At 43.1% G+C, this 57,671-nt stretch carries 49 protein-coding genes, 7 tRNA genes, 1 pseudogene and 1 riboswitch (1 of these 58 running past the window's edge); of the genes and pseudogenes, 16 read left to right on the top strand and 41 right to left on the bottom strand.

What is annotated here, in order from left to right; genetic code table 11:
- The 9 genes from EYW48_RS15100 to EYW48_RS15060 form a co-directional block, all read right to left on the bottom strand.
- Nucleotides 1-294: the 5' portion of an ABC transporter permease gene (locus EYW48_RS15100; protein ID WP_053309745.1), read on the bottom strand. The gene continues 645 nt to the left of window position 1, outside the view; only the first 294 of its 939 coding nucleotides appear in the window; it begins with the start codon at nt 292-294; its stop codon lies beyond the left edge, outside the window.
- A gap of 2 nt (nt 295-296) precedes the next feature.
- Entirely contained in the window at nt 297-1,274 is a 978-nt protein-coding gene (locus EYW48_RS15095) for an ABC transporter permease (RefSeq protein ID WP_053309746.1), read from the bottom strand.
- A 197-nt stretch (nt 1,275-1,471) separates the two neighbouring features.
- Nucleotides 1,472-3,028 (bottom strand): ABC transporter substrate-binding protein, encoded by a 1,557-nt coding sequence (locus EYW48_RS15090; RefSeq protein WP_277432625.1) that lies wholly within the window; start codon nt 3,026-3,028, stop codon nt 1,472-1,474.
- Between the two features lie 108 nt (nt 3,029-3,136).
- Nucleotides 3,137-4,852 carry an ABC transporter ATP-binding protein gene (locus tag EYW48_RS15085; protein WP_053309748.1) on the bottom strand — a complete coding sequence of 572 codons (1,716 nt, stop codon included), beginning with the start codon at nt 4,850-4,852 and terminating at the stop codon, nt 3,137-3,139.
- Between the two features lie 626 nt (nt 4,853-5,478).
- A tRNA-Pro gene (locus tag EYW48_RS15080) sits at nt 5,479-5,555 on the bottom strand.
- 8 nt (nt 5,556-5,563) lie between these two features.
- A tRNA-His gene (locus EYW48_RS15075) sits at nt 5,564-5,639 on the bottom strand.
- A 42-nt stretch (nt 5,640-5,681) separates the two neighbouring features.
- A tRNA-Pro gene (locus tag EYW48_RS15070) sits at nt 5,682-5,758 on the bottom strand.
- 85 nt (nt 5,759-5,843) lie between these two features.
- Nucleotides 5,844-5,919 (bottom strand) — tRNA-His (locus EYW48_RS15065).
- Nucleotides 5,920-5,962: 43 nt separating this feature from the next.
- A tRNA-Arg gene (locus tag EYW48_RS15060) sits at nt 5,963-6,039 on the bottom strand.
- Between the two features lie 294 nt (nt 6,040-6,333).
- On the opposite strand from EYW48_RS15060, the gene EYW48_RS15055 reads away from it, so the two are divergent.
- A complete protein-coding gene (locus EYW48_RS15055) occupies nt 6,334-6,741 on the top strand; it encodes a cytochrome c5 family protein (RefSeq protein WP_171375440.1) in 408 nt (135 codons plus the stop codon).
- A gap of 75 nt (nt 6,742-6,816) precedes the next feature.
- Here EYW48_RS15055 and rep read toward each other — a convergent pair whose 3' ends face one another.
- Complete coding sequence (gene rep, locus EYW48_RS15050) at nt 6,817-8,832, bottom strand: DNA helicase Rep (protein WP_053309750.1); 2,016 nt, start codon at nt 8,830-8,832, stop codon at nt 6,817-6,819.
- A gap of 169 nt (nt 8,833-9,001) precedes the next feature.
- Between rep and EYW48_RS15045 the strand changes: the two genes are divergently transcribed.
- The 4 genes from EYW48_RS15045 (at nt 9,002) to EYW48_RS15030 (ending at nt 14,215) form a co-directional block, all read left to right on the top strand.
- Entirely contained in the window at nt 9,002-9,583 is a 582-nt protein-coding gene (locus EYW48_RS15045; RefSeq protein WP_053309751.1) for a TetR/AcrR family transcriptional regulator, read from the top strand.
- An 18-nt stretch (nt 9,584-9,601) separates the two neighbouring features.
- Complete coding sequence (locus EYW48_RS15040) at nt 9,602-10,708, top strand: efflux RND transporter periplasmic adaptor subunit (RefSeq protein WP_277432624.1); 1,107 nt, start codon at nt 9,602-9,604, stop codon at nt 10,706-10,708.
- 11 nt (nt 10,709-10,719) lie between these two features.
- Complete coding sequence (locus tag EYW48_RS15035) at nt 10,720-13,842, top strand: multidrug efflux RND transporter permease subunit (protein WP_277432623.1); 3,123 nt, start codon at nt 10,720-10,722, stop codon at nt 13,840-13,842.
- Between the two features lie 121 nt (nt 13,843-13,963).
- The gene (locus EYW48_RS15030; RefSeq protein ID WP_168524770.1) at nt 13,964-14,215 is read left to right on the top strand and encodes an accessory factor UbiK family protein; all 252 of its coding nucleotides are present in this window, start codon (nt 13,964-13,966) and stop codon (nt 14,213-14,215) included.
- 170 nt (nt 14,216-14,385) lie between these two features.
- On the opposite strand, the gene ilvC is transcribed toward EYW48_RS15030, so the two are convergent.
- Nucleotides 14,386-15,870: a ketol-acid reductoisomerase gene (gene ilvC, locus EYW48_RS15025; RefSeq protein WP_053309755.1), complete on the bottom strand. Its 1,485-nt coding sequence runs from the start codon at nt 15,868-15,870 to the stop codon at nt 14,386-14,388.
- A gap of 144 nt (nt 15,871-16,014) precedes the next feature.
- On the opposite strand from ilvC, the gene ilvY reads away from it, so the two are divergent.
- A complete protein-coding gene (ilvY, locus tag EYW48_RS15020) occupies nt 16,015-16,905 on the top strand; it encodes an HTH-type transcriptional activator IlvY (protein ID WP_172532792.1) in 891 nt (296 codons plus the stop codon).
- A gap of 49 nt (nt 16,906-16,954) precedes the next feature.
- On the opposite strand, the gene hemN is transcribed toward ilvY, so the two are convergent.
- From hemN to EYW48_RS14995, 5 genes are all read right to left on the bottom strand, one after another.
- Nucleotides 16,955-18,343 carry an oxygen-independent coproporphyrinogen III oxidase gene (hemN, locus tag EYW48_RS15015; protein WP_261916392.1) on the bottom strand — a complete coding sequence of 463 codons (1,389 nt, stop codon included), beginning with the start codon at nt 18,341-18,343 and terminating at the stop codon, nt 16,955-16,957.
- 139 nt (nt 18,344-18,482) lie between these two features.
- Nucleotides 18,483-18,971 carry a DUF2489 domain-containing protein gene (locus EYW48_RS15010; RefSeq protein WP_053309757.1) on the bottom strand — a complete coding sequence of 163 codons (489 nt, stop codon included), beginning with the start codon at nt 18,969-18,971 and terminating at the stop codon, nt 18,483-18,485.
- Between the two features lie 8 nt (nt 18,972-18,979).
- Nucleotides 18,980-19,531: a Der GTPase-activating protein YihI gene (gene yihI, locus EYW48_RS15005; protein WP_053309758.1), complete on the bottom strand. Its 552-nt coding sequence runs from the start codon at nt 19,529-19,531 to the stop codon at nt 18,980-18,982.
- On the bottom strand, nt 19,531-20,169 hold the full coding sequence (locus tag EYW48_RS15000) for a class I SAM-dependent methyltransferase (RefSeq protein ID WP_053309759.1): 639 nt from the start codon (nt 20,167-20,169) through the stop codon (nt 19,531-19,533). Before EYW48_RS15000 ends, yihI begins: the two co-directional genes overlap by 1 nt.
- A 714-nt stretch (nt 20,170-20,883) precedes the next feature.
- A complete protein-coding gene (locus tag EYW48_RS14995; protein WP_053309760.1) occupies nt 20,884-21,501 on the bottom strand; it encodes a c-type cytochrome in 618 nt (205 codons plus the stop codon).
- A 167-nt stretch (nt 21,502-21,668) separates the two neighbouring features.
- Here EYW48_RS14995 and yihA point away from each other — a divergent pair, with 167 nt between their 5' ends.
- On the top strand, nt 21,669-22,349 hold the full coding sequence (gene yihA, locus EYW48_RS14990) for a ribosome biogenesis GTP-binding protein YihA/YsxC (RefSeq protein WP_053309761.1): 681 nt from the start codon (nt 21,669-21,671) through the stop codon (nt 22,347-22,349).
- A 746-nt stretch (nt 22,350-23,095) separates the two neighbouring features.
- On the opposite strand, the gene polA is transcribed toward yihA, so the two are convergent.
- Together polA and hemB are read right to left on the bottom strand one after the other, a co-directional pair.
- Complete coding sequence (gene polA / locus EYW48_RS14985; protein WP_176313083.1) at nt 23,096-25,888, bottom strand: DNA polymerase I; 2,793 nt, start codon at nt 25,886-25,888, stop codon at nt 23,096-23,098.
- Nucleotides 25,889-26,696: 808 nt separating this feature from the next.
- Nucleotides 26,697-27,746 carry a porphobilinogen synthase gene (hemB, locus tag EYW48_RS14980; protein WP_053309763.1) on the bottom strand — a complete coding sequence of 350 codons (1,050 nt, stop codon included), beginning with the start codon at nt 27,744-27,746 and terminating at the stop codon, nt 26,697-26,699.
- A gap of 188 nt (nt 27,747-27,934) precedes the next feature.
- Between hemB and EYW48_RS14975 the strand changes: the two genes are divergently transcribed.
- Nucleotides 27,935-28,696 carry a TatD family hydrolase gene (locus EYW48_RS14975; protein ID WP_171980590.1) on the top strand — a complete coding sequence of 254 codons (762 nt, stop codon included), beginning with the start codon at nt 27,935-27,937 and terminating at the stop codon, nt 28,694-28,696.
- Between the two features lie 66 nt (nt 28,697-28,762).
- Here the strand turns inward: EYW48_RS14975 and tatC are convergent, their stop codons facing one another.
- The 7 genes from tatC to rmuC form a co-directional block, all read right to left on the bottom strand.
- The gene (gene tatC, locus EYW48_RS14970; RefSeq protein ID WP_053309765.1) at nt 28,763-29,506 is read right to left on the bottom strand and encodes a twin-arginine translocase subunit TatC; all 744 of its coding nucleotides are present in this window, start codon (nt 29,504-29,506) and stop codon (nt 28,763-28,765) included.
- A 66-nt stretch (nt 29,507-29,572) separates the two neighbouring features.
- Entirely contained in the window at nt 29,573-29,971 is a 399-nt protein-coding gene (gene tatB, locus EYW48_RS14965; protein ID WP_168524777.1) for a Sec-independent protein translocase protein TatB, read from the bottom strand.
- 3 nt (nt 29,972-29,974) lie between these two features.
- On the bottom strand, nt 29,975-30,211 hold the full coding sequence (gene tatA, locus EYW48_RS14960) for a Sec-independent protein translocase subunit TatA (protein ID WP_053309767.1): 237 nt from the start codon (nt 30,209-30,211) through the stop codon (nt 29,975-29,977).
- Between the two features lie 57 nt (nt 30,212-30,268).
- Nucleotides 30,269-31,900, bottom strand: coding sequence for a ubiquinone biosynthesis regulatory protein kinase UbiB (gene ubiB, locus EYW48_RS14955; protein WP_277432622.1), 1,632 nt, complete (start codon nt 31,898-31,900; stop codon nt 30,269-30,271).
- A complete protein-coding gene (locus EYW48_RS14950; RefSeq protein ID WP_171981419.1) occupies nt 31,897-32,502 on the bottom strand; it encodes an SCP2 domain-containing protein in 606 nt (201 codons plus the stop codon). Before EYW48_RS14950 ends, ubiB begins: the two co-directional genes overlap by 4 nt.
- 9 nt (nt 32,503-32,511) lie before the next feature.
- Nucleotides 32,512-33,294, bottom strand: a complete 783-nt coding sequence (ubiE, locus tag EYW48_RS14945; protein WP_168524781.1) for a bifunctional demethylmenaquinone methyltransferase/2-methoxy-6-polyprenyl-1,4-benzoquinol methylase UbiE — start codon at nt 33,292-33,294, stop codon at nt 32,512-32,514.
- A 48-nt stretch (nt 33,295-33,342) separates the two neighbouring features.
- A complete protein-coding gene (gene rmuC, locus EYW48_RS14940; RefSeq protein ID WP_277432621.1) occupies nt 33,343-34,887 on the bottom strand; it encodes a DNA recombination protein RmuC in 1,545 nt (514 codons plus the stop codon).
- Nucleotides 34,888-35,028: 141 nt separating this feature from the next.
- Here rmuC and EYW48_RS14935 point away from each other — a divergent pair, with 141 nt between their 5' ends.
- A complete protein-coding gene (locus EYW48_RS14935) occupies nt 35,029-35,913 on the top strand; it encodes a DMT family transporter (RefSeq protein WP_176246284.1) in 885 nt (294 codons plus the stop codon).
- Nucleotides 35,914-36,017: 104 nt separating this feature from the next.
- On the top strand, nt 36,018-38,072 hold the full coding sequence (locus tag EYW48_RS14930; protein ID WP_277432620.1) for a GGDEF and EAL domain-containing protein: 2,055 nt from the start codon (nt 36,018-36,020) through the stop codon (nt 38,070-38,072).
- A gap of 70 nt (nt 38,073-38,142) precedes the next feature.
- Here the strand turns inward: EYW48_RS14930 and EYW48_RS14925 are convergent, their stop codons facing one another.
- The 4 genes from EYW48_RS14925 to ftnA form a co-directional block, all read right to left on the bottom strand.
- Nucleotides 38,143-39,330 carry an NAD(P)/FAD-dependent oxidoreductase gene (locus tag EYW48_RS14925; RefSeq protein WP_053309774.1) on the bottom strand — a complete coding sequence of 396 codons (1,188 nt, stop codon included), beginning with the start codon at nt 39,328-39,330 and terminating at the stop codon, nt 38,143-38,145.
- A gap of 141 nt (nt 39,331-39,471) precedes the next feature.
- Nucleotides 39,472-40,299 (bottom strand): HDOD domain-containing protein, encoded by an 828-nt coding sequence (locus EYW48_RS14920; protein ID WP_171980710.1) that lies wholly within the window; start codon nt 40,297-40,299, stop codon nt 39,472-39,474.
- 141 nt (nt 40,300-40,440) lie between these two features.
- Entirely contained in the window at nt 40,441-40,764 is a 324-nt protein-coding gene (uspB, locus tag EYW48_RS14915) for a universal stress protein UspB (RefSeq protein WP_053309776.1), read from the bottom strand.
- 72 nt (nt 40,765-40,836) lie between these two features.
- Nucleotides 40,837-41,364, bottom strand: a complete 528-nt coding sequence (gene ftnA / locus EYW48_RS14910; RefSeq protein WP_053309777.1) for a non-heme ferritin — start codon at nt 41,362-41,364, stop codon at nt 40,837-40,839.
- Between the two features lie 154 nt (nt 41,365-41,518).
- On the opposite strand from ftnA, the gene EYW48_RS14905 reads away from it, so the two are divergent.
- Both EYW48_RS14905 and EYW48_RS14900 read left to right on the top strand, forming a co-directional pair.
- Nucleotides 41,519-41,944: a universal stress protein gene (locus EYW48_RS14905; protein ID WP_053309778.1), complete on the top strand. Its 426-nt coding sequence runs from the start codon at nt 41,519-41,521 to the stop codon at nt 41,942-41,944.
- A 56-nt stretch (nt 41,945-42,000) separates the two neighbouring features.
- Nucleotides 42,001-42,882 (top strand): carboxylate/amino acid/amine transporter, encoded by an 882-nt coding sequence (locus tag EYW48_RS14900; RefSeq protein ID WP_277432619.1) that lies wholly within the window; start codon nt 42,001-42,003, stop codon nt 42,880-42,882.
- Between the two features lie 72 nt (nt 42,883-42,954).
- Here EYW48_RS14900 and EYW48_RS14895 read toward each other — a convergent pair whose 3' ends face one another.
- Nucleotides 42,955-43,734 carry a class I SAM-dependent methyltransferase gene (locus tag EYW48_RS14895; RefSeq protein WP_168523899.1) on the bottom strand — a complete coding sequence of 260 codons (780 nt, stop codon included), beginning with the start codon at nt 43,732-43,734 and terminating at the stop codon, nt 42,955-42,957.
- Between the two features lie 155 nt (nt 43,735-43,889).
- On the opposite strand from EYW48_RS14895, the gene asnC reads away from it, so the two are divergent.
- Complete coding sequence (gene asnC, locus EYW48_RS14890) at nt 43,890-44,354, top strand: transcriptional regulator AsnC (RefSeq protein WP_053309781.1); 465 nt, start codon at nt 43,890-43,892, stop codon at nt 44,352-44,354.
- A gap of 58 nt (nt 44,355-44,412) precedes the next feature.
- Here the strand turns inward: asnC and EYW48_RS14885 are convergent, their stop codons facing one another.
- Both EYW48_RS14885 and EYW48_RS14880 read right to left on the bottom strand, forming a co-directional pair.
- Nucleotides 44,413-44,694 (bottom strand): hypothetical protein, encoded by a 282-nt coding sequence (locus tag EYW48_RS14885; protein WP_053309782.1) that lies wholly within the window; start codon nt 44,692-44,694, stop codon nt 44,413-44,415.
- Nucleotides 44,695-44,782: 88 nt separating this feature from the next.
- Complete coding sequence (locus tag EYW48_RS14880; RefSeq protein ID WP_274676028.1) at nt 44,783-45,985, bottom strand: multidrug effflux MFS transporter; 1,203 nt, start codon at nt 45,983-45,985, stop codon at nt 44,783-44,785.
- Between the two features lie 115 nt (nt 45,986-46,100).
- On the opposite strand from EYW48_RS14880, the gene EYW48_RS14875 reads away from it, so the two are divergent.
- Both EYW48_RS14875 and EYW48_RS14870 read left to right on the top strand, forming a co-directional pair.
- The gene (locus EYW48_RS14875; RefSeq protein WP_053309784.1) at nt 46,101-47,042 is read left to right on the top strand and encodes a LysR family transcriptional regulator; all 942 of its coding nucleotides are present in this window, start codon (nt 46,101-46,103) and stop codon (nt 47,040-47,042) included.
- A gap of 118 nt (nt 47,043-47,160) precedes the next feature.
- Nucleotides 47,161-48,951: an aminopeptidase P family protein gene (locus EYW48_RS14870; protein ID WP_172532777.1), complete on the top strand. Its 1,791-nt coding sequence runs from the start codon at nt 47,161-47,163 to the stop codon at nt 48,949-48,951.
- A 138-nt stretch (nt 48,952-49,089) separates the two neighbouring features.
- On the opposite strand, the gene thiH is transcribed toward EYW48_RS14870, so the two are convergent.
- The 7 genes from thiH to crcB all read right to left on the bottom strand — a co-directional run bounded on the left by thiH (nt 49,090) and on the right by crcB (nt 55,778).
- Nucleotides 49,090-50,202 carry a 2-iminoacetate synthase ThiH gene (gene thiH / locus EYW48_RS14865; RefSeq protein ID WP_176313091.1) on the bottom strand — a complete coding sequence of 371 codons (1,113 nt, stop codon included), beginning with the start codon at nt 50,200-50,202 and terminating at the stop codon, nt 49,090-49,092.
- A 2-nt stretch (nt 50,203-50,204) separates the two neighbouring features.
- Nucleotides 50,205-50,969, bottom strand: a complete 765-nt coding sequence (locus tag EYW48_RS14860; RefSeq protein WP_274695793.1) for a thiazole synthase — start codon at nt 50,967-50,969, stop codon at nt 50,205-50,207.
- Nucleotides 50,970-51,179, bottom strand: coding sequence for a sulfur carrier protein ThiS (gene thiS / locus EYW48_RS14855; protein ID WP_261918282.1), 210 nt, complete (start codon nt 51,177-51,179; stop codon nt 50,970-50,972).
- The gene (locus tag EYW48_RS14850) at nt 51,167-51,955 is read right to left on the bottom strand and encodes a HesA/MoeB/ThiF family protein (protein ID WP_277432618.1); all 789 of its coding nucleotides are present in this window, start codon (nt 51,953-51,955) and stop codon (nt 51,167-51,169) included. The genes thiS and EYW48_RS14850 overlap by 13 nt, the downstream gene beginning before the upstream one ends.
- On the bottom strand, nt 51,945-53,183 hold the full coding sequence (gene thiE, locus EYW48_RS14845; RefSeq protein WP_277432617.1) for a thiamine phosphate synthase: 1,239 nt from the start codon (nt 53,181-53,183) through the stop codon (nt 51,945-51,947). Before thiE ends, EYW48_RS14850 begins: the two co-directional genes overlap by 11 nt.
- A 2-nt stretch (nt 53,184-53,185) precedes the next feature.
- Nucleotides 53,186-55,135: a phosphomethylpyrimidine synthase ThiC gene (gene thiC / locus EYW48_RS14840; RefSeq protein WP_277432616.1), complete on the bottom strand. Its 1,950-nt coding sequence runs from the start codon at nt 55,133-55,135 to the stop codon at nt 53,186-53,188.
- 111 nt (nt 55,136-55,246) lie between these two features.
- Nucleotides 55,247-55,345, bottom strand: a riboswitch (TPP riboswitch).
- A gap of 49 nt (nt 55,346-55,394) precedes the next feature.
- Nucleotides 55,395-55,778, bottom strand: coding sequence for a fluoride efflux transporter CrcB (gene crcB / locus EYW48_RS14835; RefSeq protein WP_053309792.1), 384 nt, complete (start codon nt 55,776-55,778; stop codon nt 55,395-55,397).
- Nucleotides 55,779-56,224: 446 nt separating this feature from the next.
- On the opposite strand from crcB, the pseudogene EYW48_RS14830 reads away from it, so the two are divergent.
- A pseudogene (locus EYW48_RS14830) lies at nt 56,225-56,458 on the top strand (ATP-binding protein); the annotation flags it as partial.
- Between the two features lie 977 nt (nt 56,459-57,435).
- On the opposite strand, the gene EYW48_RS14825 reads toward EYW48_RS14830, so the two are convergent.
- Both EYW48_RS14825 and EYW48_RS14820 read right to left on the bottom strand, forming a co-directional pair.
- Nucleotides 57,436-57,512: transfer RNA gene (locus EYW48_RS14825), tRNA-Trp, on the bottom strand.
- A 39-nt stretch (nt 57,513-57,551) separates the two neighbouring features.
- A tRNA-Asp gene (locus EYW48_RS14820) sits at nt 57,552-57,628 on the bottom strand.
- Between the last annotated feature and the right edge of the window lie 43 nt (nt 57,629-57,671).

Below are 57,671 nucleotides of genomic sequence, written 5' to 3'. Positions count from 1 at the left end.
AGAGCCATAAAGCATGGTTGAGAATATGTCGCGACCTTGCTCATCAGTACCCAAAATAAAGCGTTCTTCTCCACCATCCATCCATGATGGTGGTAATTCAGCATCCATAATATCAATCGATGACAGATCGTACGGGTTGCTTGGCGCAATTAATGGTGCCGCGATAGACAGAGTTAAGAACATCAGGAAGATGGCAAAACTGGTCATCGCAACTTTATCGCGCAAGAAATGATAAAGAAAATCAGACTGTTTGAAACGCTCCCAACGAGATGGAGCAGCAGCAAATTGGCTCATGGTTAAGCTCCTTTTCCAGTTAGGTTAACGGTTGGGTTAATAAGCCCATATAACAGGTCAACAATGGTATTGGTCACCACGAAAATCAAACCCACAAAAATAACGTAGGCGGTGATCAACGGAGTATCGACACGGTTGATGGCTTCAAGGAAAAGAAAGCCTGTACCCGGCCACTGGAAAACAGTTTCGGTTAAAATGGTGTACGCCACCATAGTACCGATTTGGACACCACCTACTGTTAATACTGGTAGCATGGTGTTCTTCAACGCATGTTGATAATAAATTTTGTTCAATGCCAAGCCTTTTGCTTTGGCAAATTTAATGTATTCAGAACTCAATACCTCTAGCATTTCAGAACGCACCAAACGGATAAACAGCGGTAGCATGATCGATGCCAGTGATACACACGGCAAAACAAGGTGCGCTAACCCATCAAGAGTGAAAAAGCCTGACTCCCAACCTAACCAGTTAGCGGTTTCGCCACGCCCGTAAGAAGGCAGCCAGCCCAAGGCGATAGAAAATACATACATCAACATAATCGCGGTCAAAAACACGGGGATGGAAATACCGATACTACTGCCGGCCATCACGACCTTAGTAAAGAAGCTCTTAGGATGAATGGCGGTATACACACCCAAAGGAATCGAGCAAACAATGATGATGATGGTTGCACCTAGCACGAGCTCTAGCGTGGCAACTAACTTGTCTAAAATCACGTCAACGGCTGGACGTTTGAAAAAATAAGATGTGCCTAAGTCACCTTGAACGGCAGCGGTAATAAAACGAGTGTATTTGGTAACGAAAGGATCATTGAGGCCCAGTTCGTCACGCAGTGCTTGACGCTCGGCTTCTGAAACAGATTGCCCAACAAGCTCACGCAACGGATCGCCCAGGTTATCCTGAATGGCAAACGCCACTAAACTGATCACAAACATCACTATCAGTGCCTGAAACAGGCGCTTGACCAGAAACGAAAACATTCCTTGCCCCTTAACTATCCATGATGGTTCTTTTTAAAATTTAATAACTTTAATAGGAACGGAGAAATTCAGTCTCAAAAATGGCACCTAACCCGACTGAAACAAAGCTAAGTACCTAAATCTTAATAAGGCATCCAACTGCGGATGCCTTGAATGGCTTAAGTGCCGCTACCGAAGTAACGGCATTGCTTAAGTAATTATTCGCTTACGACGAGGTCACCGAAGTAAGGGAATTCCATCGCGTTAACAATTGGTTTGATATCCAGTGTAGATTTCGCACCCCACGCTAGGTTCTGCCAATGTAGAGGAACAAATGCTGCATCGTTGTATAGCGTTGTTTCTACTTTTTGTAGCATCGCAGCACGTTTTGCAGGATCAGTTTCTACGTTTGATGCTTCAACTAACTTGTCAACTTCAGGGTTTGAGTAGTGACCACAGTTGTACTGACCTTTACCTGTCTCTTCGTTACGAGTCATGGTTAGGAATTCAGAGAAGTTCGCTGAATCTTCAGTATCTGAGTGCCAACCGATCATCAACATATCTGCTGCACATTTATCAAACTCTGGCCAGTATTGTGCTTTTGGCATGGTTTTTAGATCAACTTTAATGCCGATCTTAGACAGCATAGCTGCTGCCGCTTGCGCTACTTTCGCATCATTCACGTAACGGTTGTTAGGAGCGATCATTGTCAGTGTGAAGCCTTTTTCGTAACCGGCTTCTTTCATCAACGCTTTCGCTTTTTTCAGATCGTAACGTGGAACAAGGTTGGCATCATAACCTGCATAGCCTGAAGGGCCTTGTTGACCAGCCGCTGTTGCAAAACCTTTCATGATCTTATCAACAATACCTTCATTGTTAATCGCATGAACGATCGCTTGACGTACTCGTACATCTTTCAGTGCTTCATTGCTATTTTGGTTCATTTGGAAAGTAATGATACGTGTACCAGGTAAGGTCACTAGATCAATACCTTTCGCTTGCTCAACACGTTTGTGGTCATTCGGTGCAACTGGTGCAATCATATCAACATCGCCAGAAAGCAGCGCTGCAACACGTGTTGCATCTTCTTTAATTGGCACCAACGTTAACTTATCAACGTTACCTTTAGATGCTTTATCCCAGTAATCATTGAAGCGTGCAAATTCAACTTTTACGCCTTGCTCACGCGAAGTTACGATAAATGGACCCGTACCTGAAACATGAGTTGAAGCGAAAGAGTTACCATGTTTCACCACTTCAGACTTATCTTTACCGTCGTCCGTTTTGCCTGAATAGAACTTGCTATCCATTGGGAAAATGTAAGTCGCCGTTTGCAGAACCAATGGGTAAGCACCTTTCGATACGATTTCGACGGTGTAATCGTCTACTTTTACCATTTTCTCATAAGGTTCAAAGATAGCTTTGAAGTCAGGAGAGTTTTGTAGTCGCTCAAACGTCCATACCACGTCGTCTGCCGTTAGTTCGTTACCAGAGTGGAACTTAACACCTTTACGTAGGTTAAAGCGGAAGGTTGTTTCATCAACACGCTCCCATTTTTCAGCAAGGCGAGGTTCAAAATCAAATGTCTGGGTGTAACGAACTAGAGGATCAAACACCATGTGAGACATTTGCAGTGTGCCGCCAGATAGCTGCTCATGCGGGTCAAGTGACACTGGGTCAGCATCGTAAGCGACAGTAATATCTGCCGCGCTTGCTGCAAAGCTCAAACCTGCAGCCATTAAAGCCACTGCTAATTTGCTTTTCATGGTTTTCATTGCATAACTCCTTATGCGGGAATCCAAATCCCTAGTTGTTGTATTTGCTTCTGTTTATTAATCCCAAGCAAGCTTGGTGGTTATATATCAGTTAGTCATTATTGCGGCTTATGCCGTTACTACATCTTCTCTTAAACCTGTAAATTCAGGCATTAAAGAAATCAAATGCTGGCTATATTCATGCTGTGGTGAAGTAAACAATTGCTCGGTAGGAGCAACTTCCAGCAAGGTTCCCATTTGCATCACCCCTACGCGGTCGCACATCTGGCGAATAACCGGTAAATCATGGCTGATAAACAACATGGTTAAATTCAACTCATCTTGAAGATCTTTCAGTAGGTTGAGAATTTGTGCTTGTACCGAAACATCCAATGCTGAGGTTGGTTCATCACAAATCAATAGACGAGGACGAGTAGCCAAGGCACGAGCAATAGAAATACGCTGACGCTGGCCACCAGAAAACTCATGTGGGTATTTCACCCCTGCCATTTTACCAAGACCAACATGCTCTAGAAGATCATTAACAATTTGGCGTGTTTCTGATTCGCTGTTGGTTAATTTATGAAAACGGATTGGTTCTGCGATGATATCGAAGATTTTCATGCGCGGGTTCATCGACGTATATGGGTTTTGGAAAACCATCTGCATTTGTCGGCGCATTGGGCGACGTTCTTTTTCCGATTTAAGACCCGTCAAATCAATACCTTCAAAACACACTTTGCCAGAATTCGGTGCGTACAGTCCGGCAATGACTCGCGCGATCGTCGATTTACCAGAGCCAGACTCCCCGACCAAACCAAATGTTTCACCTTCAAATACATCAAAACTGACATTATTCGAGGCTTGCACGTATTCACGACGACTTTCAAATAGCGAATCTTTGGTAGTAAAACGAAGATTGACGTTTTCAACAGTCAGCAGTGGACCTGTGTATTGACGATTGTCCTGACTTTGACCTAGCCAGTGGTTTTTCACATCTAACGGCTTTAGCTCACTAGCTTCTTCGATATAACTTACCAGTGGGAAACGGTCGAGTTTCTTATCTGAACGTGGCACCGCAGAAATCAAGCTGCGAGTGTATGAGTGATCAGGCGCGCCCAACACTTTAGCGGTTGGGCCAAATTCAACTAAGTCACCACGATACATTACCGCAACTCGGTCTGTAACATTAGACACAACGCCCATGTCGTGGGTAACCAACATACAACCCACGTTGTTCTTTATGCAAAGATCGCGGATTAGGCTTAGAATTTGGTCTTGAATCGAAACATCTAGTGCTGTGGTTGGCTCATCGGCAATGATGAGATCAGGTTCGCCAGCAAGCGCAATAGCAATAACCACACGCTGACGCATACCACCAGAAAATTGGTGCGGATACTGCTTCAAACGGTTTTCAGGTTGAGGAATACCAACCTGATTCATTAATGAAAGCGCTCGTTGGTAAGCTTCTTCTTCGCTAACCTTCATGTTAGCGTGAATCGTTTCAGTGAGTTGGTGTTCAACCGTGAAAAGAGGGTTTAATGATGTCATCGGATCTTGGAAGATGAAACCGATTTTAGAACCGCGTACACTGCGCATCTGCTCAGGAGATAAGCCCGATATTTTTTCGCCATCGAGGAATACCTCACCACTGGCGATCAGGCCAGGAGGGCTCAATAAATCGATAACAGCGTTACCTACGGTTGATTTCCCAGCGCCAGATTCACCGACCACACCAACAATTTCACCTCGTTCAATATTGAACGACAGTGATTTTACTGCAGCATGCACACCATGACGTGACGGATATTCTATACGCAGGTTTTTAACTTCTAAAAGTGACATCCCAGACCTCTACGGCTTTGGCAATATTCTGCCCTGTCTGCAACTAACTCAAACCAAATTAGGCTCAAAGTCAGTCAAATTGAATCCATTCTTACCAGTACAATATTCTGGTAATTTATAAGCCCATCAATTTGGCAAATATTTCACAGAAAAGCAACATCCATAGGATAAAAAATCGATATCGCCTAAAAGCAAAGCAGTAAAATCGTATTTTTATGCATGACATATGCATGAAGCATTGGTCTTACCAATATTCTGGCACGTCATTAATCACCTTTAAATATAGCCTTAATCGCTACAAAATTGCCTACCATCGATATATTCTAAAAAAAACACCAGAATAAAATCTCAAACTATTTTACGGCAAAAAACGCAACATAACAGAAACAAAAACTAGATTTTCAAACCGAATGCCAAACTAAAAACCACCATACAGCATAAATGGCAGTTGATTAGACTAAGTTTAAATTTGAGATTTACGGATAAGAAAATAATAATCTACTGCCATAATGAGTAAAAAATCAATAGCGGTATTCGTACGTTAAAATTGAGGTAAGAAGTCAAACACAGATGCAAAAAGCACAGATGTAAAAAAGCCCCAGTCTTTCGACTGAGGCTTCTTATAGTGGTCGGTGAAGAGGGATTCGAACCCCCGACCCTCTGGTCCCAAACCAGATGCGCTACCAAGCTGCGCTATTCACCGAAAATCAATGGGGTGGCTAACGAGATTCGAACTCGCGACCACCGGAATCACAATCCAGGGCTCTACCAACTGAGCTATAGCCACCACTAATTTTTTATATAACCGCTATTGCGATTATTGAAATAGTGGTCGGTGAAGAGGGATTCGAACCCCCGACCCTCTGGTCCCAAACCAGATGCGCTACCAAGCTGCGCTATTCACCGACGAATTTTATTTCGATTCTTGGGATGTTGCTTGAATCAAAACTGGAAACTTTCATTCACTAAGTAAATGGAGTTACCTAAATAATGGGGTGGCTAACGAGATTCGAACTCGCGACCACCGGAATCACAATCCAGGGCTCTACCAACTGAGCTATAGCCACCACTATTTTTGCCAATTTGCCACTTACTTAGTAAGCGTCCGGATGGCGCGCCCGAAAGGATTCGAACCTTCGACCTTTGGCTCCGGAGGCCAACGCTCTATCCAGCTGAGCTACGGGCGCATGCCCTATCGGCGGAGTGGAATAATACGTAGTTCACACTAGGGCGTCTAGTATTTTTTCAACTTTTTTTATCGTTTGGCGGCTTTTTCAGCAGATAATAACCATTATCTATACATTACAGATGTGACTCACCCCTTGAAGATCGCAACTTGTTGTTTATTGCAACAACTTCTCAGGATATAATCACCCAATATTTACATTGATTTAACAGGTTTTATCACTTTTAAATCAACCACACTCTAAGTATAAAAATAGGTAAACGTGAATTTACCTCTGGAATGTAAAGTGAGTTTAATGGATATGTCTCGACGAATCATAAGCGTTTTGTTCGCTGCTTTAACTTTTTCTACGGCCGCGATGGCAACAAGCCAAGCTGACTACGATGCTATTGCTGAACGCATTAAACCTGTAGGTGATGTCTATCTAGCTGGCAGTGAGCCTATCGTTGAAGAGCCGACTGGCCCTCGCGATGGTGCAAAAGTTTACGGCACTTTTTGTATTGCTTGCCACGCTTCTGGTGTTACTGGCGCACCAAAAGCTGGTAATGCCGATGAATGGGCCCCTCGTATCGCTCAAGGTATGGACGTTCTGAAAAACCACGCAATCAACGGTTTTAATGCCATGCCAGCGAAAGGAACCTGTATGGATTGTTCTGATGATGAGATCGTCGCAGCCATCGAGCACATGATAAAAGACTTGTAGTGTATTATCTTTAAATAAAGAAGGCTTGGTATCTGACCAAGCCTTCTTTATTTGTATCGTATAATCTGTATCGAGCTACTTCTTAAACATCGCCCGTAGGTTAGCTATATGACTTTGTCCTTTAGCCATTCGCTCTTCTTGGCTAACTGGTTTTTTAGATTGTTCCCATTCAACATCATCGAACGGCAATTCATCTAAGAAACGACTTTGTGTTGGCTTAATCAACTCACCGTATTGGCGGCGCTCTTTACACATGGTGAAAGTTAACTCTTTTTGCGCACGCGTAATGCCAACATACATTAATCGTCGCTCTTCTTCGACGTTATCCTCATCAATACTGGTTTGGTGAGGCAGTATGCCTTCCTCGGTTCCCATTAAATAAACATAAGGAAATTCGAGGCCTTTGGAAGCGTGCAAAGTCATCAACTGCACCGCATCACTATCATCTTCCCCTTCGCTGCGTTCCATCATATCTCGCAACGTTAGACGCTGAACCACCTCTTTTAGTGACTTTTCTTGCTGATCATAATTATCACCCTCTAGATCAGCCACAATCCAAGAGTAAAGATCAGAAACGTTTTTCATGCGCATCTCTGCCGCTTTGGGGCTAGAAGAAGTTTCGTATAGCCAATCTTCATAATGGATGTCACGCACTAATGAACGCACCGCTTCAACGGTATTACCACGCTCTGCTTGGTCTGAAATGGTCACGAGCCATTGGGTAAAGCGGCGTAAGTTTTCCAAGCCTCGGCCAGAGAGGTGATGCTCTAATCCAAGCTCAAAACTGGCTTCATATAGGCTTTTGCCGCGCATATTGGCATAACTACCCAGTTTTTCTAACGTAACCGGACCAATTTCTCGCTTCGGCGTATTTACAATTCGCAAAAAGGCGTTGTCATCATCTGGGTTCACGAGCACTCGTAAATACGCCATGATGTCTTTAATTTCAGCGCGCGCAAAGAAAGAGGTTCCACCGGATAATTTATAAGGCACTCGGTTTTGCATCAAATACTTTTCAATCAAGCGAGACTGATGATTGCCACGATACAAAACCGCGTAATCACGATACTCAGTGCGATTAAGGAATTTATGAGCAATCAGTTCCCCAGTAATTCGTTCAGCTTCATGCTCTTCATTTTTCGCTATCAGAACTTTGAGCTTTTCACCTTCGGGAATTTCAGAGAAAAGTGTTTTCTCATAAACGTGCGGGTTATTCGCAATCAATATATTGGCCGCCTTTAATATGCGGCAGGTTGAGCGATAGTTTTGCTCTAACTTAATCAGTTTGAGATTAGGGTAATCCTGTCCGAGCAGCACCAAATTTTGGGGCTTAGCTCCGCGCCATGAATAGATCGATTGATCATCATCCCCTACCACCGTAAGACGACCACGCTCTCCGACTAACAATTTAACCATTTCATATTGGCTGGTATTGGTATCTTGATATTCATCAACCAACAGGTAACGAAGTTTATTTTGCCAACGTTGACGGACCTCCGCATTGTTTTGCAGCAGTACAACTGGCATCAAAATCAAGTCATCAAAATCCAATGCGTTATAGGCTCGCATCTGTTTTTGATAGAGCTCGAAACAGTGGGCAAAAAGCTGTTGCTGCTCTCCTTGAGCGAAGCCTTTAGCTTGCTCTGGAGTGAACATGTCATTTTTCCAATTCGAGATAGTACTGAGTAATTGTCGAAGTAGGTCTTTATCGCCGTCTAACTGCTTCTCGGTCAATTCTTTCAGCAAAGCGAGCTGATCTTGGTCATCAAACAATGAGAACCCCGCTTTTAGCCCCAAGAACTTATATTCACGACGAATGATGTTGAGACCTAATGTATGGAATGTTGACACCATTAGGCCTTTAGATTCAGATTTACCGAGAGTCTGACCGACACGTTCTTTCATTTCTCGTGCGGCTTTATTGGTGAAGGTCACCGCGGCGATATTGCGCGCTTTATAGCCACATTGTTGCACCAAATAGGCTATTTTATTGGTAATTACGCGAGTTTTACCTGAACCAGCCCCCGCCAATACTAAGCATGGCCCAGATACGTATTTAACAGCTTCGTCTTGTCTTGGGTTGAGCTTCATTCGGTACTCATATCACTTTTAATTTGGCTGCCTATGATAATGCCGTGTCTTTTGGATTACTACGTCATCAAGGATAAGATTTTTTTCTTTTTACTGCACTGGTGTATTGCATAATGGGTTATAGTTTGGTCTATAATGAACAAACGTTCATTCACCGTGAAATATCAGCATGTCTAACTGTATTCACATCGATAAATACCAACAAATCTTAACTGCAGCAGAAGCACTGATCGCAGAATCCGGATTTCAGGGTTTATCTATGCACAAATTAGCCAAAAAAGCGGGTGTTGCGGCAGGAACCATCTATCGTTATTTCGACGATAAAGATCATCTTCTCATCGCGATTCGTCTTCATGTTTGCCAACAAATCGCAGACGCAGTACAAGCCAATGTCGATGATGAAATGCCTTTGAAAGAACGCTTTACTGCAATGTGGTTAAACATTTGGGAATTAGCACAATCAAGACGTGCAATACTCAGCAATCGAGTTCAATATGAATCATTACCAATAACAACTAGTTGTAATGTTAGGGAGCTTGAGCGGAAAATGTTTGCCCAATTTGACTTGTTATTCGATCAAGGCAAAGAGCAGGGGTTATTCAAACCGTTGGATAACCAGGTTTTATCTGCTTTAAGTTTTGAAACAACGGTCGCCCTTGCCCGTAAACAAGCAATGGAATGTTATCAACTGGATGATCAATCACTGCATGCCGTGATTGACGCCAGTTGGGATGCAATTACTCAACACTAACTTGGAGTTCTGATTAGAATGAAAAAGTGGACATTCTTTATGTTACTTATCGCCATCCTACTATTTGGTAGCGTGATAGGTTTCAATTTATTTAAACAACAAAAAATTGCCGAATACATGGCTAATCGTCCTGAAGCTGAATTTCCAGTTACCATAACGGAAGTGGAATCAGTTGATTGGATCCCAGTCATTGCAGCCATTGGTTTTATTGAGCCAAATCAAGGTGTGACACTCACTACCGAAACGAGCGGCGTGATAGATAAAATTTTATTTGAGTCAGGTACACAAGTAAAAGAAGACCAACCTCTCGTACTTTTAGATTCCGCCGTTGAGAAAGCTAACTTAAAAAGTTCGCAAGCTCGTCTTCCTGCAGCAGAAGCAAAATACAAACGTTATAAAGGTCTATACACCAAGGGCTCTATTTCAAAAGAAGCGTACGATGAAGCTGAAGCGAATTACTTCTCTTTATCTGCTGATATTGAAAGCCTAAAAGCTTCTATTGATCGCCGCGAAATCAAAGCGCCATTTGCTGGTGTGGTTGGTATCCGTAATGTGTATTTAGGTCAATATTTACAACCTGGTACTGACATTGTTCGTCTTGAAGACACCAGTGTAATGCGTCTACGTTTTACGGTTCCACAAACCGACATTTCTCGCATTTCGATGGATCAAGAAGTGGATATCTTTGTTGATTCTTACCCAGACTCACCATTTAAAGGCTCAATCACCGCTATCGAACCAGCAGTCAGTGTGCAAAGTGGTTTAATTCAAGTTCAAGCTGATATTCCAAACAGTGATGGCAAGCTTCGCAGCGGCATGTTTGCCCGTGCGAACATTATTTTGCCTAAATTGGAGAACCAAATAACACTACCACAAACTGCTATCACCTTCACGCTATACGGTGACAACGTTTATATTCTAGGCGAAGAAAATGGTGAAACACGCGTTAAGCAAAGCATTGTGAAAGTTGGTGAACGAACAGCAGACATCGCGCACATTCTTGAAGGCGTAAAAGCAGGTGATAAAGTTGTCACATCAGGCCAAGTTCGTTTAAGTAATGGAGTTAAAGTACGCATCGTAGAAAGTGATGCAACCACTCCACCAGCTGAAACACCAATGCTTTAACCGGAGGAATCATGCGCTTTACTGATGTTTTTATAAAACGTCCAGTTTTGGCGGTATCTATCAGCTTTTTGATAGCCTTGCTCGGTTTGCAAGCCATGTTCAAAATGCAGGTCAGTGAATACCCTGAAATGACGAATACGGTAGTAACGGTCACCACCAGTTACTACGGTGCAAGTGCTGACTTGGTTCAAGGCTTTATTACTCAGCCATTGGAGCAAGCTGTCGCACAAGCCGATAATATTGACTATATGACTTCATCTTCCGTATTAGGTAAATCAACTATTACGGTCAATATGAAGCTCAATACTGACCCAAATGCGGCCTTGTCTGACGTATTAGCTAAATCGAACTCGGTTCGTTCTCAGCTACCAAAAGAAGCTGAAGACCCAACCGTAACCATGTCGACCGGCTCAACAACGGCCGTAATGTACATTGGCTTTACCAGTGATGATTTAAAGTCGAGCCAGATTACGGACTACTTGGAACGCGTTGTTAACCCTCAGCTATATGCGGTAAATGGTATTGCCAGTATCGACCTTTATGGCGGTCTGAAATATGCGTTACGTGTATGGCTTGATCCGGAAAAAATGGGCGCATTGAAACTCACTGCAACAGATGTAATGAGTGTACTCAATGCCAACAACTATCAATCAGCAACGGGGCAAGCAACCGGAGAGTTCGTTCTCTACAATGGTAGCGCCAATACTCAAGTATCCAATGTAACTGAGCTTGAAAACCTAGTGGTTAAGTCCAATGATGGCCAAATCACACGTTTAGGTGATATTGCCAAAGTCACATTGGAAAAAAGTCACGATGTTTATCGCGCAACAGCAAATGGTAATGAAGCAGTAGTAGCGGCAATTAACGCGGCACCTAGTGCCAACCCGATTAATATCGCCGCCAGCGTACGGGATATGTTGCCGCACCTACAACGCAACCTTCCAAGCAACATCACCATGAACATCATGTATGACTCAACCATTGCGATTAATGAGTCTATCAATGAAGTTATTAAGACGATTGCGGAAGCCGCTTTGATCGTTTTGGTGGTGATCACGCTATTCTTAGGGTCACTTCGTGCCGTTATCATCCCTATTGTTACTATCCCGCTATCACTTATTGGTGTGGCGATGGTTATGCAAACAATGGGATTTTCGTGGAACCTGATGACTCTGCTTGCCATGGTTCTGGCTATCGGCTTGGTCGTTGATGATGCCATCGTTGTTCTTGAGAACGTTGATCGACACATTAAAGAAGGTGAATCACCGTTTCGTGCTGCCATCATCGGTACACGCGAAATTGCGGTTCCTGTTATTGCGATGACGCTAACCCTAGGCGCGGTATATGCACCGATAGCATTGATGGGCGGTATTACTGGCTCTCTGTTTAAAGAGTTTGCATTAACTCTTGCTGGTTCAGTATTTGTATCAGGCATCATTGCATTAACACTATCGCCAATGATGTGTTCAAAAATGCTTAAAGCAAATGAAAAGCCAAGCAAGTTTGAGAGTACCGTTCATGGTGCATTGGAACGCATGACCAATCGCTACGAGAAAATGCTGCGTGCAGTTCTTGCTCACAGACCGGTTGTCTTAGCATTTGCTGTTATCGTGTTTATGAGTTTACCGCTATTGTTTAAATTCATTCCAAGCGAACTGGCACCTTCTGAAGATAAAGGCGTGGTGATGATGATCGGTACGGGTTCTTCAAACTCGAACCTTGATTACATGCAAAACACCATGAATGACGTCAACAAGATTCTGACAGAACAACCGGAAGTGGCATTTGCGCAGGTATTTACTGGTGTTCCTAATTCCAACCAAGCGTTTGGTATCGCTTCGATGGTTCCATGGAGTGAGCGTGAAGCAAGCCAGGCAGAAGTGACCAATCGCATTGGCGGGTTAGTGACTAACATCCCAGGTATGGCGGTAACTACCTTCCAAATGCCAGAATTACCAGGTGCAGGTTCTGGATTGCCGATTCAGTTTGTTATTACTACACCAAACGCGTTTGAAAGCCTATTTACGGTTGCATCTGATGTACTTGCAGAAACAACGGCAAGCCCGCTCTTTGTTTATTCAAACCTCGATTTAAACTACGATTCGGCAACGATGAAGATTAATATCGATAAAGATAAAGCAGGAGCTTATGGTGTTACCATGCAAGATATCGGTATTACTTTAAGTACTATGATGTCTGATGGCTACGTTAACCGTATCGACTTAAACGGTCGTTCTTATGAGGTAATCCCGCAGGTTGAACGTAAATGGCGTCTGAACCCAGAGTCAATGAACAACTACTATGTTCGTTCAGCAAACGGCGAAGCAGTGCCATTGGGCAGTTTAATCTCGATTGATGTAGTAGCAGAGCCTTTATCACTGCCTCACTTCAACCAGTTGAACTCAGCAACTGTGGGCGCAGTACCATCACCAGGAACTGCTATGGGCGATGCAATTAATTGGTTTGAAAACACCGCACAAACCAAACTGCCTTCAGGCTACAACCATGACTATATGGGTGAAGCTCGTCAATTTGTGACGGAAGGAAGTGCACTGTATGCGACCTTTGGTTTGGCACTGGCGATCATCTTCTTGGTATTGGCGATTCAGTTTGAATCACTCAAAGACCCATTGGTGATCATGGTATCAGTACCGCTTGCTATTTGTGGGGCATTGATTGCTCTTGCATGGGGTGCCGCGACGATGAATATCTACTCTCAGGTCGGTTTGATCACGCTTGTGGGTCTGATTACCAAGCACGGTATTCTTATTTGTGAAGTAGCAAAAGAAGAGCAGCTACATCACAAAAAGTCTCGTATGGAAGCGGTAACGGAAGCGGCGAAAGTGCGTCTTCGTCCAATTCTTATGACAACGGCAGCGATGATCGCAGGTCTAGTCCCATTAATGTACGCAACTGGTGCAGGTGCCGCTCAGCGCTTTAGTATCGGTATCGTTATCGTGGCAGGTCTTGCGATTGGTACAATCTTTACCTTGTTCGTATTGCCTGTTATTTACAGCTACCTAGCAGAAAAACACAAACCATTACCAGTGTTTGTTGAGGATAAAGACCTCGAAAAGCTAGCAAGAGTTGATGAGGCGAAAGCTGCACACCGTCAACTGGCTGAAAATAAGTAACACGATAAAGTTATCATCACATTAAAAAGGTCACTTCAGTGGCCTTTTTCTTATTGCAAATAACGACATTCTTAACACAATTGCTTAGAATGAGTACAAATTGACAGGAGTGTAAGCCACGATGTTTGATCCAAAAAAACTAGAGCAAATTGCCAAACAAATTCACGATTCAATGCCTCAGCCAGTCAAAGACCTCGGCGCAGACGTTGATCAAAAAGTTCGCCAAGTTATCCAAGGTCAGCTAAATAAGCTAGATGTGGTTAGCCGTGAAGAGTTCGATGTACAGACTCAAGTACTGATGCGTACTCGTCAGAAGTTGACTGAAATGGAACAAAAGCTCGCTGAACTTGAAGCGAAACTAACAGCTAAATAATACCGTTTTTAGCGTGTCCGACGACCAAAGGTCAACACATCGCGCACATAAAAAAGGCTTGGTCAACGGCGACCAAGCCTTTTGTTTATGTTGTATTTACTTTTGTATTTATCGACCCCTATCTGTATGGGGTTCTATCAACTGTATATTTTAAGCTACAAACTTAGCAATTAGCCGCCAACCGCGATACGCTGCATATCAGTCATGTATCCACGCAACTCTTCGCCAATGTACTCTACAGGGTGGTTACGAATAACGTCATTCACTTCAATTAAGGTTGCGTTGTCAACTTGGTTAGAAGTTTCACCCAGGCCTTTACCAATCACATCAGTACCCACTTTAGGCATGAACTTCTCACGTAGAAGCGGCGTTGCTACGTTGGCAAATAGGTAGTTGCCGTACTCTGCTGTATCCGAGATAACCACGTTCATTTCGTATAGGCGCTTACGTGCAACTGTGTTAGCAATCAATGGTAGTTCATGTAGTGATTCATAGTACGCTGACTCATCAACAATACCTGATGCTGTCATTGCTTCAAATGCAAGCTCAACACCAGCGCGAACCATAGCAACCATTAGGATACCGTTGTCGAAATATTCCTGCTCAGAGATTTGAACGTCTGAATCTGGGTAGTTTTCAAAAGCGGTTTCGCCTGTTTCTGCACGCCAACCTAGTAGGTTTGCATCGTCATTCGCCCAGTCAGCCATCATTGTGCTTGAGAAGTGGCCAGAGATAATGTCATCCATGTGTTTGTTGTACAGTGGGCGCATTAATTCTTTTAGCTCTTCAGACAATTCAAACGCTTTAACTTTCGCAGGGTTTGAAAGGCGATCCATCATGTGAGTGATGCCACCAAACTTAAGTGCTTCAGTAATGGTTTCCCAACCAAATTGTAGCAATTTACCGGCATAACCTGGGTCAATACCTTCGGCAACCATCTTTTCGTAACATACGATTGAACCCGCTTGAAGCATGCCACATAGAATTGTTTGCTCACCCATTAGGTCTGATTTAACTTCCGCAACGAAAGAAGACTCTAGACAGCCAGCGCGATGGCCACCAGTACCTGCTGCCCATGCTTTCGCGATATCCCAACCCTCACCTTGAGGGTCGTTTTCTGGGTGAACGGCAATCAATGTTGGTACACCAAAACCACGCTTATATTCTTCACGAACTTCAGTACCTGGACATTTAGGGGCAACCATTACCACCGTGATGTCTTGACGGATCTGCATGCCTTCTTCAACGACGTTAAAACCGTGAGAGTAACCAAGTGCCGCGCCTTTTTTCATCAACGGCATCACTGTTTCAACCACATTGCTGTGTTGCTTGTCTGGCGTTAGGTTAATAACGAGATCAGCTTGAGGGATAAGCGTTTCGTAGCTACCTACTTCAAAACCATTTTCTTTTGCATTCTTGTAAGATTGACGCTGTTCATCGATCGCCGCTTGACGAAGGGCGTACGCCACATCCAACCCAGAATCACGCATGTTCAGACCTTGGTTAAGGCCTTGCGCACCACAGCCAACAATAACGACTTTCTTGCCTTTTAGGTAATCGGCTTCACTTTCAAACTCCGAGCGATCCATAAAACGGCAGCGACCAAGTTGGTCTAGTTGTTGGCGTAGGTTTAAGGTATTGAAATAGTTAGCCATACTGGGCTCTCCTTTAAAGAATTGGTTCCATCAGGTCGGCCTCTGTGAGCCGAATAACCCCATACTAAAGCAGACATTAAGTTGCTTAAAGTGATATATTCACAATTAGTTATTGCAATTAATGCAACATCATGTGACCTATTTATGAACATTAAAAACCTACAGATGTTTATTCATCTGTGTGATAGTAAAAATTTCAGCAAGACTGCGGCAGCGATGCACATGAGCCCTTCAGCGCTTAGTCGTCAGATCCAAAAATTGGAAGACGAGACTGGGCAAATACTGTTTGTGCGTGACAATCGCAGCGTTGAGCTGACACCAGCGGGTAATAAGCTGGCCCCTGTTGCGTTAAAAATCATTGCTGAGTGGCAGCAATACAACGCCAAAATTAAGAATCAAGACCATGAATTACAAGGTGAAATTCGCCTGTTTTGCTCGGTAACCGCAAGCTATAGCCACTTACCCGAATTGCTGTCTGATTTTCGGGTGCGTCATCCATATATTGAATTTAAGCTCTCGACTGGTGACCCCGCTCAAGCGATTGATAAAATTTTGAATGATGAAGCCGATATCGCCATTTCTGCACTCCCCGATCAATTGCCAGCTCGCATCGAGTTTGAAACCATCAGTGAGATTCCTTTATCAGTAATCGCTCCGGTTGGCATTAGCAGTTTTATCGAACAACTACAAAGTGACAACCCCGATTGGTCGTTAATCCCTTTCATTGTTCCAGAAGCAGGAACAGCAAGAGACCGAGCCAATACGTGGTTTAAGAAGATGAAAATAAAACCTAATATTTATGCGCAGATCTCTGGGCATGAGGCTATTGTCAGTATGGTGGCATTAGGCTGTGGTGTGGGTATTGCACCAGATGTGGTGATCAACAACAGCCCTGTGCGGGATAAGATTCAACGCCTCAAATTAGCACCGATAAAACCTTTTCAGTTGGGCGTTTGTTGTAAACGCTCTCAATTAGATAATCCATTGGTCAAAGCGCTGTGGGATGTCGCAGCCAACAAGTACATCACCCCATAAACAGAAAAGCCACTGATTTCTCAGTGGCTATATTGATTCAATTTATTGGTTAAATAACGCGAGAGAATTGCTGCTGACGTGCTCGGTTTCGTAGGTATTTGTCAAAACACATACAGATATTACGGATCAGCAGCCGACCACGTAAGGTAACACGAATTTGGCTCTCATCGACCTCAACTAACTGATCATCAATGAAGGTTTGCAGTAATTCGAGATCTTGCTTGAAGTAGCGATCAAACGAGATGTTAAATTGTGCTTCGATTGCTGTTTTATCCAGCTTGAAATTACAGATTAGCTGCTTAATCACTTCACGACGCAGTAAGTCATCACTATCAAGCGCAACCCCTTTCCACAATGCGTGACGCAGTTCATTCACTTGCGCATAGTATTTTTTCAGTTCTTTTTGGTTCTGTGCGTACGCGTCACCAATCATCGAAATTGCCGATACACCAAAACCAACTAAGTCACAGTCACCTTGGGTGGTATAACCTTGGAAATTGCGGTGTAAAATACCGTTACGCTGCGCCATTGCCAATTCGTCATCTGGCAGAGCAAAGTGATCCATACCAATAAATTGGTAACCAGCCCCAGTCAGAGTCGCAATAGTATCTTGTAAAATCGCCAACTTCTCTTGTGACGCAGGCAAGTCTTCATCTTTGATTTTTCGCTGCGCTGCAAACAGTTGCGGCATATGCGCATAATTAAAGACCGACAATCGACCCGGTTTCATCTCAAGTACTTGAGCAAGGGTCTGAGAAAAGGTTTCTTTGGTCTGTTTTGGTAAACCGTAAATCAAGTCAAGGTTGGTGGAACGAAAACCCAGTTGTTTAGCACGTTCAACCATAGCAATAATGAACGCTTCATCTTGCTCGCGGTTAACCAGTTTCTGAACTTCTTTATTAAAATCCTGAACGCCGATACTCAGACGATTAAAGCCTTCACTACGCAGGTGATCAAGCATGCTCAGTTCAATTTCACGCGGGTCAACTTCGATACTGATTTCTGCATCATTTTCAAACCGAAATTCACCACGTAAAATAGCCATCAGTCGGCTAATTTGCAGCTCCGTTAGAAATGTTGGCGTACCACCGCCAAAATGCAGTTGAGTCACTCGTCGCGACTGTAACAGTGACGCTCGCTGACGAATTTCATGTTCGAGAACATCTAAATATTCATCGGCTTTGTGTGAATGACGAGTGATAACTTTGTTACATCCACAGTAGTAACAAAGCTTATGACAAAACGGGATATGAATATAAAGCGAAAGCGGCCTATCAGGGTACTGAGTACACGCCATATCATAATCTGCGACCGTGAATGCCTCATGGAATTCAAGCGCTGTTGGATAAGAGGTATAGCGAGGACCTGAGTAGTTGTACTTATCTAAAACAGCTTGATCCCATACGATCTGCTGACTGGGTACGACTTGCGAAGACATGCTTTTGCTTTCCGTTTGAAACTTTGACTGGTTATTTTGCCACACGACCATGATGTACGTCGGGTAGCAAAACGAAATTTGTGTAGAAATGTTCGAAACTGCTAGCGTGATCACTCACTCAAAAAAGCTAGAGCCAAACTTACACCATTTGAATAGTGATTTGATTATTCAGTGGTGCGATGCGTGTTTGCAACGCTTTCAATTCTTCAACAATCGCATCGGTTAAACGGCCTTCTGCTTTCTGGCGAGCCAAATTCTGCTTCATCCGCTCTTGCTTAGGAAGCTGCTGGCGCTCTTCTCCACGCGGCATATCTTTTACGATATGGTAAAGCTCTGAAATAGCAGGATACACGCTATCAAAATCGATGCGTTGCTCACCTTGGACATAATCCATGATGCAGTATACGCGAATGCTGATCTCAGAGAGATCGCATTGGCCTTGAATACCCGCCATGCATAGCGTATTGACGCTATCAAAAATATTCGCATTACGCTTTTCAATAGCCAATGTTTGGTGTTGAAGCTGCAAATCCTTTTGCTTTTTCAGTTGCAGCAGAAGGTAACCAGCGTAAGACGCTAAGCTGAGAATAATGACTCCACCAGCAATGGCTAACAAGGTTACATTCATCGCAATCTTTATCCTTTTAAGTCGTTGAGATCGAAGTCTTCGAAATCTGACAGTAAGTCATCATCAGAGCGTGAAGCTTTTGCCTTTGTTACAGGTTCTAATGCTTCGTCTTCTTCTTGATCTTCTTCGTAAATGCCAAGCTGCTTCATTAACGCTTCAATGCGATCAAGCTTCTCGTCTACGTATTTTTGTAGACCAGCGCCTAGATTCTCACCACTATCGATACGATCAAGCAAGATATTCAACTGCGCATCGTTTTCTAGCATTTCCAGCTCTTGTGCTGCTGACAATCGACGCTCTTGTTTGGTCTGCTTTTTAACTGGCTCAACAATCAGCGGGACTTTCTTTTTGCTACCTAAACGAGGGTCGCGTGCTTGCGCTGCTGCGCGCTGTTTTTGCTCAGAACCATCTGAATGTCGGCTGCCCGCTTTAAGACCTTTCTTTTTCTTCAGTCTTTTACGTAGACGTCCTTCAACATCAGCTTCACTGCGGTTACGCGTTACAATCACGTCAGCATCAATGGCTGAACCAGGCTTTCTGGATTTCTTATTACGGCTCATTACTGGGGTTTCCTCAGTAAAATTACATCATTACCAATAAATTCAAGTTCAAGCTCATCCCGCTTGGCCAAGTACTGGAAGGTTTCACGGCTAAAAAATATCACATGTGTGAGATCATTTTTGTAGTGCCATCCAGCAAACGCGTCTACGTCTTTGACTAGCTTGGTCATTAACCCAATCCAGCCACCCGGCTTAACTAAATTTAACCATTGCTGCCAAACTTGGTGCGGCTCATGTAAATGCTCGATCACTTCAGTGGCAGTCATAAAATCATAGGTCGTTTGCAATACCTTTTCATCTGGATGAAAGAAGATATCGTATAACGCCATATTGTGCCCCGCTTCTTGCAACATAATCGATAATGTTGGACCGGGACCACAACCAAAATCTAACCCATTTGATGCAGGTTTAATCCTTTCTAACATTGGCTCACACACGCGTGATAAAAAGCGGCGGTAACCCATATCTTGTGGGTTATTGTTATGCAGATCATAAAATGCTTTTTCAGCTTTCGCGTCAAGGCGATGATCAGGATTGACGAACACTAGCGCACATTGTTGGCACTGGAGATAAGCGCGAGCCTTATCTTCAAAGTATGGAACAATTTGTTCACTAAAACATAATGGGCAAGTGTGCATACTGACATCCTCAAACAGGGATGCGCAACATACCAGAAACTGGCATTAGAGTGGAGAGTCACCGAGCATTTTTTCATCAGCTAAGTGAAAAAAGATAAAAAAAGCGATAGGTCACCCTATCGCTCTCTAAAATGTGTCACCTAAGGTGACGAAACTGTGTTGCACTCATCGCGTGCACAATATTCCTTTTGTTCTTGGTGCTTTCCATGCAAAAGGTGTTGTTTTTCATCTTCCTGATGAATTTTGTCTATCCTACTGACATCCTGCCACTGGGCTTATCCCAAGCCTGATCCTTTTCCCTGTCCGAACCTTTAGACGAGTCGACCATCCTTATCGCGCAAGCTCCCTTGCTTACGCTAATCCTTATTCCTAAAAGCAGCATCCTTTGCCTACTCCTTGGAGACCACCTTGGTCTGAATTCCTTTACCAGCGTCTTGCCGATGTGGTTACTTTACTCGACAGCACATTTGACTCAACGTCAATTGAGCTATTTTTACACTCATTTTCAAAGTAACTATCCAGCTATCCATAAATTCAATAGCTTATAGAGTGACCATCATCGATTGCGCCATCAAGTATGGTCGATCTCTTACACAACAATGGGTAAGTTATCCGCTCGTGGTAAAAAACAGCCGGTGATCAAGCTCACAAAAGAAAACGCCCCAGCATAATACTAGGGCGTTTTCATAAAACTTTGCTCGAACGATGTAGGGATTAGTGCAGGCCACCAACGTATTTAGACAAAATTTCGATATCAGCATCGGTTAGCTTTTTAGCTACATCTTGCATCATGCCGTTCATGTCATTGTTACGTGAACCTTCACGAAATTTTTGCAGCTGAGCTTTGATGTAGTCAGCATGCTGACCAGAAATTTTAGGGAAACCTGAAAGCTCAGTGCCATTACCTCGCGGACCATGACAAGCAATACATGCGGTCAAACCACGCTCTGCATCACCGCCGCTATACAATGCTTTACCAGTCTTAACGACATCTTCAGGCGTTGAGTTGGCTGAAATAGGTAAAGAGGCGAAATAAGCCGAAAGATCCGAAATATCTTCATCACTAAGCGGCATAGCCATACCACTCATGACCGGATCATAACGACCTTGCTTGCCACCGCTGGTCATACCAAGTCGCAATTCAATTAACTGCTTCTCCATATATTTAGCGTGTTGACCTGCAAGTTTAGGATAGGTAGTAATTAAACTGTTACCGTCAGCACCGTGACAGGCAACACATGTTTGAGATTTTGCTTTACCAGCTTCGATGCTGCCTTGGGCCCACACTGAGCAGCTGGCTAAAAGACTCAAGATTAGCGCTAATTTCTTCATGACATTCCATTTATAATTATCAAGCTTCCAGTACCACCAGACAGTTGCTACTCACTCTCAGTGGCGACTCATGGTACAATAGGCGACCTTATGCCGAGCACGGTTATTTTACACAATTTCACAAAAAAGTAATCAATCGACTACACAAAGTCGAGATGGAGTTAACAGTGAGCGTAAAAATTCATTATCAAAACACGCATTTCATTACCAGTGCGCCTGACATTCGTCATCTACCTGATGACGAAGGAATAGAAATTGCGTTTGCAGGACGCTCCAACGCAGGTAAGTCAAGCTCGCTTAACCGCCTGACGAATCAAAAGAGCTTGGCGAAAACCAGTAAAACACCTGGTCGTACCCAACTAATCAACCTATTTAAGGTGATGGACGGTTGCCACATCGTTGATTTACCGGGTTATGGCTTTGCTCAAGTTCCTTTAGAAATGAAGAAAAAATGGCAGAAGTCGCTCGGAGAATACCTACAAAAACGTCGCTGTTTGAAAGGGTTGGTGGTACTGATGGACATTCGCCACCCGATGAAAGATCTCGATCAGCAGCTTATTTACTGGGCAGTCGACTGTAACATTCCCGTACAAGTACTACTGACCAAAGCTGATAAGCTAAAAAGTGGTGCTCGCAAGGCTCAAGTGTTAAAAATTCGTGAAGATGCGCGAGCGTTTGGCGGTGATGTGAGTGTTGATGCTTTTTCTTCACTCAAAGGACTCGGAGTCGATATCCTACGCAATAAACTGGACACTTGGTTTGCACCAGCGTTAGCACATTTAGACGCAGAGCAAGCCGATGAAGAGTTAACAGAAACAACCTCTATCGACGATTCTCAACCCGAGTAATTCCATGTCGATAGATAATCTAGCCCTGCCATTTTGTTTGGTGGGGCTTTTTTTGGGCGACGGATATTGAACCCTAACAGATTGCGGCAAAGGTTTATGTGCAGCAAAAGAGAAGTGATAAAAACAAAAATCCCCACCATCCTGGTGGGGCAACGGGAGAGAAAAATTAATCGTTATTCTTATGCGTTAAGCATTCCCTAATCCGCGCTCTTTTTCAATAGCTTAGCGTCTATATTTTCCTGCTCTATAAAAGCGAAAATAAATCACAACTCATTGAATAAAAGACAAAAAAACCGAAACACATCTCTAGAAGCAACTTGATTTTCTAGTAGAAATAATAAAAATGTGATTGATGATTTCTTACAAAATCGTGTGTTACACACAAAATAGAGATAAGCCAAAATAAAGAAAATAACGTGACTGAAAATAGAATGGGATCGCTGAATTGATTTTTGTTTCGCCCAATAAAAAACGCCCCAGTCAAATACTGACTGGGGCGGCTGAATCAGCCTAATCCAATAACGTGAAACAAAAGGTCTGAAAGATAGAACATCTTACCTCTGTACCCTACGAGAGTTAATGTACAACAAGTGGTCAGAAATGGGAAACTTTTTTGTAGTTTTTTTTCACTAAATATTTCTTAAACAACAGAACACATAAAATGCACCATTCTTATTTCATGATAAAAAAAAGCCAGCATTTGTGTGCTGGCTCATATAAATCAGGGTGTTTAGTGTAAAAAACGATTAATGTGCCTGATCCCAGTTATCTCCATGACCAGTATCAGCCACTAATGGCACTTTAAGATCCGCTGCAGATTCCATCAATTGTTGTACTTTACTTTCAATTTCGGCTAAAGCTGTCTCTTGAACTTCAAATACTAATTCATCGTGTACTTGCATCAATAGCTTAACTCGTCCTTGTCCATGCTCTTCAATCCATGCATCGACCAACAACATCGCTTTTTTGATAATGTCGGCAGCAGTACCTTGCATCGGCGCATTGATCGCCGCACGTTCAGCCGCTTTACGACGCATCCCATTACGAGATTTAATTTCAGGTAAATACAAACGACGTCCCAGCAAGGTTTCAACATATCCCAACTCACTTGCCGTTGAGCGAGTATCTTCCATGTACTGCATTACACCAGGATAACGTTCAAAGTATTTATCCATATACCCTTGCGCTTCACCGCGTGGAATACCAAGCTGTTTGGCTAGCCCGAATGCACTCATTCCATAAATGAGACCGAAGTTAACCGCTTTAGCTCGGCGACGCTGTTCGCTACTCACCTGATCAATACTGACCCCAAGAATCTCGGCAGCGGTAGCGGCATGGATATCTTTTCCTTGTTGGAAGGCTTCAAGCAGTGCTTTATCACCAGACAAATGCGCCATAATACGTAATTCAATCTGCGAGTAGTCGACAGCCATGATTTTCCAGCCATGAGGTGCAACAAATGCTTGGCGAATACGGCGTCCCTCTTCATTACGAATAGGAATATTTTGTAAGTTCGGATCGGTCGACGACAAACGGCCCGTCGCAGTCACAGCCTGATGATAAGAAGTATGCACTCGCCCTGTGGTTGGGTTAATCATCTTCGGCAGTTTATCGGTGTAGGTGGATTTCAGTTTGGCTAAACCACGATGCTCAATAATCACTTTCGGCAATGGGTAATCAAGCGCTAACTCTTGCAGTACTTCTTCATTCGTTGACGGAGCGCCGGTTGGCGTTTTCTTGATAACAGGCAAACCCATTTGCTCAAACAGAATGGTTTGTAACTGTTTTGGTGAGCTGAGATTAAAAGGCTGGCCAGCAATCTCAAACGCTTTTTGCTCAAGCTCCTCTAAGCGAGCGGCTATTTCGTGTGATTGAGCGCTAAGCAGCATATCGTCAATCATCACTCCGGTACGCTCAATACGCGATAAAACTGGCACTAGCGGCACTTCAATTTGCTGATAAACGCTGTTCAGTTTTTCATCTTGCTCGATATAGCCCATCAAACGATGGTGGAGCCGCAAAGTAACATCGGCATCTTCCGCAGCATAAGGCGCTGCTTGTTCTAGATCGATTTGGTTGAACGTCAGTTGGTTTTTGCCTTTACCTGCAACTTGCTCGAATGAGATGCAGCTATGCTGTAAAAACCTCAATGCTAGGCTGTCCATATCATGTTTGCCACCTACGCTGTTATAAACGTAAGAAGCCAGCATAGTGTCGTGTTTAATGCCTTTCATCTCAATATCGTAGCGTGCCAATACACTCGCATCGTACTTGAGGTTTTGCCCTACTTTGGCTTGGTTATCATCTTCTAGAATCGGTTTGAGTTGTGATAAGACCCAGTCTCGATCAAGCTGTTGCGGTGCATCTAAGTAATCATGAGCCACAGGAACGTACGCGGCAACGCCTTCCTCTGTCGCAAATGAAACACCGACTAAATTTGCTACCATGTAATCTAGGCTGTCGGTTTCCGTATCAAAAGCAAATACGTCGGCCGCTTTCAACTTATCTAACCATTCGCTAAATGTTTTTTCATCTAAAATAGTTTGGTACTGACTGCGGTCAATCGTCACCGCTGAACTATCAACCTCTGAAGCTGAACTGGATGAAGAAGGTGGTGTACTGCCCGACTTTTCATCCGCTTCGATGACGCCAGTGCCACCGTCAAGCAACTCGGTTAACCAAGACTTAAAAGTTAGCTGCCCGTACAGTTTGATTAGTTCATCAATATTCGGCTGAGTTTTCAGCAATGCTTCTGGTTTTTCTTCCAATTCAACATCAAGTTTGATGGTCGCTAACTGATAAGAAAGGAACGCATTCTCACGATTATCAGCCAGTTTTTGCGCCATGGTCTTAGAACCACGGAAACCTAATGGGGCTATCTTATCTAAATTGTCATAGATCTGTTCAAGACTGCCGATACCTTGTAGCAAAGCCAAAGCGGTTTTTTCACCAACGCCCGGAACACCGGGAATGTTATCCACTTTATCGCCCATCAGAGCCAAATAGTCGATAATAAGTTCTGGTGGAATACCAAACTTTTCAATCACCCCTTCTCGATCAAGTACTAGATTGGTCATGGTGTTGATCAACGTAATATTGTCATCTACCAATTGCGCCATGTCTTTATCGCCAGTACTTATTAAGACGGGCATACCCACTTTGGAGGCTTGAGATGCTAGCGTGCCGATTACGTCATCAGCTTCCACACCTTCAATAGATATAAGGGGTAAACCCATGGCTCGAATTACGTTATGTAATGGCTCTATTTGACAACGCAAATCATCCGGCATTGGTGGTCGGTTAGCTTTATATTGTGGATACATCTCATCACGGAAGGTTTTCCCCTTCGCATCAAAAATAACCACCATGCGCTCAGAAGAAAACTGGCGCATCATGCTTCGCAGCATATTAACCACACCATATACGGCATTAGTTGGGATTTCACCATTACTCATGGTGCCAGGGTAGGCATGAAATGCACGGTAAAGGTATGAAGAACCATCAATTAGAATGAACGGGTTATCTGGTATACGAGCCATTGTCTTTTGCTATCCAAGGAGAATACAGAATGTAATGACTAAGGATGCCATGACTGCCCAGAGGTTTCCACGCCAACACACGCCTAGCTTCGAAAGATTTTGCTTATTTGCCCTGTAGCGCACAAGCCAATCTGTGGATAACTCTGTTCATAATTTTTATCCACACGTTATCAATATGCACATAAACACCAAAAAGACACACTTAAATCATTGTATTTAAAACACAAAAACAAAGATCGAACAATGTCGCCATGATCTTTTTACGATCATCCATTGTGGAAAAGACTACCGCTGCCCTTTTAGACACCCACTAGGAATCACTTGATCGTTTAGATATAAAAAAAGCGACACCCGAAGATGTCGCCTAGCAGAAAAAGTCAAAACTAAGTGAAGTCACTCATTCAGTTTTGCTATAAAGCTATAAATTACACTGGAAGCAATGTGAGCAATGTCGTGTCAAAAAGAAGCGGTGCAAGTTCATTAGCAATTTGTCTCGTCACTATTAACACCGAATCGTTGGTGAATCGTAAACTTGACGTCCTTGTGAACTCTCCTCGTCCCTAAGACAAAGTTAATAATAATGATTCTCATTTAATTATCAAGTTTAAATGAGAAAAAATATCATTTATTTTTTATACCGGCACAAACACAATGATAGTCTCAATAGAGAAAAGGAATATTTATCTTATTTTTCATGAGGTTAATAAAATTCAATGCAGGAATTTTCAGGAAATAAAAAAGCTGACCTATACCCAAACAACTTAGAGTAGGAAGGGGATAAAGTCAGCCTAGAAAAGTATGGTCAATATTATTCAGCGTCAGTCTGTAGATACTGCGCTGGCTTTGCGTTTTCTTCGGCTAGCCATTGCGCGACATCTTTTGCAAAGTACGTCAAAATGCCATCAGCACCAGCACGCTTAAAGCACAACAATGATTCCATGACCGTTTCACGCTCTTTCAGCCAACCGTTTAGAATAGCGGCTTTGTGCATCGCATATTCACCAGAGACTTGATAAGCAAAGGTTGGAACTTGTAGTTCAGATTTCACGCGACGAACAATATCAAGGTATGGCATGCCAGGCTTAACCATTACCATATCTGCACCTTCGTTGATGTCCATCGCAACTTCTTGAATAGCTTCATCGCTATTGGCTGGATCCATCTGGTAGTTTTTCTTATCACCACCTTTAAGATTCGCGGTTGAACCAACCGCATCACGAAATGGCCCGTAATAACATGAAGCATATTTTGCAGAGTAAGCCATGATTTGGGTGTGAATAAACCCGGCTTCTTCTAGAGCTTGACGAATCTTACCAATACGGCCGTCCATCATGTCGGATGGCGCAACCACATCAGCTCCAGCCTCAGCATGCGATAAAGCTTGTTTGATCAGCACTTCCGTCGTTTCATCATTCATCACATAACCCGTTTCATCGATGATGCCGTCTTGACCATGAGTGGTGAATGGATCAAGCGCAACATCGGTGATCACACCAATTTGTGGAACATGCTCTTTCAGTAGACGAACCGCACGTTGCACCAAACCGTCTGGATTATAAGCCTCTGCTGCACATAAGCTTTTTGCATCTTGGTTAACGACAGGAAAAAGCGCGATCGCAGGTACACCAAGGTTTGCTAAATGCAGGGCTTCTTCCAACATTAAATCAATAGAGAGGCGTTCAATACCTGGCATTGACTCCACAGGCTCACGACGATCTTTCCCCATTAGAATGAACATTGGGTAAATCAGATCGTTAACCGATAACTGATTCTCAGCCATTAGGCGACGGCTGAAATCATGCTTGCGTAGACGACGCATACGACGCCCTGGGAACTGACCTTGAATGGATACTGACACTCTATTCTCCTTGTTTTTTCGCAGTCAAAGAAAGCGATCTTTCTTTGGCACCGCTGTTGATCAAGTGTGGCGAAATCATATCACTCTCGCTTTGTGACGCTAGCGGCAATCTACAAAAATCAGAAAAATGATCTCAGGCTCACACTTACGTATACTCTCAGAATATTTCTTATTGATAGAGACAGACCATGATTGATACCCATGCCCATATTTATGCTGCTGAATTTGATCACGATCGAGATGAAGTCGTGCAACGCGCTAAAACACAAGGGATTGAAAAAATACTGCTACCAAATATCAATCTCGACTCTATCCAACCGATGCTAGCAACCGAAGCGGCCTACCCTGACATTTGTCATTCAATGATGGGGCTTCACCCTTGCTATGTCGATGAAAATGTCGCACAAACGCTGACTGTGATTGAGTCATGGTTTGACAAACACCCTTTTATCGCCGTGGGAGAAATCGGTATCGATTTATACTGGGATAAAACCTTCAAAGCTCAACAAGAGAAGGCCTTTATCACCCAGCTCAACTGGGCCAAAGAGCGTGATTTACCTGTCGTAATTCATACCCGTGATTCAATCAACGAAACTTTACAGTTACTCACCAAAGAACAAGATGGATCACTAGCGGGTGTATTTCATTGCTTTGGCGGTAGCATTGAAGAGGCAAAGGCAATTAACGATTTAGGATTCCACCTTGGCCTTGGAGGAGTCTCTACCTTCAAAAATGGTGGAATGGATGTGGTGATTCCACAGTTAAATTTACAGTGGGTGATACTTGAGACCGACTGCCCTTATCTGGCACCCGTTCCACACCGAGGGAAACGTAATGAGCCCGCTTACACGCAGTTAGTCGCTCAGCGTGTCGCACAGTTAACCGATAGGTCGTTGGATGAAATTCAAACCATTACCAATCTAAACGCAAACTCATTATTTGCTATTTAAATAATCTATGAGATAAAAAAGCGGCAAATCTGCCGCTTTTTTTTATTCAACGATATGCTTTCTTTTTTATTGTTGCTCTTCATCACTCTCTTTACGCACATAAAAACGTGCAAAGAATAATCCAACTTCAAACAACAAACACATTGGTATCGCAAGTAAGGTTTGTGACACTAAGTCTGGTGGCGTCAGAAGCATGCCGACGACAAATGCTCCAACAATAATATAAGGGCGTTTTTCACCTAAAGTCTTAGGATCAGTCGCACCAGTCCAACACAATAAAATAATGGCAACGGGTACTTCAAAGGCAATACCAAAGGCTAAAAAGAGCGCTAAAACGAAATCAAGATAACTCGAAATATCCGTCGCAAATTCAACTCCCCCTAAAGATATCGCGGTAAAAAACCCAAACACCAACGGAAACACAACAAAATAGGCAAAAGCGACGCCACAGTAAAACAACAGTGAACTGGAAAACATCAAAGGCATCACTAAGCGGCGCTCATGCTTATACAAGCCTGGAGCAACAAACGCCCAAACTTGATACAAGATAAATGGCACCGCAATGAATACTGAGGCAATCAAGGTTAATTTTAAGGGGGTAAAAAACGGCGATGCAACATCGGTAGCAATCATGGTTGCCCCTTCGGGCAAACGCTCTACCAACGGTTTAGAGACAAAATCATAGATATCGCTCGAAAAATACACCAAGCCGATAAAAATAACGATCACGGCGGCAATCGCTCGCAATAACCGGTCTCGTAATTCCAACAAATGGCTAATTAAAGGCTGCGTCTGCTCAGCAGAAGACATATCGAACCTCATATAAATAGATCAAAAGAGGAGCTACAGCCGCAGCAGTAACTCCTCCAATAGAGACTAATCGGCTTTCTTATCTGCCGTTGCTGGCTGCGAATCCGTTGAAGAAGGAGTGGCTTCAACGATATCTTCACTACGTTCTGATGCTACATCTGAAGGTGATGGATTCGCATAAGGTCGCTGAACATCTTGCGCAGCTTGTTTTAACTGCTCCACTGAAGACTTAAGTTCTGGAGATAAATCTTCCATCCCCATTTGCTCAGCTTTACGCAAGTTATCTTGCAGTTCTTGAACTTTAAGCTCGTGTGCTAATTCATCTTTCACACTGTTTGCCATGTTCTTTGCAGTACTGACAAATTTAGCCACGCTGCGAATCGCATGAGGCAAACGTTCAGGCCCAAGAACCACCAGCGCAACAACAGATATTAATACCAGTTCCCAGAAACCGATATCAAACACGTGTTATGCCTGCTCTTTATCTTTTTTAGTTTCAGCAGTCGCTTCCGTTTTCTGCTGATCTAAGTTTTTCGGTTCAAAGTCTGCATCTTTTTTCGCAGGTTCATCTTCACTCATCGCTTTTTTAAAGCCTTTAACTGCACCGCCTAAATCACCGCCAATGCCGCGTAATTTTTTCGTTCCAAATAGCAATACAACAATTACCGCAATGATAAGAAGTTGCCAGATACTGATACCGCCCATTTTCTTTACCTCGGGGATTTTTTAAACAAAATAACAATTGTTAGAGCTTACCGCTTATTAACGATAAGCTCGCCAGCTAAACAGCCAAAATGTGATACCCACAAGCCCTACTGTCAGTGACAATGGCTGATAAATACTGTTGACTAATATTGCCGAGCATACGATTAAAGTGGCACCAATGCCAAATAAAAACTTCCCGGTCGCCTGTTGACGCTTAGTGTCACAGTAACCCTGATAAAACTGATCCATTCGTTGGTTCATTGCTTTAGCTTGTCTGAGGCTATCGTAAAGAAGCTCAGGCAATTCTGGTAATTTTTCGACCCAAAATGGTGCTCGGTCTTTCAGCGCATTAATTAACGCTTGTGGTCCAACTTGATTCATCATCCATTTTTCTAAAAATGGTTTCGCTGTTTGCCACAAATCTAACTGCGGGTAGAGTTGCCGTCCTAACCCTTCAACATACAACAAGGTTTTTTGCAGTAGCACCAACTGCGGTTGCACTTCCATATTGAAACGACGAGCTGTGTTAAATAGGTTTAGCAACACATGGCCAAATGAAATTTCGCATAGTGGTTTGGCAAAAATTGGCTCGCACACAATGCGAATCGCAAATTCAAATTCATCAATGTTGGTTTCACGTGGAACCCATCCTGAATCAACATGCAATTGTGCAACCCGGCGATAGTCGCGGTTAAAAAAGGCAAGAAAATTCTCAGCTAAGTAACGTTTATCTTCACTATTTAACGTACCAACAATGCCACAATCTAACCCTATCCACTGTGGGTTTTCTGGGTTTTCTGGGTTGACGAACACATTACCAGGGTGCATATCTGCATGAAAGAAACTGTCGCGGAAAACTTGAGTGAAAAATACGCTCACGCCACGTTCCGCCAAAAGTTTCATATTAGTGCCATTGGCTTGTAACCCTGCAATGTCTGAAACCTGGATGCCGTATATTCGCTCAGAAACCATGACAGTTTTATTACTAAAGTCAGGAATAATTTCTGGTACGTATAATTCTTCGCTATTTTCAAAGTTGCGACGCAGTTGAATGGCATTGGCTGCCTCACGACGTAGGTCGAGTTCATCACGAAGGGTTTTGTCGTACTCACGTACAACTTCAACAGGCTTGAGTCGTCGAGCTTCCGGTAGGGCTTTGGCGACAATGCGTGCCATGCGGTACATAAGTTTGATATCTGCATCAATGACAGGCTGAATATCAGGGCGAATCACTTTTAGTACGATTTCCCGCCCTGAAGATTTAAGTTTTGCCGTATGCACTTGCGCAATTGAAGCGGAAGCGAGTGGCTCAATATCAAAATCATCAAACCAAGTTTCAAGGCTGCCACCCAGCGCTTTTTCCATCTGAAGTTTCGCTAACGCGCCATCAAAAGGTGCCACTTTATCTTGTAATAGCGCGAGCTGATCTGCGATATGCGGAGGAAAAAGATCGCGCCGCGTAGACATCATCTGTCCAAACTTAATCCATACAGGGCCAAGCTCTTGTAATGCTAAGCGCAATCGCTCACCTAATGGTTTATCAGGATGGCGATTTTTTATCCAGAACAGCCCTTTACGTGCCAGTATCGGAGCTTTCGTTAACTGATGTTCTGGCAAGAGTTCATCTAGGCCATATTCCAGCTGAACTTGAATGATTCGGTATAAACGCTTCCATTCAGTTGGGGTCATACTTGCTCCAACAGTTGTTGAATTTTTACTTCTATACGAGCGGCCTGACTTTTTATGTCATCCACTTGATCACAAAAATAAGCCACTTCTAACGAACCAGGAAATAAACGCCACTCTTCGGTCAAAACTTGAGCCATATGGTTTTGGTGTTTAGAGACTTGCGCTTGTAATAACTGCCCCGCACTTTTCATACCTTGAACCAAAGTATGAGCAACCACATCCCCAGTGATACGCGACAACCACTCTTCGACATCAGGTTTACAATCAGTCATGAGCTGCGCAAATTTTTGCGCCAATTGGATATCGCCTTCTAACACCAATTTATCTTGCTTGATCAACTGGGTGATATTGGCTTGTTCGCGCAATTGTGGCAAAACAGACAAATTGAGAGAGAGGTAGCAGTCAGGCTTGCCTTCATAGTCAGCTAAAACATCAATTTGCTGACTAAAAATGAAGGTCAACGTTTTATTAAGTTCTTTGAGATTAACTTGGATCACTTGCCCTTTAAGGCGTGATAAACGACGACCCAGTTGTGGATCGTCTTGAATTAACGTGTTGAGTGTCGTTTCAATTGCGGCAGTCACTAAAGGCTCAAACGGCATGCTCAATCCTTAGAATTTATAACCACGGTGCAGCGCTACAATACCGCCCGTTAAGTTGTAGTAGCTGGTTTGCTCAAAGCCGGCTTCATCCATCATCCCTTTCAAGGTTTCTTGATCTGGGTGCATGCGGATAGATTCCGCCAAGTAACGGTAACTGTCTGCATCATTGGCGATCATCTGACCAATTTTCGGCAACAAATGGAATGAGTATGCATCGTATACTTTCGACAATGGCTCAAGAATTGGCTTAGAGAATTCCAATACTAATAAGCGACCACCCGGCTTCAATACACGGAACATTGAGCTCAATGCTTTGTCTTTATCCGTCACATTACGCAAACAAAAACTAATGGTAATACAATCAAAATAATTATCAGGAAACGGTAGTTCTTCCGCATTTGCTTGCACGTAATGCACATTACCTACGATACCGTTATCACGCAGTTTATCGCGCCCAACATTCAGCATCGAATTGTTGATATCCGCCAGAATAACGTGCCCTTTCTCACCCACAATACGAGAAAATTTCGCAGTTAAATCGCCCGTGCCACCACCGAGATCCAAAATACGTTGCCCTGGGCGAGCACCACTGCAATCAATCGTGAAACGCTTCCATAAACGATGAATACCACCCGACATCAGATCATTCATAATGTCGTATTTAGTAGCAACAGAGTGAAAAACTTGTGCCACTTTGGCCACTTTCTCTTCTTTCGCTACGGTTTCAAAACCAAAGTGAGTGGTATTGGTTGTCTCTAACGCTGTTTTTGATTGCACGCTTGTATCCGTCATTCTGATTCCTCTTAGGCAGCACGTGTTGTTATAAGCTACTGCGGACGATTAGTTTACTTTATCCTCAGCTTGATGTCTTTCTACTAACGGCTCATTTTCCTTGGCATTTTCAGTCAATGCCTCATTTTGAGCTTGTTCTGCCCATTCGCTACTGATTGAACGTTTAATTTCAACGCCGAGTTGTTTGAAGCTTTCTGCTTGACGAATGGCATTGCCACGCCCAGTCGCTAGCTTATTCATCGCCCCTTGATAGCTTTGATTAGCGCGATCCAACGCCCCACCTAAACCTTCCATATCATCGACAAATAAACGCAGTTTGTCGTAGAGTTTACTGGCTCGCTCGGCAATTAATTGCGCGTTTTGATTTTGTCTGTCATTGCGCCATAAATTATCAATAGTACGTAGCGCCACTAATAATGTGGTTGGGCTGACTAAAATAATATTTTGCTCCATGGCGTCTTTAACCAAACTAGGGTCAGCTTGAATCGCCACCTGAAAAGCAGGTTCAACCGGAATAAACATCAACACATAATCTAGGCTCTGAAGCCCCTTAAGTTGATGATAATCTTTTTGTCCCAACCCTTTTATATGAGCTCGCAGTGCAAGTAAATGCTCACTTAATGCACGCTCTCGCTGCGTATCAGTTTCGGCATTAAAGTAACGTTCATACGCCACTAAAGCCATTTTCGAGTCAATCACCACTTGTTTATTGTGTGGTAAATGGACGATAACATCTGGTTGATAACGCTTGCCGGCGTCATTTTGCAAACTGACTTGGGTTTGATATTCATGCCCTTCACGCAGGCCTGACTCGACCAACACGCGGGCTAACACCACCTCACCCCAATTACCTTGCTGTTTATTATCACCTTTAAGTGCTTGAGTTAGATTCACCGCCTCTTTAGTCATCTGTTCATTGAGGCGTTGCAGGTTTTTCAGCTCATGAACTAATGTGTGGCGCTCTTTGGCCTCATGGTTAAAGCTGTCATTGACCTGTTTCTTAAATCCTTCGAGTTGTTCTTTGAGCGGAGAGAGCAAACCTTCTAAACTTTGGCGATTTTGTTGATCAACTTTGGCCGTTTTTGCTTCAAACAATTGATTGGCTAAATGTTCAAATTGTTGCTTTAAGCGATCTTCGGCACGCTCTAACAGTTGCAGTTTTTCTTGGCTTGATTGAATTTGCTGTTCATGGCGCGCTTCTTGTTCGCGTAACTGCGCTTCGAGCTGTGATTTCTGCTCTCGCATCTGGTTTAAGTCATTCGAATACTGCTGCCGCTCTTGTTTTACTGCTTCGAAATAACGCAATTTTTCCATTACGGCCATCAACTTACCGTGAGATTGTTTAAGCTCAAACGCAGCTTTATCTCGCTCTTCGTCTAGCTCATCTAACTCTTGTTGCGATTGTTGTAATGCTTGTTTTAACTCGGTAATTTGCTGCTGATGATGCGTATTATTAGTGTCAATCTGCTGCTGCAATAACTCGCTTTTTAGATTCAGTTTTTGTTTCACCCACCAACCGACCGCTGAGCCGCTGATCACAGCACTGCTTAACGTTGAAAGCACTAACACTTGGTTTTCAATAATCCATTGCATAATAACGGCTTAACTCTATTTCATCAGTTATGCTTAAATGGTATTTCGATACTGGATAAATGTCCAGTTTGTGCAAGTTAACAGCAAGCTATAGACTTGCGCCGCTGAACACTATTTCAACAATCATTGTAATGAGGATACATGGACGAACGACGCGCACTGGGTTTTGGCTTATCAGCTGTATTATTGTGGTCAACGGTTGCCACCGCTTTCAAACTCACCCTAGCTGAATTTACTCCGATACAAATGCTCACCGTTGCGAGCATCGTTTCAGGCTTCGCGCTATTGGTAATTTGTGCAATTCAAGGCAAACTGAATCAAGTCGTCAGTACCTTTATCGCCAACCCTTGGTATTACTTATTACTTGGGCTGATCAACCCTCTCGCATATTACCTTATTTTGTTTAAGGCCTATTCATTGCTGCCCGCCTCTCAAGCGCAAGCAATCAATTACAGCTGGGCTATTACACTGACCCTGATGGCAGCCGTCTTTTTAGGGCAAACCATTCGCAAACAAGATTGGATTGCCTGTGCACTAAGCTATTTCGGAGTCGTCGTCATCGCGACTAAAGGCGATATTTTAGCCATGCAATTTGATAGCCCCCTTGGTGTTGGGTTGGCATTACTATCGACGCTACTGTGGGCAAGCTACTGGATTCTCAATACCAAAAACACCGCAGACCCAGTTATTGGGGTTTTACTGGGGTTTCTAATCGCCATTCCGTTTGCCATTGGCTTAAGTTGCTATGAAGGGGCAAGTTGGCAACAAATCACCATCAAAGGTTGGAGCGCAGTAACTTATGTCGGCTTATTTGAAATGGGTGTGACCTTCGTGCTGTGGTTAAGTGCATTAAAGCTCACGGCCAATACCGCGAGGATCAGCAATCTCATTTTCGCTTCACCTTTTATCTCACTGCTATTACTGGCTACCATTATTGGTGAAACCATTCACCCCACCACCCTTATTGGTTTGGTGCTGATTATTGCAGGTTTAGTAATTCAGCAGTTCAAAACAAAGCAGAGCTAGTGCTGATCGTCAGTAAAACAACAAAAATGATAGTCGTATCAATATTACTAAGTATGATTCTGCTATCCTAAATAGAGTCACCAAACTGAGCGAACGAATTGTCGATGCCAGATAAAATCACCTACACTCTACCAAAACTACAAGAGTTCTTAGACAGTCTAGAAGACCACGCTTGGCTAAAAAGCCCAGATGGTAACTATATACTATGTAATAAGGCAGTAGAAAAAGCATGGGGGTTATCGACGCAGCAAATTTTAGGATCAAACGATTATCAATTGTTTGACGATGAATTGGCCCGGAAATTTATATCTGTAGATCAATGGGTTATTGATAATAAAACTCAGCTAGTCGTCGAAGAGTGCTCATCGACAGATAACGATCAAAGTGAAGTCTGGTTGGAAACGATAAAGGCTCCCATCTATAGCGAAGATGGCCAATTACTTGGGACTATGGGCATGACACGTAATGTCACCCGCCGCCGCCAGTTAGAAAATCAACTTAACCTCACCACACAAATTTTTAATCACTCTCGTGAAGGAGTGATGATCACTGACGACAAAGCCAATGTTATTGATGTCAATGCTGCCTTCACCGCAATTACAGGCTATCAAGCCGATGAAGTCATAGGTCGTAACCCTCGAATTTTACGCTCAGGTCATCACGATGACGCTTTTTATCAAGCAATATGGCACAACCTTTCGCAGAATAAATCGTGGAAAGGTGAATTTCTTAACCGTCGCAAAGATGGCTCTCTCTACCCACAGCTCTCAACGATAACCCCAGTTTTCGATGACCACCAGCAGGTGAAAAACTACCTATGTGTATTTGAAGACATCTCTCTACGTAAAGCTCATGAAGCAAAACTTGAGCAAATGGCCTATTTTGATCCACTGACAGAGTTACCGAATCGGACCAATTTATTACAAGAGATAGCCCACCAAATTAAGCGCTATAACAGTACAAAGCTAACGTTTGCTACATTATTTTTGGATATCGACCACTTCAAGCACATCAATGACAGCTTTGGCCACTTTTACGGCGACCAAGTTTTAGTTGAACTTGCCAACCGTCTTAAGCTGTGCCTGAAAAAAACCGACCATATTGCAAGAATTGGTGGGGACGAGTTTGTTATCTTGCTGACAAAACTACCACCAGAGCAATCTTTAGTGCCGATCCTCGATAATATTTTCTCTGTCTTTGAGCGCTATTTTGACTTTGGTGAAGAATCTTTAAGATTATCGACCAGCATTGGTATCGCAAATTACCCTCAAGATGGACAAACACCGGAAGCACTACTGAAAAATGCCGATACAGCGATGTATTTAGCGAAAAAGAATGGCCGTAATGGATACGCGTTTTATTCGCCGGAGCTAACGGATGTCGCCATATCAAGGGTACGCTTACAATCGGCGTTGTATCAGGGTGTCGAACTCAAGCAATTTAGTTTAGTGTATCAGCCTCAATTTAATCTACACAATCAAACCTTACTCGGGTTTGAAGCGCTCATTCGCTGGCATCACCCTCAGTTGGGTTTAGTATCACCCGACGAATTTATACCTATGGCGGAAAAAACCGGTGCGATTCAATCAATTGGTGAGTGGGTCTTACGCACCGCCTGCCAGCAAGCAAAACAATGGCTCGATGCGGGATATCTGTTAGACAAGTTATCCGTGAACGTATCAGCAATACAACTTAAACAGAGTAATTTTATCGAAATGTTGATCCGCATTCTCAGCGAATCACAGCTCCCAGCCCATAAACTAGAAATAGAAATCACCGAAGGCTTTTTAATCGAAAACAAGCAAAAAGCGATTCATGATTTGCAGCAAATTGCAGAACTAGGGGTGGGTATCGCATTGGATGATTTTGGTACGGGCTACTCTTCGCTTTCTTACCTCAAAGGGTTACCACTACAAAAGTTGAAAATCGATCGCTCGTTTATCAATGACATTCCCGATGATAAAGAAAGCAATGCCATTGTCGCGGCCATTTTAGCGATGGGGAATAGCTTATCGCTGATTGTTACCGCTGAGGGTATCGAGGATGAAAAACAAATGAGTTACCTTGACCAAATTGGTTGCCATTTTGGTCAAGGTTACTATTTAGGTCGCCCACTTAGTGTGGAGGATGCAACGAATCTACTGAAGAAGAATGGCTAATTCCTAGCCATTTTGTCGGAGGGATTTTAGCCTATCTACAGCATTTTCAACTCAGTTTGTTTAGGAAAAATTATACCCATGAGCCAGCAACAAAGCCGCTAGACCAACACCACTGGAAGTTATACCCACCTAACCAACCTGTCACATCCATCACTTCACCAATAAAATATAGGCCAGCGACAGATTTACACTCCATCGTTTTAGAAGAGAGGTAATCGGTATCAACCCCCCCTAAGGTCACCTCCGCCGTCCGATACCCTTCAGTACCATTAGGTAAAATTTGCCAATTCTCTAAATAATGTGTGATAGCAAGAAGATCATTGGGATTAAGCTGCTTTAGCGGTTTATCTTCTAGCTCTTTACGCTCAAGTAACACTTCGATTAAACGCTTTGGCAGTGCTTTGGCTAAGGTGTTTTTCAAGCTTTGATTGGGGTGCAGCTCACGAGATTGAACCAATAGATCATGCACATCTATTTCCGGTACTAAGTTAATCGTCACCTTTTGCCCTGCTTTCCAGTAAGAAGAGATTTGTAACACTGCAGGTCCAGATAAACCACGATGAGTAAACAACAGCGCCTCTTTAAATACAGTGCCATCTTCTGCTGTAATTTGCGTTGGAATGGCGATACCAGAAAGCTCAGTAAAATCTTCTTTATCTTGCTTGTGTAAAGTAAACGGCACCAAACCAGCAGTGGTTGAAACAATAGGCAAGCCAAACTGCTCAGCTATTTTATAACCAAACGGAGTAGCGCCGAGTTTTGGCATCGATAATCCCCCAGTCGCTACCACTAGCGATTGACACTCAATCGTATCCCCACTAACTTGCAGACAAAAACCGTCTTGCGTTTTTTCGATAGACTGAACATCCGTTTGGTAACGCTGCTTAACATTGGGCATATCGCATTCCGCTAGCAGCATATTAACGATATCTTTAGCTGAATCGAGACAAAATAGTTGCCCGTGATCGCGCTCTTCAAAGGCAATATCGTACTTGCTCACCATTGAGATAAAATCCCAATTGGTGTACTGCGACAAAGCGGATTTAACAAAGTGTGGATTACGACATAAGTAGTTACTTGCCGAGACATCATAATTGGTAAAATTACAGCGCCCACCACCGGAAATGAGAATTTTTCGGCCCGGCTTTTTAGCATGATCAATCACTAAAACATTTCTGCCACGCATACCTGCTTGTGCGGCACACATTAATCCTGCGGCCCCTGCGCCAATGATGACCACGTCGAACTGATGAATCATGCTTACTACCTACTCTTTAATCAAGCACGCTTTACGCACCCAATAACAAACAAAAAGGATGTACTGCATGAGCGTACATCCTTAAACATTGCGGCTATTCTAGCGACTAATTGAATGAAGACAAGATCAACAAGCCACCACTTAACGTTCCATTAATTGCTCGGCGAGATCACGGCCACAACCACGAACGCTATCCACTGTTTCTGCAAAGCTCGCTGATATAGCTAAAATGCGGGAATCAGAATGCTCCACCAAGAAAGTAAGCTTTTCTTTTTCGGTGAGAATATCCCATTGATGATGGATATCACGAGCAAAATGCAGTACGCGAGCTAATTTTGGTGACAACTGCGCTTTGTCTGGTTGAGCTGAAAAGGCAATGGCATCGATCATTTCATCAGGAAACTTCCATGCTTTGGCTAACTTAGCACCAAGCACATTAGCGTCAGTATGGATAATATGGCGCTGTGCTTCGATTTCATCTTCTCCCGATTCAACACACTCACGTATTTTTAGTGCTTCTTTAGGCACCAAAGAGTGGATCATCAACAAGCCTATATTGTGTAATATCCCAATGGTGAAAGCGCTGTTTGCATCTAATTTTATCGCAGCCCCCAACTTACTGGCGATAAGAGCAATCTCAAACGTATCGGCCCAATATTGAGTTAAATCGAGCGTATCAATTTTAGGAAAGGCACTGGATAATACTGAGGCGATAACCATGGTGCGTACTGAACCACTGCCAACTCGAATCACCGCATCGTTGATCGATGCCACAGTTCGGCTTCCACCAAAATGCGCAGAATTAGCCAAGCGCAGTAGCCGCGCACTTAATACTTGTTCCATTGAAATTTTACGTGTCAGTTCACCAAAATCAACGTCATTTTGGTTAACCATCTCAAGCAGTTCTTGCAATATTTGTCGTAGACGAGGTAACTCATTTAGACGACTAAATAAGGCTTTTTCTTCCATTGAATCCATCCTTTTATCATCGTTTAAAGGATAGTTGGAGTGCTTTTATAATGCTAAACAATGACGAATAAATTTAGCTGCACAGCATTGGAATTAGGTCAGGCAAAGTAAAGGAGCGATTTCGCTCCTTTACTCTAACGCTTAAACGATACAAGCAACAAAGGTGGTTACCGCTAATAATGAGATAGATAGAATAAAGAGTTCCCTTACTCGATCACATTTGCCTGTAAAGATTGGATCATGATGATGGTGATAGTCTTTACTTTTTAGATAATGGAAAAGACGAACCTGTTTAGTGACATTACCATGCGTGGTAAAAAAGCCGCCTCCATCGACTTGCTGGTAAAGCAACGGATGAGCTTCACGCATGATATAAATAAGTGAACGTAGTGCTGTAAAATAACGAGCAAGGTTTACCCCTGTTACAAGCATCAACGCTAATAAAATTGTATCTCCAGTGATCATCTTTTCCTCCCTACACCTCTGCATGGAGAACCCGAAGAAAAAGACGACCGCTTCTAAGTCTTTTTGCTGAAATTACACAGCTTGGGCATCCATTACAGAAGATGAGCCTGCTTTTGCCATTGCCGCTAGGTCTTTGTCGATGAAGAACAGTGCTTTTCCATCATCACCAACCAACTCTAGCTTATCTAAAATCCCTTTAAACAACTTCTCTTCTTCGTGCTGTTCAGACACGTACCACTGAAGGAAGTTAAATGTTGAGTAATCTTGAGATGTAAATGCCGAATGAGCCAGTTTGTTAATCTGTTGAGTAATCATCTGCTCATGTTCATAAGTTTCGCTAAATACCTCTCCGAGGCTTGCAAAATCATGTTTCGGCGCTGCGATCGCTCCAAGGATAGGCAGTGCTCCTGTCTCACTCACATACGTGAAGAGACGTTGCATGTGTTGCATTTCTTCTACAGCGTGAACGCGTAAAAACTCTGCTGCACCTTCAAATCCTTTGTCTTCACACCAAGCACTCATTTGTAAGTATAGATTGGATGAAAAAAATTCGAGATTAATTTGCTCATTCAATTGTTCAACCATAGCTTGTGACAGCATTGACGACTCCTAATTTCTCTTATGATTTGAATTGACTATACCATGAACTCCACCATAACACTTTGTACTCAGTATATGGATATGGGATCACTTCGACAAAAAACTCTCAACCTCGATGCTAATCTTTATATAAAACCCATCAGGAGATAGCACTATGAGTTATCAACATATTTTAGTTGCGATTGATCTTTCAGAAGACAGCAAGCTATTGATAGATAAAGCCGTAGCATTAGCAAAACCACTTGAAGCCGAGATTTCTTTTATCCACATTGATGTCAATTATGCCGAACTATATACCGGACTTATCGATATAAATTTAGCAGAAACTCAGCACCAATCGATGGAATCATCTCAAAAACAACTGCAAGCTTTGGCAAATTACGCACAGTACCCTATTAGACATACCTTAGTCGGCAGCGGTGATTTAAGTAATGAGCTGTGCGAAACGATCAATGAATTTAGCATTGATTTGGTTGTTTGCGGTCACCACCAAGATTTTTGGAGTAAATTACTGTCGTCTACTCGTCAGTTAATTAACTGCTCACCAGTAGATATGTTGGTCGTGCCACTTCACGACTGACGGCAAGCTAAAACTCAGTTAGACTGCAGAGCATTAATTAATCATCGTTATGTATCATGATCTATTTATCTGCAGTTACCCTACTTTGGGCATTTTCTTTTAGCCTGATTGGCGTTTACTTAGCTGGTCAGGTTGACTCTTGGTTCTCGGTTTGGATGCGAGTGGCACTAGCAAGCCTTGTATTCCTGCCATTTATTAAATTTAAATCTATCCCCATTCAATTAATCCTAAAACTGATGGTAATTGGTGGAATTCAGCTTGGACTGATGTATTGCTTCTATTATCAGTCCTTTTTATTGCTATCAGTGCCAGAAGTACTGTTATTTACCGTTTTTACGCCTATTTATGTCACGCTTATTTACGATTTACTCAAAGGACGTTTTTCTCCCTGGTATTTAGTGACAGCTGCCATTGCCGTTGTAGGCGCAGTATTTATTAAATTTGCCGGGATAAACGATAACTTCTTAACAGGCTTCTTTGTGGTACAAGGTGCCAACCTGTGTTTTGCCATCGGTCAAGTCGCATACAAATACGTGATGGAAAAACAGCAAGTCACGCTGTCGCAGCATACCGTGTTTGGTTATTTCTATTTAGGTGCGTTAGTGGTGGCAAGTATTGCTTTTTTGTTGTTTGGTAACAGCGATAAGTTGCCAACCACATCGTTGCAATGGGGCATTTTGGTTTACTTGGGGTTAATCGCTTCTGGGCTTGGTTATTTTGCTTGGAACAAAGGCGCTTGTCTGGTTAATGCCGGCGCACTTGCGATCATGAACAATGCTCTAGTTCCTGCGGGCTTGGTAGTAAATATTATGATTTGGAACCGAGATGTTGACCTGATGCGCCTTGGTATTGGTGGCTCGATTATCTTACTTTCCTTATGGGTCAATGAAACATGGGTTAAACGCAAAGTCATGGCCCAAAGTAAAACGACCAATTAAGTGAAGTCATATAAAATGACAGCGCCTACTAAAATGTAGGCGCTATTTTCTTACTCTTACGTAATCTCTTTGCTAACACATTGCTGCTTTAACATAGACATCAAATCGGTTCTTTTTCGTTTCGATTGCCATACTCGGCTTTTGATTATCTAACCAATTAGCATAATCTGGACGCTTGACCACAACCCGCTTGCTCGCCAAACTCAACGCGGGGGCTAATAAGGCATCGGCATCGAGATCTGCGCCTACCAATGACTGAAAAACCCGCATCTCTTTTTTAACTAATGCCGTTTGCTTTTTGTTTTCCGGATGAGGATACATTGGATCAAGATAGACAACATCTGGCTTTTCAAAACGAGGATCTTGCGCCAACTTATCAAGGGCATCATGACTTGAAGCATGAAGCAAAGTCATTCTTTCTCCAACCCAAGTACCAATCTCAGGATCAAGCTTTGCTCTTTCTAAGCCATCATCGAGCAATGCAGCAACCACAGGATGACGTTCAACCATTTGTACTTTACAGCCCAAGGAAGCCAGTACAAACGCATCACGCCCTAACCCTGCCGTTCCATCCAAAATATTAGGAGTGGCACCTTTATTCAGCCCAGCCGCTTTTGCGATGGATTGACCTTTCCCTCCGCCAAACTTGCGACGATGCGCCACCGCGCCACTGACTAAGTCGACATAAATAGCCCCTAACTTAGGCTCATCCAACTTACGTAGCTCAAGTCGATACTCGGTTAACACCAACGCAAATTGACTCGTTTGACTATGTTCAAGCCCCCAGCGATGAGCTAAGTCATCCAAACGTGGCTGCTGTGTAGGTGCTTCGCAAATCAGTTGTAGCTGCAAGTTGACTCCAAAAACAGAGATAATAATCAGAAACCTGAGTTTAACTAATTTTGCTGGATGTGACTAAAGCTAATAACTAATCTCAGACCATGACTTACGAGAAACTATGGTGAGTGGTAGACTCAAATTGCTGTATTACTATAAGGACTTTTGCCATGCATGCCACAGCCGCGAAGCTTGATGATCTCGACCGAGCGATTTTAAAAATTTTAATGGAAGATGCACGCACGCCTTATGCCGAGATGGCGAAACAGTTCAATGTTAGCCCTGCAACTATCCATGTGCGTATCGAAAAAATGAAGTCAGCCGATATTATTCAAGGCACAGAAGTTGTCGTGAATACCAAAAAACTAGGCTATGACGTCTGTTGCTTCATTGGCATTAATTTAAATGCAGCGCGAGACTATCACTCTGCTTTAGAAAAACTGAATGCATTAGACGAGGTGGTAGAAGCTTATTACACCACTGGCGCTTACAATATTTTCGTGAAATTGATGTGTCGCTCTATTGAAGAATTACAGTTTGTCCTCATCGATAAATTACAAGCGATTGATGAAGTACAATCAACTGAAACACTTATTTCATTGCAAAACCCAATTAACCGCAACGTGAATCCATAATTTGCGCATAAATAAAAAGCCCGAGAATATATTCTCGGGCCACAATATCTACTATTGGTTATTTATTCAGGTAGTTTAGAAGTTCTTCTGCTGAAATACCTTGTTTTGCCAATTCTTTCGCCATGATTTCTACTTGTTCACCTTTGCGAGATTCTATCACGTGTTGAAACTGGAACACTAAATCACGTAGGACTGGTAGTGGTACTTGTTTTGCGGCGCTGCGAATACGCTCACTACTTTGGTTGCCTAATTCATTAAGCAATTTACCGAACATGACCTTTTCTGGCGACTCATCGAGCTGTTCCCAAATACGAGCCATTTCATAGGTTGTCATTGACATTGTTGTTTCGCTTCCAAAGTGCAATTGAAATAATTAAGTGCCCAAATATACACTCGTTAAAACGATTATAGAATAGCATAAACCGATTTTATTGCTGCACTGCTATTTGATGCCAGTATCGCCCTGCTTTTGATAACAGAATTAATAGCGATGGGGCGATTATCCACATATGCAACGCAATTAACACCTGAGGTTCAAACCCAGCTCGCTGTAGCGAGCCCACTAATAAACCAGCGCCACTCATTTGAAATAGTCCAAGCAATGCAGCCGCGGTTCCTGCTTTGTCGCCAAATGGAGCTAACGCTTTTCCTGCTGCCGCTCCCAAAATCCAGGCAAATCCAATAGACGAAATAAAGATAGGTAACATAAAGGCGAATGCAGTTTGTTGCTGTGCCAGTACAAGCATTATTGTTCCGGCGATCAGTAATATACTAATGCCAACAACTAACGTTTTATGAGTGCCAAATTTATCCATAAATTGAGGTGCTGTTAAACACGCAACAATATTGATGATGGCATTCATTCCAAACCAAAAAGTGAACTCGTTCATGGTTAAACCGTAACCTTCCATCAACACCACAGGAGCTGAGGTTACGTAAGCAAGAATTACTGCCATGGCTAACATACATAAAGAGGCATGGAATAGGAAAGAAGGTGTTTTCAATACCGACCAGTACCGCGAAAACTTAAAGAATGCTTGCTTCTCTGCCGTTTCAGGATTGGTTTCTTTCATACCTATCAGCATCATTGAGCCAACAACCACAGCAAAACCAGCCATAAAGCTAAAATTACTGCGCCAGCCGAACTGTTGAGTCAACCAACTTCCAAGAATTGGTGCCAGTGCTGGAATGAAACAGATCGCCCCATTCAGGTAGCTGATCATTTTACCACTGCGTTCTGGTCCAAAAATATCGCGAACTGTTGCAAAGGCTGCCACCGATGTTGCACAAGCACCGAAGCCTTGTAGCAGCCGAGCCATCAGCATCCACTCAATACTTTGAGCTGCCCACGCCAAGCAAGCACTCAATGCATAGATACTGATACCTCCCAATGCAACAGTTCGACGACCGAGTTTATCCGCCAAGGGGCCCGCAAATAATTGCCCGATACCCATGGCGAATAGAAACCAAGTGATCGTATCTTGTGCATAAGCGTGTTCCACGTGAAATGTTTGTGAAATTAACGGTAAAGCAGGCAGATAAATATCAATCGCCAACGGGCTGAACAGTACCAACAAAACCAGTAATGTCAGCTGGCGCTTACTGTCTGCACCAGATGTTATTTGTTTCACGAAACACTCCAATATAAAGAAAGAACAACTTTGAGAACTGATGCATAGTAACGCAATGATGATATGAGCAGAAATGGCATATAATCATCCTAATTATTCCTAATTGGAAAAACAGATGAATATTGAGAAGTTATCTCGCATCGATCTCAATTTACTGGTTTGTTTAACCGTTCTGTTAGAAGAGCTGAGTGTCACGCGTGCTGCACATCGTCTCTGTTTGAGTCAGTCAGCCGTGAGCAAATCACTGGCCAAACTGCGTCAACAATTCGATGATCCGCTATTTATTCGTAACTCTCATGGTCTAAAGGCAACGCCTCAAGCTTTATTCTTGAAACCCAAGTTAGATATCCTAATTAATCAGCTTGAAATCATTACTCAGCCGCAGGAATTTTCGCCTCAAACCAGTGAATATCGTTTTCAAATAGCCGCAGTAGAAAGTGTTTATCCACTGATTCTGCCACACTTTTTACCAGTAATTTTTAACCAAGGACCTAATTTAAATATCAATACCCATTCTTGGGATGATCAAACATTCAAAAAACTACAGCTAGGAGAAATCGACTTAGGTATCACTGGCAAAGATATCGATATTAATGATGCCAAGCTAACTATGCTGCCCCCCAGTGACATCTGCGAGCAAGAGATTTACCGAGACAGCCAAATGTGCGTGGTGAGAAAAGATCACCCGGTTTTACGTGAAAATTGGACGCTAGAAAGCTACCTTGCGCTGCGTCATGTACAAGTGCGATGTGATGGCAATGACCGCTGGCTACTCGATTACCGTCTGGCAGATATTGGCAAAGAGCGTGATATCGCAATTACGGTTCCAGACTTCAACAGCGCCGCCAGTTTGTGTACCTATACTGATTTCATTTTCACAGCGCCAAGTCATTTTACCCATCTAGTCGCGCAACAAATGGATCTGGTTGTTCTTCCCTTACCCATGGAGTTCCCACCCATGGCTTATACGCTTTTTTGGCACAGAGACAGAGAAAATGACCCCGCATTAAGCTGGTTAAGGCAGATGATCCAAACCAAAACCTTACACCTTAGATAATTATTATTTTGAAATTTGCGCGAGTCAGATAAAAAGAGTAGCTTATTTGCACTCGTCCACTCAGTAATGATGTACTGAGATTCATACAACGGACTGTTATAAAAAGGATATAACACAGATGCATAATTCGATCGCAGAACGTGTTTCAGCTTTACGTGGCTGGTTAACACAACAAGGGCTTGATGCTGTCATTATTCCTCATGAAGATGAATATCTTGGGGAGTATGTACCACAACATAATGAACGTTTACATTGGATAACTGGCTTTACCGGTTCAGCGGGTGCTGCCGTGATCACCCAAGATAAAGCCGCTATTTTTGTTGATGGTCGCTATACCGTTCAAGTTCGCAAACAAGTGCCGGAAAGCACATTTGAATATCGACACTTGATTGAAGAGCCCTTTCTCGATTGGCTACAAGAAACACTTGCTACAGGTAGCAAGGTTGGTTTTGACCCACGCATGCATCGTGCGAGTTGGCTTAAAGCTGCACAAAGAAAATTGGATGGTGAGCTACAACTGGTAGCGACATCAACCAACCCTGTCGATCAGTTATGGACGGATCGTCCCGAGGCCTTAGTTTCACCTGTACGCCTTATGAGTGATGAGTTTGTTGGTCAAAATAGTCAAAGTAAACGTAGCTTGATTGCGCAACAACTCATGAAAAAGAAGGCCGATGCGGCAATACTCACCGAATTAGATTCGATTTGCTGGCTATTGAACATTCGTGGTCTTGATGTATCACGTTTACCAGTTCTGCTTTCTCACGCCATTATTCATGTTGACGCTAGTGTCGATTTTTTTCTTGATCCATCACGTATTCCAAGCGAATTTACCCAGCATGTAGGCGCAGATGTTCGAGTCCACCATCCTGATCAACTAGAAGCGCAACTTCGTGTATTGAGTGGTCAGAAAGTTATTGTAGACTCGGCAACCAGCAACGCTTGGTTTACGCTAGTTCTACAAAATTCAGGGGTTGAGATAATTGATGACGCTGACCCATGTTTATTGCCTAAAGCGGCCAAGAACGCCACCGAAGTTGCAGGGATGAAAGCTTGCCACGTACGCGATGGCGCTGCGATGGCTAAGTTTCTCGCATGGCTAGATAACGAAGTCGCCAATCAAAGGCTCCATGATGAAGGTTTTCTCTCTGATCGTTTACAAGCATTTAGAGAAGAAGACGCTTCATTAGCAGACCTTAGTTTCGATACTATTTCCGCTGCTGGTAGCAATGCAGCGATGTGTCACTACAACCACATCAACCAAGCGACTCCAGGGCAACTCGCTTTAAACTCTCTCTACCTTGTCGATTCTGGTGGTCAATATACTGATGGCACAACGGATATCACACGTACTATCGCCATTGGTCAACCTAGTGATGAGATGATTCAGCAATTCACGTTGGTATTAAAAGGGCACATCGCGCTAGCACGAGCTCGCTTCCCTAAAGGCACTTGTGGCCATCAGCTAGATGTACTTGCCCGTCAACATTTATGGGCTAATGGTTATGATTATGATCATGGTACTGGTCATGGTGTCGGTCACTTCCTCAGTGTACATGAAGGCCCACAACGCATTAGTAAAGTGTTCAACAATGTCGCATTGCTCCCGGGTATGGTGCTTTCAAATGAACCTGGTTATTATCGAGCAGACGCCTTTGGCATTCGAATTGAGAACCTGGAATTGGTTGTCGAAATGGAAACCAAAGGTGATTTCAGTGTGTTAGGGTTTGAATCATTAACTCGTTGTCCAATAGACAAGCGTGCAATTAATGTTGATATGCTAACTCGCCCAGAGCTAGCGTGGTTGAACGATTATCACCAAAAAGTATGGCAACAAGTTAGCCCGTTGGTGGAAGGTGAAACTAAAGAGTGGCTACGCCAAGCAACCTCCGCAATTAAACATGACTGATATTTAAATTTCTGTCACATGTTCAACTCAATATGTTTTATCCATTAAAAAGGCGACCAACTCTGGTCGCCTTCTAAATTGTGAGCTAGATATTTACCGAATATAAAGAGTATCTACTCTGATGTTTCACGTGAAACATTACCCCGAATAGGCACTATGCCAATCCTTCCACACAGCTTGCAAACCACGATTTTTTACAGCGAGTTCGACTTCATGTGCAGTACGATCATCGCTAATTGTAAATTGTTCTAACTCAACATCTTTCATCGCATAACCTCCAGGTTGAGTCTTTGATGCAGCAGAAATACTGGTAATCCCCAGAGGAATGACACTATCTCGAAAATGAGCTGATTCTCGAGTAGATAGAGAGAGTTCAACTTGCGAATTGAATAATCTAAATGCACAAATCAATTGGACCAACTGCTTATCAGACATTTCAGATTTAGGCTGTAATGAACCTTCACATGGACGTAAACGCGGAAAAGAAATGGAATAGCGGGTTTGCCAATAGGTTTTTTCTAAGTAATCCAGATGAGCAGCAACATAAAAACAATCAGTTCTCCAATCTTCTAAGCCAATTAACGCGCCGATACCTATTTTGTCTATTCCAGCCCTAGCCAGTCGATCTGGCGTCTCAAGTCGGAAATTGAAATCCATCTTATTGCCTCTTAAATGGTGTGAAGCATAAGTGGAAGGATGATACGTTTCTTGGTAGACCATCACCGCATCAAGACCAAGTGTTTTAAGCTCCTCATAATGTACTTGCTGAAGCGGTTGAACCTCCATCGCTACATAACTAAACTCGCTTTTGATCACAGGTAGTATCTGACGAAAATACTCTACCCCGACTTTAGTTTCATGCTCACCCGTTACCAATAACACACTATCAAACTTCATCTTTTTGATGGCTGCAATTTCACCTGCTACCTCTTGCCTATTCAAAGTACGCCGTTTGATTCGGTTTTCCATAGAAAAGCCGCAATAGGTACAAGCATTGGCACACAGGTTAGATAAATAAAGCGGGATATAAAACGAGATCGTATTACCAAATCGTTGACGTGTTAATGAATAAGCATACTGTGCCATTTGCTCTATATAAGGTTCAGCCGCTGGAGAAATCAGAGCTTTAAAGTCTTCCAAATTAAGCTTATCTTTTGCTAGAGCCCGCTCTACATCTCGTGCCGTTTTAGTTCGGATCGATAAACTAATATCATCCCAATCTAACTGCTTAAAACGTTCCAAAAAACTCATGACTACTCATCCAGAAAAGCTGTAAAAGGGCTGGAGGCAACCGCATGCCAAGATTGAGTTGCTAAGCCTGATTCATAGGCCATTCGTCCTGATTCTATCGCCATTTTAAAAGCCATTGCCATGCTAATAGGGTCGCGTGCAGTTGCTATTGCGGTGTTAACCAGCACTGCATCAGCCCCCATTTCCATAGCACGTGACGCATGTGAAGGCGCACCAATACCAGCATCAACAATGACAGGAACTTTGGCTTGGTCGATAATAATTTCCAAGAAATCTTTTGAAACTAAGCCTTTATTCGAACCGATTGGAGAACCCAGAGGCATCACCGCAGCACAGCCTACCTCTTCTAATCGCTTACACAACACAGGGTCAGCATGGCAATACGGTAGAACAGTGAACCCCTCTTTTACTAGTTGCGCTGCTGCTTTTAATGTCTCAATTGGATCAGGCATTAAGTACTTAGGATCGGGGTGAATTTCTAATTTTAACCAGTTGGTTGCTAATGCCTCACGAGCTAAGTGGGCAGCAAAAACCGCATCCTTAGCATTTTTTGCGCCTGAAGTATTAGGTAACAAATGGATATTAGATTCGATAAGTGGCGCTAAAATATCATCATTCGTATCGTTCAAATCAACACGCTTTAAAGCCATAGTTGCCATTTGTGAACCTGATTGAGCAAGCGCTCGCGCCATCACATCACGATTGGCAAACTTACCAGTTCCAGTAAACAAACGAGAGCTAAACTCTCTACCAGCTATTGTTAACATTTAGCCTCCTGCAATGGCTTGAAACAGTGAAATTGTGTCTCCATCAAAGAGCAAGGTAGTAGCCCATTCACTACGTGGAATGACATTTGGTCCAATGGCAAAAACACTTCCAGTGGTCGATATGGCCAGCAAAGTGACAATATCCAATAGACTTGAACCATTACTGACTTGATGCGGTTGATTATTGATCGTTATCGTTATATCGGACATTTTTGTTCCTCACCTATGTTATCTGCTACTGGCAAACAACAAACATCACAATGCAAATCTTTAGGGACGTTGAATGTTTGAAATTGAAAGGTTTGGCCATCAAACACTGTCATTTGATTAGCTTGGTAATCAGGCTGTTTTGTTAGAAGCTTGATTGTTTGAAGCGCTTGAAGTGCTCCTATCACTCCAACCACAGGACCAATGACACCAAGTTCGTCACAACGCTGTGTTGCTGGTAGCTCGCCATCTGGAACCAAACATCGATAACAGGGAGATGGTGGTAAGTGATCAAACGTAATTATTTGCCCTTGCCAACCAATCGCCGCCCCAGAGATCAAAGGCTTATTTGCTTTGCGGCATGCTTGATTAATGATATGACGACTTTCAATATTATCAGTACAGTCTAAAACCACATCTGCGAGTAAAATTTCTAGGTGTAACTGTTTATCAAAAATACGCTTTGTTATTGGTCTGACTCGACAATCCTTGTTGATAGCCGCTATCTGTTCAGCCATAGCTTTTACTTTTGATTTACCAATTTGATTTTCCCGGTAGATCACTTGGCGATGTAAATTGCTACTTTCTAAAATATCATCATCAACAATCACAAATTGCCCAATACCCGCCGCAGTTAAATACAAAACCGCGGCCGAACCCAAACCGCCACATCCAATAACAAGCACTTTACTGGTTAATAAAGTATGTTGGCCATGTTCACCAATTCGAGTAAGCGAAAGTTGCCTCTGGTAACGAAGAAACTGGGCATCAGAAAGCATGGGTCCCCCTTCTCTCAGCACGCAAATTCAACTCAGAAAGTTGCATAATGGAATTGAAACTTTGGATCGCAGATCTAGTGTTTCTCGCCTCAGTTACCGCTCGAACCACAGCCAGACTTGACACGCCACATTGCCAAACTTGCGCTGCGTTATTAAGATCAATCCCACCAATAGCTACCGTTGGTATGGAATTTCCCCCTGTGAAATTAGCCAAATCATCTAGTAACTGTTGGTAGAGTTTAAGTCTGACTAATCCTTGTGGTTTAGATGGCATTTGTTTGGTTGTCGTTGGAAATATATGACCTAAAGCGATGTAACTTGGCTTAAGTTGAGCAACTCGTAAAAGCTCATAGTAACCATGAGTAGAAAGACCTAAGCAAAGTCCAGCTTTTGCAATTTGCTCAAGGTCAGCTGTTTCAATATCTTCTTGCCCTAAATGGACACCAAAAGCTTGGTGTTTAATCGCAAGTTGCCAATGATCATTAATAAAAACTTGAGCACCATATCTTTGGCCAAGCTTGATAGCCTTGATGATGTTTAGTTCAAGGTCTGGATGCTCTGTATTTTTCATTCGCAGTTGAATGATTTTTACACCCATTTTAAGCAAGCACTCAATCCAATCGACACTATCGACAACGGGATATAGCCCCAAGTTGTCTTTATGCATAACCGGGAAAGCTAGATCATCATTGGTCGCAAGGAAACCTTGTTTAATAGTCGGCTTTGGGAAATAGCTAATTTCTGTGGGCCATGTTTCACGTGAAACATTCATTGCAGCACGAGCTAGCACTAAAACATCTTCAAGTGGAAGACCAAGACATAACAAGGCTAAAACCCAAGCAAAATGAGTAATATCAGAATTAGATAACTCTAATGAGCGAGAGTAATGCAGAGAACACAGCTCTTGGTCTTTGTACCATTGGTCTTTCGACTCAAGAGGATCCAGTGCTCCAAGAGCAAGTTGAATGACATTCTTTACTGCATAGCATGAAGAAGGAATCGCTGATTGGTACTGAAAAAACAAATTACAGCCAGAAACAGAAACATCTTGTGACGACATCAAACAGTCACTATCAATCGTCCACTCATCAAGTTGGCAGCACGCTGTTGGGCTCACACCTAATGTTATATCTTTAATATCAAAGCCTTGCTGCTGAGCCAGCAGCAAAATGCGTTGGATATCTCCGGTTAAAGCAATATCTTGCCGAGGAATTAATAACAGAGTCATAGCTACTCCTCACTGCAAACAGTCTGCTTATTCACCGCTAGATGATATAGTTCGGAACCTGCCGCCTTAAACTCGTGCGATTTTTTTCGCATACCTTCTAAAGGATCATCCAATAATTTCACAGAAATCTTTGCATCAGCAGCAACTTGCTCGCTATCTTTAGCATATTCTCGCACTTCTTGAGAGATCTTCATCGAACAGAATTTTGGGCCACACATTGAGCAAAAATGCGCTACTTTTCCTGATTCCTGAGGTAAGGTTTCATCATGGAAAGCACGAGCTGTAACAGGATCTAGCGCAAGGTTAAATTGGTCCTCCCAACGAAATTCGAAACGGGCTTTTGATAAAGCATTATCACGAATTTGAGAGCCAGGATGGCCCTTAGCAAGATCAGCAGCATGCGCGGCTAATTTATAAGTAATTAAGCCGGTTTTTACATCTTCTTTATTTGGCAAACCTAAATGCTCTTTAGGCGTGACATAGCAGAGCATTGCGCAGCCATACCAACCAATCATTGCCGCCCCAATACCGGAAGTTATGTGATCGTAACCAGGTGCGATATCCGTTGTAAGTGGGCCTAGAGTATAGAATGGAGCTTCGTGGCAGTGCTTAAGCTGCTCATCCATATTTTCTTTAATCATATGCATTGGAATATGACCAGGTCCCTCAATAATGACCTGAACGTCGTATTCCCAAGCAATTTTGGTCAGCTCACCCAAGGTTCGAAGCTCAGCAAATTGCGCCTCATCATTCGCATCAGCAATTGAGCCAGGGCGAAGCCCATCACCCAAGGATAGTGCGACATCGTACTTTGCGCAGATTTCACAAATCTCTCGGAAGTTCGTATAAAGAAAACTTTCAGTATGATGAGCCAAACACCACTTCGCAATGATTGAACCTCCACGAGAAACAATACCAGTGACACGTTTGGCCGTCATAGGGACATAGCGCAATAACAACCCAGCATGGATAGTAAAGTAATCAACCCCCTGCTCGGCTTGTTCAATAAGCGTATCTCGCATCACTTCCCATGTCAGATCCTCAGCGACACCATTTACTTTCTCAAGAGCTTGATACATAGGAACGGTGCCAATCGGTACCGGGCTATTACGTAATATCCATTCTCGTGTCTCATGGATATTTCTCCCCGTAGAAAGATCCATCACGGTATCGCCACCCCAGCGAGTCGCCCACACTAATTTTTCCACCTCTTCTTCAATAGAAGAAGAAACCGATGAGTTACCTATATTAGCGTTTACTTTTACTAAAAAGTTACGGCCAATAATCATCGGCTCTGATTCTGGGTGATTAATATTAGCAGGGATAATTGCACGCCCCTGAGCCACTTCTTGGCGGACAAATTCAGGCGTTATTTCTCGTGGAAGGTTGGCACCAAAGCTCTGACCTGGATGCTGTTGGTTAAGTTGTTCATCAGCAAACTTTTGTCGCCCCATATTTTCGCGAATAGCGATGTATTCCATTTCAGGAGTAATGATACCTTGGCGAGCATAATACAGCTGAGTCACTCTTCTGCCATGTTTTGCACGGCGAACAGAAGGCAAGTTTCCATAACGTAATTGGTCTAATGTTTCGTCAGCTAAACGTTGCTTTGCATAAGCAGAACTAACGCCCTGAAGTAACTCGGTATCTTCTCTCTCTGCTATCCAGCACTCTCTTAGCTTCGGAAGACCTTGGTATAAATCGATGGCGTGAGATGGGTCAGTATAGACACCCGATGTATCATAAACACACACAGGGTCATTAGGCTGATAAATAGGAGCTGTTTTGCTCCCTCCAATTAAGCTACCAGCAAGTCTGATTTCTCGCATTGGGACACGAATATCAGCTCGTGAACCTTCGATATAAACTTTGGTTGAATTGGGGTAAGGCTCGACAGATAGAGTGTCGATAAATTGTTTGGCTTCTAGTCTCGCTTGTTTGCGACTCGACATAGCATTTTCCTTTCATTGTTTTAGGGATAAATGCTTGACGGATTGATACACAAGAGTCGATCAAAATAAAATTTTGATCTGAGGATGATATAACTAGATAGATCACTAGTAAGATTATCTTCTCTTGTTCCCTTCGCAGGTATTAGCCTGATCAGGTTCAACGGATCCCGAAAATACGGTCTCAGCCTTATGGCACTCCGACAAGTGAAATCATTATAAAGAAAGCAGATTAATTAACCAAGGTGAAACGTTAATTCAGTTAACTTTTGTTCAACAATTGAAAGCCAATCCAAGCAACAGAAATACTCAAAACGACATTCAAGAGAATGTTAAGGCCCATTTTAAAGAAAGCGCCTTGCTGCATTAAAAGAACGTTATCCATAGAGAAAGTGGAAAATGTCGTTAGCGCTCCTAAAAATCCTAAACCAATAATTTGTCGCCACGGTTCAGTGGCAAGTAACTCACTCTCAAACGCCGCGATCAATAACCCCATAATAAATGAGCCGACAACGTTTACCATTAGTGTGCCATAAGGAAAACCTCGCCCGAGAAGCACCACACACAACTCGGAGATTAAATAACGAGAGCAAGCACCAAACGCCCCACCCAATGCGATAAAGCCTAATATAGACAATTGACCCATAGTAATCTCCTTAGAACTACAGTCGCTATTCTAACCGCTAAAGAGGAGAAATCGACCTACAAATATAAAAAGTGGTTATACAAAGTACAAATCACCAAGTACTTTTTAAAAGTTACATACGTCACTTATGTAAATGAAATCGGATGAACTGTAAGAAAAACCACATGGGATACCAGCAACCGTCTTACTTAGTGAGCTAAAATCACTAGGCTGAAATCGGAGGAGTAGCAATGCTCAAAGAACACATTAAACAATACAAACCAAATGAACTTGTCGATCCTGTCGTCCAATTCGAGACATTGCCAGGTGAGCAGATACACGACCATCCCCCATTACGGCGAACATGTTAAAGCTTTCGTAACACTAATTAAGTTCGTTAGCTTCCCAGTGGAAAAAGCGTTCGATGACTCTGACTTCAAGTTCGCAACGGGTGCCCAGGGAAAACAGTAAAGGAGCTTACAAGGTTAGCGTTCATCGAGCGAAAGGAAAACGTGGTGTTACTTGGACCAAGTGGCGCAGGGAAGAGCCACCCTGCGGTGAGTCTAGGTCAACTCGCCGAGCCAAAAGATCTTAAAACGCGGTTCGTCACAGCAGCAGACTTGATGCTTCAACTATCTACAGCGAAAGTTCAAGACAAACTTGAAAGCTACTTAAGACGTCGTGTGCTCACGCCCGAGCTCTCGATAGCAATTTAACGCATTGTTACTCTATTTTGACCACTCTAATCGATCAATGTCTACGTAATATGGCCTATCATACTGATTACTTAGTTACTTCCCATAATGCACTTTTCTCTGCGCTCATTTTTTTTGCATTAAAACGAAAGAATACGATCCGCCCTCTTTTTCTCTACCCAAAAATCCTTTGTATTTCAGGGATTGCGGCTATTTGAACAAGTATCACCAATTTCGTTTTTTAACGCGCTGAATTTCTAGGGGTGAGCCAGTAGAAAAGCCCACCATGCGCTTTATCTGAGCGTTTATGACAGACATAAAAAAAGGCCACTCAACGAGAGTGACCTTTGAACTACACCATACAATCGAGAAAGCGTCTTAATGCTATACCGCTTTCGCTTCACATTTTAAAGCGAGTATATAAAACCCCATTCGATACAAAGACGGTTTTAAAATCGATTAAATATAATCTCTAACCATAGTTCGACCGCCAGCCAAACGCTGATTGATGATGTGCAAAACCTGTTTGATGTACGCTTTAAAGCGACTAACGATTTGGTCGCGATTATTGCAATGAGTTGATCGCCAACGGCCAAGCAAGGCTGTACACAGAGGATGGCAGCACACCCAGTGAGAAATCAAAAATCGAGATGTGCCAAATCATCGCAACATATGGTGGTTTGGCCCTCGTCCATTGTCTCCAGCTTCCCACTCTCGGTATCATGGTTACAAACTTTGACAGTATGCTTATCTACATCCTCAAGGACTCTATCCGCAAATCGGTCAGCATTAAGAACAACAGTAAAAATCGTGTCAGAATTTCGAATCGATGAACAGCTGGACAAAGTAGCCACACTCGAGTTCAACAACGTAAACTCAAGAAAGTAGGCTCTGATGATTGGTCGCTATTTTGTAGAGTGCGCACAAAAAAGCCCAGTAAATCAACTGGGCTTTCTGATTTGCATTATTATGCAAAATTAAGATGGCAGGGGTGGAGAGATTCGAACTCCCAACACGCGGATTTGGAATCCGCTGCTCTGCCAATTGGAGCTACACCCCTAACGTTTATTTTAAAGAGTTAAACATCTCTTAAATAAAGTGGCGGAGCGGACGGGACTCGAACCCGCGACCCCCGGCGTGACAGGCCGGTATTCTAACCAACTGAACTACCGCTCCGCTGCGTGTCTGGTTAGACAATATTCAAAGCCTGGCGATGTCC

Origin of the sequence: Vibrio sp. 1180_3 (genome assembly GCF_029478545.1) — a bacterium.
Taxonomy (GTDB): domain Bacteria; phylum Pseudomonadota; class Gammaproteobacteria; order Enterobacterales; family Vibrionaceae; genus Vibrio; species Vibrio aestuarianus.
Note: the sequence above shows the minus strand (reverse complement) of the source record. Positions and strands in the feature narration are given on the sequence as shown.

Coding starts and splice junctions, on each gene's coding strand:
- EYW48_RS15040 (WP_277432624.1), top strand. CDS start 9,602: ATGAAAAAGTGGACATTCTTTATGTTACTTATCGCCATCCTACTATTT.
- EYW48_RS14860 (WP_274695793.1), bottom strand. CDS start 50,969: ATGTTAACAATAGCTGGTAGAGAGTTTAGCTCTCGTTTGTTTACTGGA.
- EYW48_RS15035 (WP_277432623.1), top strand. CDS start 10,720: ATGCGCTTTACTGATGTTTTTATAAAACGTCCAGTTTTGGCGGTATCT.
- thiS (WP_261918282.1), bottom strand. CDS start 51,179: ATGTCCGATATAACGATAACGATCAATAATCAACCGCATCAAGTCAGT.
- hemN (WP_261916392.1), bottom strand. CDS start 18,343: ATGTCTTCGCAAGTCGTACCCAGTCAGCAGATCGTATGGGATCAAGCT.
- EYW48_RS15095 (WP_053309746.1), bottom strand. CDS start 1,274: ATGTTTTCGTTTCTGGTCAAGCGCCTGTTTCAGGCACTGATAGTGATG.
- EYW48_RS15085 (WP_053309748.1), bottom strand. CDS start 4,852: ATGTCACTTTTAGAAGTTAAAAACCTGCGTATAGAATATCCGTCACGT.
- tatC (WP_053309765.1), bottom strand. CDS start 29,506: ATGTCTTCTGCTGAGCAGACGCAGCCTTTAATTAGCCATTTGTTGGAA.
- EYW48_RS15045 (WP_053309751.1), top strand. CDS start 9,002: ATGTCTAACTGTATTCACATCGATAAATACCAACAAATCTTAACTGCA.
- ubiB (WP_277432622.1), bottom strand. CDS start 31,900: ATGACCCCAACTGAATGGAAGCGTTTATACCGAATCATTCAAGTTCAG.
- EYW48_RS14905 (WP_053309778.1), top strand. CDS start 41,519: ATGAGTTATCAACATATTTTAGTTGCGATTGATCTTTCAGAAGACAGC.
- EYW48_RS14875 (WP_053309784.1), top strand. CDS start 46,101: ATGAATATTGAGAAGTTATCTCGCATCGATCTCAATTTACTGGTTTGT.
- EYW48_RS14870 (WP_172532777.1), top strand. CDS start 47,161: ATGCATAATTCGATCGCAGAACGTGTTTCAGCTTTACGTGGCTGGTTA.
- EYW48_RS14950 (WP_171981419.1), bottom strand. CDS start 32,502: ATGCCGTTTGAGCCTTTAGTGACTGCCGCAATTGAAACGACACTCAAC.
- EYW48_RS14885 (WP_053309782.1), bottom strand. CDS start 44,694: ATGTCAATGACAACCTATGAAATGGCTCGTATTTGGGAACAGCTCGAT.
- thiC (WP_277432616.1), bottom strand. CDS start 55,135: ATGTCGAGTCGCAAACAAGCGAGACTAGAAGCCAAACAATTTATCGAC.
- thiH (WP_176313091.1), bottom strand. CDS start 50,202: ATGAGTTTTTTGGAACGTTTTAAGCAGTTAGATTGGGATGATATTAGT.
- yihI (WP_053309758.1), bottom strand. CDS start 19,531: ATGAGCCGTAATAAGAAATCCAGAAAGCCTGGTTCAGCCATTGATGCT.
- EYW48_RS14925 (WP_053309774.1), bottom strand. CDS start 39,330: ATGATTCATCAGTTCGACGTGGTCATCATTGGCGCAGGGGCCGCAGGA.
- EYW48_RS14900 (WP_277432619.1), top strand. CDS start 42,001: ATGATCTATTTATCTGCAGTTACCCTACTTTGGGCATTTTCTTTTAGC.
- EYW48_RS14930 (WP_277432620.1), top strand. CDS start 36,018: ATGCCAGATAAAATCACCTACACTCTACCAAAACTACAAGAGTTCTTA.
- EYW48_RS14850 (WP_277432618.1), bottom strand. CDS start 51,955: ATGCTTTCTGATGCCCAGTTTCTTCGTTACCAGAGGCAACTTTCGCTT.
- crcB (WP_053309792.1), bottom strand. CDS start 55,778: ATGGGTCAATTGTCTATATTAGGCTTTATCGCATTGGGTGGGGCGTTT.
- EYW48_RS15010 (WP_053309757.1), bottom strand. CDS start 18,971: ATGAATGTAACCTTGTTAGCCATTGCTGGTGGAGTCATTATTCTCAGC.
- EYW48_RS15055 (WP_171375440.1), top strand. CDS start 6,334: ATGGATATGTCTCGACGAATCATAAGCGTTTTGTTCGCTGCTTTAACT.
- tatA (WP_053309767.1), bottom strand. CDS start 30,211: ATGGGCGGTATCAGTATCTGGCAACTTCTTATCATTGCGGTAATTGTT.
- thiE (WP_277432617.1), bottom strand. CDS start 53,183: ATGACTCTGTTATTAATTCCTCGGCAAGATATTGCTTTAACCGGAGAT.
- rmuC (WP_277432621.1), bottom strand. CDS start 34,887: ATGCAATGGATTATTGAAAACCAAGTGTTAGTGCTTTCAACGTTAAGC.
- ilvY (WP_172532792.1), top strand. CDS start 16,015: ATGAACATTAAAAACCTACAGATGTTTATTCATCTGTGTGATAGTAAA.
- EYW48_RS14995 (WP_053309760.1), bottom strand. CDS start 21,501: ATGAAGAAATTAGCGCTAATCTTGAGTCTTTTAGCCAGCTGCTCAGTG.
- rep (WP_053309750.1), bottom strand. CDS start 8,832: ATGAAGCTCAACCCAAGACAAGACGAAGCTGTTAAATACGTATCTGGG.
- asnC (WP_053309781.1), top strand. CDS start 43,890: ATGCATGCCACAGCCGCGAAGCTTGATGATCTCGACCGAGCGATTTTA.
- EYW48_RS15030 (WP_168524770.1), top strand. CDS start 13,964: ATGTTTGATCCAAAAAAACTAGAGCAAATTGCCAAACAAATTCACGAT.
- ubiE (WP_168524781.1), bottom strand. CDS start 33,294: ATGACGGATACAAGCGTGCAATCAAAAACAGCGTTAGAGACAACCAAT.
- ftnA (WP_053309777.1), bottom strand. CDS start 41,364: ATGCTGTCACAAGCTATGGTTGAACAATTGAATGAGCAAATTAATCTC.
- ilvC (WP_053309755.1), bottom strand. CDS start 15,870: ATGGCTAACTATTTCAATACCTTAAACCTACGCCAACAACTAGACCAA.
- EYW48_RS15090 (WP_277432625.1), bottom strand. CDS start 3,028: ATGAAAACCATGAAAAGCAAATTAGCAGTGGCTTTAATGGCTGCAGGT.
- uspB (WP_053309776.1), bottom strand. CDS start 40,764: ATGATCACTGGAGATACAATTTTATTAGCGTTGATGCTTGTAACAGGG.
- EYW48_RS15000 (WP_053309759.1), bottom strand. CDS start 20,169: ATGCACACTTGCCCATTATGTTTTAGTGAACAAATTGTTCCATACTTT.
- EYW48_RS14975 (WP_171980590.1), top strand. CDS start 27,935: ATGATTGATACCCATGCCCATATTTATGCTGCTGAATTTGATCACGAT.
- polA (WP_176313083.1), bottom strand. CDS start 25,888: ATGGCTCGTATACCAGATAACCCGTTCATTCTAATTGATGGTTCTTCA.
- EYW48_RS14935 (WP_176246284.1), top strand. CDS start 35,029: ATGGACGAACGACGCGCACTGGGTTTTGGCTTATCAGCTGTATTATTG.
- EYW48_RS14920 (WP_171980710.1), bottom strand. CDS start 40,299: ATGGAAGAAAAAGCCTTATTTAGTCGTCTAAATGAGTTACCTCGTCTA.